The organism is Stutzerimonas sp. FeSN7, assembly GCF_030263795.1.
Taxonomy (GTDB): Bacteria; Pseudomonadota; Gammaproteobacteria; order Pseudomonadales; family Pseudomonadaceae; genus Stutzerimonas; species Stutzerimonas stutzeri.
This window is the reverse complement of sequence record NZ_JARPMN010000001.1, coordinates 3709400-3766560: the sequence shown is the minus strand read 5'-3', so window position 1 is coordinate 3766560 and position 57161 is coordinate 3709400. Positions and strand designations below refer to the sequence as shown.

The 57161-nt window shown below is 66.2% G+C and carries 48 protein-coding genes and 1 pseudogene (1 of these 49 cut by a window edge); 31 read left to right on the top strand and 18 right to left on the bottom strand.

Annotated elements, in window-relative coordinates; translation table 11 throughout:
• The first annotated feature begins 140 nt into the window (after positions 1-140).
• The 3 genes from P5703_RS17920 to P5703_RS17910 all read left to right on the top strand — a co-directional run bounded on the left by P5703_RS17920 (position 141) and on the right by P5703_RS17910 (position 2286).
• The gene (locus P5703_RS17920; protein ID WP_014595814.1) at positions 141-404 is read left to right on the top strand and encodes a PepSY domain-containing protein; all 264 of its coding nucleotides are present in this window, start codon (positions 141-143) and stop codon (positions 402-404) included.
• Between the two features lie 150 nt (positions 405-554).
• Positions 555-1439, top strand: a complete 885-nt coding sequence (locus tag P5703_RS17915; protein ID WP_026006528.1) for an RluA family pseudouridine synthase — start codon at positions 555-557, stop codon at positions 1437-1439.
• A gap of 64 nt (positions 1440-1503) precedes the next feature.
• A complete protein-coding gene (locus P5703_RS17910) occupies positions 1504-2286 on the top strand; it encodes a DNA-formamidopyrimidine glycosylase family protein (protein WP_279641324.1) in 783 nt (260 codons plus the stop codon).
• A gap of 50 nt (positions 2287-2336) precedes the next feature.
• Here the strand turns inward: P5703_RS17910 and P5703_RS17905 are convergent, their stop codons facing one another.
• From P5703_RS17905 to P5703_RS17885, 5 genes are all read right to left on the bottom strand, one after another.
• On the bottom strand, positions 2337-3233 hold the full coding sequence (locus P5703_RS17905) for a ribose-phosphate pyrophosphokinase (RefSeq protein ID WP_279641323.1): 897 nt from the start codon (positions 3231-3233) through the stop codon (positions 2337-2339).
• Positions 3233-4813, bottom strand: a complete 1581-nt coding sequence (locus tag P5703_RS17900; RefSeq protein ID WP_279641322.1) for a thymidine phosphorylase family protein — start codon at positions 4811-4813, stop codon at positions 3233-3235. The genes P5703_RS17905 and P5703_RS17900 overlap by 1 nt, the downstream gene beginning before the upstream one ends.
• Before the next feature lie 111 nt (positions 4814-4924).
• The gene (locus P5703_RS17895) at positions 4925-5695 is read right to left on the bottom strand and encodes a 3-hydroxybutyrate dehydrogenase (protein ID WP_279641321.1); all 771 of its coding nucleotides are present in this window, start codon (positions 5693-5695) and stop codon (positions 4925-4927) included.
• Between the two features lie 154 nt (positions 5696-5849).
• On the bottom strand, positions 5850-7241 hold the full coding sequence (locus tag P5703_RS17890) for a GntP family permease (RefSeq protein ID WP_014595820.1): 1392 nt from the start codon (positions 7239-7241) through the stop codon (positions 5850-5852).
• Positions 7242-7512: 271 nt separating this feature from the next.
• The gene (locus P5703_RS17885) at positions 7513-8853 is read right to left on the bottom strand and encodes a short-chain fatty acid transporter (RefSeq protein WP_285588586.1); all 1341 of its coding nucleotides are present in this window, start codon (positions 8851-8853) and stop codon (positions 7513-7515) included.
• Between the two features lie 111 nt (positions 8854-8964).
• Between P5703_RS17885 and P5703_RS17880 the strand changes: the two genes are divergently transcribed.
• A complete protein-coding gene (locus P5703_RS17880; RefSeq protein ID WP_014595822.1) occupies positions 8965-9381 on the top strand; it encodes a DUF192 domain-containing protein in 417 nt (138 codons plus the stop codon).
• A gap of 31 nt (positions 9382-9412) precedes the next feature.
• Here the strand turns inward: P5703_RS17880 and P5703_RS17875 are convergent, their stop codons facing one another.
• A complete protein-coding gene (locus P5703_RS17875) occupies positions 9413-9883 on the bottom strand; it encodes an Lrp/AsnC family transcriptional regulator (protein ID WP_014595823.1) in 471 nt (156 codons plus the stop codon).
• Between the two features lie 241 nt (positions 9884-10124).
• Here P5703_RS17875 and P5703_RS17870 point away from each other — a divergent pair, with 241 nt between their 5' ends.
• The 10 genes and pseudogenes from P5703_RS17870 (at position 10125) to P5703_RS17825 (ending at position 25225) form a co-directional block, all read left to right on the top strand.
• Positions 10125-13595, top strand: a complete 3471-nt coding sequence (locus P5703_RS17870) for an indolepyruvate ferredoxin oxidoreductase family protein (RefSeq protein ID WP_279641319.1) — start codon at positions 10125-10127, stop codon at positions 13593-13595.
• Between the two features lie 119 nt (positions 13596-13714).
• Complete coding sequence (locus P5703_RS17865) at positions 13715-14809, top strand: Glu/Leu/Phe/Val dehydrogenase dimerization domain-containing protein (protein WP_049341596.1); 1095 nt, start codon at positions 13715-13717, stop codon at positions 14807-14809.
• Positions 14810-14937: 128 nt separating this feature from the next.
• Positions 14938-16347 carry a sodium-dependent transporter gene (locus tag P5703_RS17860; protein ID WP_049341598.1) on the top strand — a complete coding sequence of 470 codons (1410 nt, stop codon included), beginning with the start codon at positions 14938-14940 and terminating at the stop codon, positions 16345-16347.
• A gap of 410 nt (positions 16348-16757) precedes the next feature.
• Complete coding sequence (hppD, locus tag P5703_RS17855) at positions 16758-17843, top strand: 4-hydroxyphenylpyruvate dioxygenase (RefSeq protein ID WP_102832096.1); 1086 nt, start codon at positions 16758-16760, stop codon at positions 17841-17843.
• Between the two features lie 196 nt (positions 17844-18039).
• Positions 18040-19179, top strand: coding sequence for a homogentisate 1,2-dioxygenase (locus P5703_RS17850; protein WP_011912060.1), 1140 nt, complete (start codon positions 18040-18042; stop codon positions 19177-19179).
• Complete coding sequence (locus P5703_RS17845; RefSeq protein ID WP_011912061.1) at positions 19179-20162, top strand: fumarylacetoacetate hydrolase family protein; 984 nt, start codon at positions 19179-19181, stop codon at positions 20160-20162. Before P5703_RS17850 ends, P5703_RS17845 begins: the two co-directional genes overlap by 1 nt.
• A complete protein-coding gene (maiA, locus tag P5703_RS17840; RefSeq protein ID WP_014595829.1) occupies positions 20152-20811 on the top strand; it encodes a maleylacetoacetate isomerase in 660 nt (219 codons plus the stop codon). Before P5703_RS17845 ends, maiA begins: the two co-directional genes overlap by 11 nt.
• Positions 20812-20891: 80 nt before the next feature.
• Complete coding sequence (locus P5703_RS17835; protein ID WP_011912063.1) at positions 20892-22352, top strand: sodium-dependent transporter; 1461 nt, start codon at positions 20892-20894, stop codon at positions 22350-22352.
• Positions 22353-22540: 188 nt separating this feature from the next.
• Positions 22541-24418: pseudogene (locus P5703_RS17830) on the top strand (methyl-accepting chemotaxis protein).
• A gap of 123 nt (positions 24419-24541) precedes the next feature.
• Positions 24542-25225 (top strand): type 1 glutamine amidotransferase domain-containing protein, encoded by a 684-nt coding sequence (locus tag P5703_RS17825; RefSeq protein ID WP_125856313.1) that lies wholly within the window; start codon positions 24542-24544, stop codon positions 25223-25225.
• 3 nt (positions 25226-25228) lie between these two features.
• Here P5703_RS17825 and rimA read toward each other — a convergent pair whose 3' ends face one another.
• Both rimA and P5703_RS17815 read right to left on the bottom strand, forming a co-directional pair.
• Positions 25229-26041, bottom strand: a complete 813-nt coding sequence (rimA, locus tag P5703_RS17820; RefSeq protein ID WP_014595832.1) for a S6 modification regulatory phosphodiesterase RimA — start codon at positions 26039-26041, stop codon at positions 25229-25231.
• A gap of 50 nt (positions 26042-26091) precedes the next feature.
• Positions 26092-27765 (bottom strand): cation:proton antiporter, encoded by a 1674-nt coding sequence (locus P5703_RS17815; RefSeq protein WP_014595833.1) that lies wholly within the window; start codon positions 27763-27765, stop codon positions 26092-26094.
• A gap of 181 nt (positions 27766-27946) precedes the next feature.
• Here P5703_RS17815 and rhlE1 point away from each other — a divergent pair, with 181 nt between their 5' ends.
• Positions 27947-29272: an RNA helicase RhlE1 gene (rhlE1, locus tag P5703_RS17810; protein WP_045159164.1), complete on the top strand. Its 1326-nt coding sequence runs from the start codon at positions 27947-27949 to the stop codon at positions 29270-29272.
• 45 nt (positions 29273-29317) lie between these two features.
• Here rhlE1 and P5703_RS17805 read toward each other — a convergent pair whose 3' ends face one another.
• Positions 29318-29905 carry a LysE family translocator gene (locus P5703_RS17805; RefSeq protein WP_011912069.1) on the bottom strand — a complete coding sequence of 196 codons (588 nt, stop codon included), beginning with the start codon at positions 29903-29905 and terminating at the stop codon, positions 29318-29320.
• Positions 29906-30006: 101 nt separating this feature from the next.
• A complete protein-coding gene (locus P5703_RS17800) occupies positions 30007-30846 on the bottom strand; it encodes an AraC family transcriptional regulator (protein WP_011912070.1) in 840 nt (279 codons plus the stop codon).
• A 195-nt stretch (positions 30847-31041) separates the two neighbouring features.
• On the opposite strand from P5703_RS17800, the gene adhP reads away from it, so the two are divergent.
• Entirely contained in the window at positions 31042-32064 is a 1023-nt protein-coding gene (gene adhP, locus P5703_RS17795) for an alcohol dehydrogenase AdhP (RefSeq protein ID WP_013981783.1), read from the top strand.
• A 27-nt stretch (positions 32065-32091) separates the two neighbouring features.
• Here the strand turns inward: adhP and P5703_RS17790 are convergent, their stop codons facing one another.
• Positions 32092-33375, bottom strand: coding sequence for a TIGR03862 family flavoprotein (locus tag P5703_RS17790; RefSeq protein WP_011912071.1), 1284 nt, complete (start codon positions 33373-33375; stop codon positions 32092-32094).
• Between the two features lie 19 nt (positions 33376-33394).
• Positions 33395-34315 (bottom strand): histone deacetylase family protein, encoded by a 921-nt coding sequence (locus P5703_RS17785; protein WP_011912072.1) that lies wholly within the window; start codon positions 34313-34315, stop codon positions 33395-33397.
• Between the two features lie 70 nt (positions 34316-34385).
• Here P5703_RS17785 and P5703_RS17780 point away from each other — a divergent pair, with 70 nt between their 5' ends.
• From P5703_RS17780 to P5703_RS17770, 3 genes are all read left to right on the top strand, one after another.
• Positions 34386-34940, top strand: coding sequence for a GNAT family N-acetyltransferase (locus tag P5703_RS17780; protein ID WP_011912073.1), 555 nt, complete (start codon positions 34386-34388; stop codon positions 34938-34940).
• Positions 34941-35016: 76 nt separating this feature from the next.
• Positions 35017-35886, top strand: coding sequence for an acyl-CoA thioesterase II (tesB, locus tag P5703_RS17775; RefSeq protein WP_013981787.1), 870 nt, complete (start codon positions 35017-35019; stop codon positions 35884-35886).
• Positions 35883-36473, top strand: a complete 591-nt coding sequence (locus tag P5703_RS17770) for an HAD family hydrolase (RefSeq protein WP_041755371.1) — start codon at positions 35883-35885, stop codon at positions 36471-36473. The genes tesB and P5703_RS17770 overlap by 4 nt, the downstream gene beginning before the upstream one ends.
• Positions 36474-36575: 102 nt before the next feature.
• Here P5703_RS17770 and ypfJ read toward each other — a convergent pair whose 3' ends face one another.
• Positions 36576-37433, bottom strand: coding sequence for a KPN_02809 family neutral zinc metallopeptidase (gene ypfJ / locus P5703_RS17765; RefSeq protein ID WP_011912076.1), 858 nt, complete (start codon positions 37431-37433; stop codon positions 36576-36578).
• A gap of 118 nt (positions 37434-37551) precedes the next feature.
• Positions 37552-37986: a DUF411 domain-containing protein gene (locus P5703_RS17760; RefSeq protein WP_041755373.1), complete on the bottom strand. Its 435-nt coding sequence runs from the start codon at positions 37984-37986 to the stop codon at positions 37552-37554.
• A gap of 191 nt (positions 37987-38177) precedes the next feature.
• On the opposite strand from P5703_RS17760, the gene P5703_RS17755 reads away from it, so the two are divergent.
• Complete coding sequence (locus P5703_RS17755; RefSeq protein ID WP_285588550.1) at positions 38178-38717, top strand: DUF4345 domain-containing protein; 540 nt, start codon at positions 38178-38180, stop codon at positions 38715-38717.
• A 3-nt stretch (positions 38718-38720) separates the two neighbouring features.
• On the opposite strand, the gene P5703_RS17750 is transcribed toward P5703_RS17755, so the two are convergent.
• From P5703_RS17750 to P5703_RS17735, 4 genes are all read right to left on the bottom strand, one after another.
• Positions 38721-39416 (bottom strand): Crp/Fnr family transcriptional regulator, encoded by a 696-nt coding sequence (locus P5703_RS17750; RefSeq protein ID WP_017244849.1) that lies wholly within the window; start codon positions 39414-39416, stop codon positions 38721-38723.
• Positions 39417-39511: 95 nt separating this feature from the next.
• Positions 39512-40297, bottom strand: coding sequence for a type IV pili methyl-accepting chemotaxis transducer N-terminal domain-containing protein (locus P5703_RS17745; RefSeq protein WP_014595843.1), 786 nt, complete (start codon positions 40295-40297; stop codon positions 39512-39514).
• A 166-nt stretch (positions 40298-40463) separates the two neighbouring features.
• The gene (narL, locus tag P5703_RS17740; RefSeq protein WP_285590211.1) at positions 40464-41072 is read right to left on the bottom strand and encodes a two-component system response regulator NarL; all 609 of its coding nucleotides are present in this window, start codon (positions 41070-41072) and stop codon (positions 40464-40466) included.
• Positions 41050-43026, bottom strand: a complete 1977-nt coding sequence (locus tag P5703_RS17735; RefSeq protein WP_013981794.1) for an ATP-binding protein — start codon at positions 43024-43026, stop codon at positions 41050-41052. Before P5703_RS17735 ends, narL begins: the two co-directional genes overlap by 23 nt.
• A gap of 267 nt (positions 43027-43293) precedes the next feature.
• Here P5703_RS17735 and P5703_RS17730 point away from each other — a divergent pair, with 267 nt between their 5' ends.
• From P5703_RS17730 to P5703_RS17680, 11 genes are all read left to right on the top strand, one after another.
• Positions 43294-44895 (top strand): MFS transporter, encoded by a 1602-nt coding sequence (locus P5703_RS17730; RefSeq protein ID WP_013981795.1) that lies wholly within the window; start codon positions 43294-43296, stop codon positions 44893-44895.
• Between the two features lie 15 nt (positions 44896-44910).
• Positions 44911-45369 (top strand): universal stress protein, encoded by a 459-nt coding sequence (locus P5703_RS17725; protein ID WP_011912084.1) that lies wholly within the window; start codon positions 44911-44913, stop codon positions 45367-45369.
• 14 nt (positions 45370-45383) lie between these two features.
• Entirely contained in the window at positions 45384-46871 is a 1488-nt protein-coding gene (locus P5703_RS17720) for an MFS transporter (RefSeq protein WP_013981796.1), read from the top strand.
• 105 nt (positions 46872-46976) lie between these two features.
• A complete protein-coding gene (locus P5703_RS17715) occupies positions 46977-50735 on the top strand; it encodes a nitrate reductase subunit alpha (protein ID WP_011912086.1) in 3759 nt (1252 codons plus the stop codon).
• Between the two features lie 11 nt (positions 50736-50746).
• Positions 50747-52285 carry a nitrate reductase subunit beta gene (narH, locus tag P5703_RS17710; protein ID WP_013981798.1) on the top strand — a complete coding sequence of 513 codons (1539 nt, stop codon included), beginning with the start codon at positions 50747-50749 and terminating at the stop codon, positions 52283-52285.
• 3 nt (positions 52286-52288) lie between these two features.
• Positions 52289-53044, top strand: coding sequence for a nitrate reductase molybdenum cofactor assembly chaperone (narJ, locus tag P5703_RS17705; protein WP_011912088.1), 756 nt, complete (start codon positions 52289-52291; stop codon positions 53042-53044).
• Positions 53037-53828 (top strand): respiratory nitrate reductase subunit gamma, encoded by a 792-nt coding sequence (gene narI / locus P5703_RS17700; protein WP_013981800.1) that lies wholly within the window; start codon positions 53037-53039, stop codon positions 53826-53828. Before narJ ends, narI begins: the two co-directional genes overlap by 8 nt.
• 81 nt (positions 53829-53909) lie before the next feature.
• A complete protein-coding gene (locus tag P5703_RS17695; RefSeq protein ID WP_285588534.1) occupies positions 53910-54866 on the top strand; it encodes a peptidylprolyl isomerase in 957 nt (318 codons plus the stop codon).
• Between the two features lie 109 nt (positions 54867-54975).
• Complete coding sequence (gene moaA / locus P5703_RS17690; RefSeq protein WP_045633529.1) at positions 54976-55965, top strand: GTP 3',8-cyclase MoaA; 990 nt, start codon at positions 54976-54978, stop codon at positions 55963-55965.
• A 240-nt stretch (positions 55966-56205) separates the two neighbouring features.
• Positions 56206-56751, top strand: coding sequence for a molybdenum cofactor biosynthesis protein B (gene moaB, locus P5703_RS17685; RefSeq protein WP_045633530.1), 546 nt, complete (start codon positions 56206-56208; stop codon positions 56749-56751).
• On the top strand, positions 56748-57161 hold the start of the coding sequence (locus P5703_RS17680; protein ID WP_285588529.1) for a molybdopterin molybdotransferase MoeA. Its footprint extends 819 nt past the window's final position; 414 of the gene's 1233 nt are visible here — the first part of the coding sequence; the start codon lies at positions 56748-56750; the stop codon falls past the right edge of the window. The genes moaB and P5703_RS17680 overlap by 4 nt, the downstream gene beginning before the upstream one ends.

The following is a 57161-nucleotide window of genomic DNA, read 5'->3' as shown; positions in this document are numbered from 1 at the left end:
TGGCACCTGCCGGAATCGACAACGAGCCGGCGAATGCACACCGCGGCGGTTGAACTTAGCGGCCGCCGTTGGGCTCGTATTTCAGGCAGGGGCCAGCACCAAAGGCCCGATACGATCCCGTTCGCAGAAGGAAAAACGAGATGTACAACAAGACACTGACCGCCGCGTTCGCTGTTGCCATCCTGGGTTCCGGTGCCGCCTTCGCCGCCGACAAGCCCGGCGCCGACTGGATCACCCTCGAGCAGGCCGTGGAAAAGGCCAAGGCCGCCGGCTACACCGAGCTGCACGGCATCGAAGCCGATGGCGACGGCTGGGAAGGCGAGGGCATGAAGCAGGACGGCAAGAAGTACGAGTTCAAGATCGACGGCCGCACCGGCGAGGTGACCAAGGACAAGGAAGACTGATACGTATGCCGCGCGGCCGAAACGCCGCGCCGGGTTCATCGGCCGTCCGGGTCGTGGACTCGTCTCTCGTCTGCCGCGGCGCTTCCCGCAGGAGGCAGCCGCCGGCAGAGCGGGTATCATCGACGCTCCTGTCGTTGTGCACCCGATCCGATGCCCCCCTCCGATTCCCGTCCCAGCACCCTGCATCTGCCCCAAGGCGACTGGCCTACGGTGCTCGACTGCCTGTGCGAGCGCTTTCCGGCAATCGACCGCGCCACCTGGCTCGATCGCATGGCCCGCGGCCGGGTGCTGGATGCCGACATGCAGCCGATCGACGCGGCCCGGCCGTACCGGGTCGGCATGCGCGTGCATTATTTCCGCGAGGTACCCAACGAGACGCCGGTGCCGTTCGAAGAGCGCATCCTGCACGTCGACGAGCATCTGGTGGTGGCGGACAAGCCGCACTTTCTCTCGGTGATGCCGGCTGGCGAATACGTCAACGAAACCCTGCTGGCGCGGCTCAGCAAACGGCTGGGTAACGCCGATCTGGTGCCGATTCATCGTATCGATCGCCTCACCGCCGGGCTGGTGCTGTTCTCGGCCAACCGCGAGAGCCGCGACGCCTACCAGGCGTTGTTCCGCGAGCGGCGGATCGCCAAGCGCTACGAGGCGATCTGCCCGGCACTGCCCGGGCTCGAGTTTCCCCTGCGCCGGCAGCTGTGCATGGTGCCGGGCGAGCCGTTCTTCCTGATGCGCGAAGGCGACGGCGAGCCGAACAGCGAAACGCTGATCGAGGTGCTCGAGCGCCGCGACCACCTCTGGCGCTACGCCCTGACGCCGATCACCGGGCGCAAGCACCAGCTGCGTCTGCATATGGCGACCCTCGGCGCCGGCATCTGCAACGATCCCTTCTACCCGCAGCTGCTGCCGCGCGAGGAGCGCGACCAGGACGATTACAGCCGCCCGCTCAAGCTCCTGGCGCGCGGCTTGCGCTTCCGCGATCCGCTGAGTGGTGAACCGCGCGAGTTCGAGAGCAGGCTGCAGCTGGCCTGGTAGCGCGCTACGCACCTTCGCCGCACGGGCGAGTCTGATCGAGAAAGGCAGATCAGCTGGTGCATCCATGCCCGAAGGTCCATCCATCGTCATTCTCCGCGAGGAAGTCGCGGCGTTCGCCGGTCAACGTATCGAGCGCGCCGAAGGCAGTGCCAAGGTCGACAAGGCACGGCTGACCGGCCAGGTGGTGCGTGAATTCCGCAGCTGGGGCAAGCATCTGCTGATCGAGCTGGAGGATGTCTCCGTGCGCATCCACCTGCTGCTGTTCGGCAGCTATCGCATCAACGAGCGCAAGGACGCCGTCGCACGGCTGAGCCTGGGATTTGCCAACGGCGAGCTGAACTTCTACGCCTGCTCGGTGCAGTTGATCGAAGGGCCGCTGGATGCGACGTACGACTGGAGCATGGACCTGATGAGCGACGCCTGGAGTCCGCGCGGCACGCTCAAACGCCTGCGCGAACGCCCGCGGCTACTGGCCTGTGATGCGCTGCTGGACCAGACGCTGTTCGCCGGCTCCGGCAATATCATCAAGAACGAGGTGCTCTATCGCATCCGCCTGCACCCGCTGTCGCTGATCGGCGAACTGCCGCCAGCCAAGCTACGCGAGCTGGTGCGCGAGGCGCGCACCTACAGCTTCCAGTTTCTCGAGTGGAAGCGGGCCGGCGTGCTCAAGGCCAACTGGCTGGCGCACGGCAAGACCACCTGCGTGCGCTGCCGAATTCCGCTGATGAAGGCCAAAGAACTGGGGCGCAGCCGGCGCCGGGCGTTCTTCTGCGAGCGCTGCCAGAAGCGCTACGGCGATGCCACGCAGATCAGCCCCGACCCGCCGAGCGCGGTGGATGAAGGATAGGGCGGACAACGGCGCAGCCTTGTCGGCGCGGCAGTCGGGCTCCTATCGCCTCAATACAGCAACGGCCTGAGCGCCTCGGCCAGCTGTGGCGCCATGCTCACGGCGTTGCTTTCATGGGCGATGCAGTCGGTGCTCCAGACGTGCCCGACACCGGCGGCGCGGATCACCTGCAGCGCGTCGCCGGCGAACAGCGCGTGGGTCACGGCCACGTCCACCGAGGTGGCGCCAGCGGCCTGCAGTTTCTGCGCGGCCTCGGCAAGGGTGCGCCCGGAGCTGGCGACGTCATCGAGCAGTACCACATGGCGCCCGGCGAACTGCAGGTCCGGCAGGGCGATCTCCACTTGATGGTCGCCATGGCGCAGCTTGTTGCACACGCCATGCTCGAAACCATGCTCGGCGGCGGCCGCCTCGATCCATTGCAGCGCCTCGGCATCCGGGCCGATCAGCAGCGCCTCGGGATGCCGTTCGGCGATCAGTCGCGCCAGCGCCGGGGCCGCGCAAAGGGTGACCGCATCGGCCAGCGGCACCGCCTCCTGCAAGGTGGCGACGCGGTGCAGGTGCGGGTCGACGGTGATCAGTCCGTCGAACTGGCCGGCCAGCAGCTGACCGATCACCCGCTGGCTGACCACCTCGCCCGGGTTGAAGGCGATGTCCTGGCGCATGTAGGCCAGATAGGGCGTGACCAGGATCAGTCGCTTGGCGCCCAGGCGGCGCGCTTCGCCGGCCACCAGCAGCAGCTCGACCAGCTTTTCGTTGGGGTGGTCGAGGCCGCGGTAGAGCACCAATTGCTCGGCGATCGCTTCGCCTTCGGCCAGCGGCAGGCGCAGGCGCAGCTCGTCATCGGGAAAACGGTGGCGCTCGACTGAGGCGGCGGGCAGGCCGGAGGCTTCGGCCAGGCGCAGGGCGGCGGCGCGCTCGTCATCGAAATACAGCAGCTGGCTTTGCATCAGAACTCCACGAATACGGTTGGGACCTGCTCGGGGCTGCCGAGGTTGACGCCGCTGGCGCGTTCGGTGGCCTGGCGGGCGAAGGCGAGGTCGGCGGGAAAGTCCGCGTAAACGCGATACAGACAGTCGCCGGCCCGCACCGGTTCGCCGAGCTTGCGCAGGATGTCCACGCCGGCGCCCTGCACCTTGGGTGCGCCGGCCAGCCGGGCGATGCGTGCCAGCTGCAGGTTGTCGATGCCGGTGACCACCGCGTCGCAGTCGGCCAGTACATCGAAGCTGAGCCGTGCCAGCGGCGGATGGTTGTGATCGAACGGCTTGCCGCCCTGGGCGGCGATGATCGAGCGCATCTTCTTCAGCGCCCGCCCGGAGTCGAGGATGTCACGGGCGATGGCATAACCGTCGCCGCCGCGCACATCGGGATCGAACTCGAGCATGCGCCCGGCCAGGCGCAGGGCCTTCTGACGCAGGTCGATGGGCGCCGCCGGGTCGTTCTGCAGCACCTGCATCACGTCGCGTGCCTCCAGTACCGGGCCGATGCCATTGCCGATCGGCTGGCGACCGTCGGTGATGACCACGTCCAGGGTCAGGCCCAGGCGCGTGGCCACGAACTCGAACAGCTTGCGCAGGCGCTGCGCCTCGGCCATCGAGCGCACCTTGGCGGTCGGTCCGATTGGAATGTCCAGCAGCAGATGGGTGGAACCGGCGGCGATCTTCTTCGACAGGATGGAGGCGACCATCTGCCCCGGCGAGTCGATCGACAGCGGCCGCTCGACGGCGATCAGCACGTCATCGGCCGGGGAGAGGTCGCTGCTGCCGCCCCAGGCCAGGCAGCCGCGTTCCTCGCGGACCATTTCGCAGAGGCGCTCGAACGGCAGTTCGACGTTGGCCAGCACTTCCATGGTGTCGGCGGTGCCGGCCGGCGAGGTGATGGCCCGCGAGCTGGTCTTCGGGCAGAGCATGCCGTGGGCGGCGACGATGGGCACCACCAGCATCGAGGTGCGGTTGCCGGGGATGCCGCCGATGCAGTGCTTGTCCACCACCGGGTGCTCGCGCCAGTCGAGCCGGCGGCCGACGCGGATCATCGCGTCGGTGAGAAAGAACACCTCCTCGCGATCCAGCTCGCCCTGGTTGCAGGCGACCACGAAGGCGGTCAGCTCGATCTTCGAGTAACGGTGCTCGGCGATGTCGCGCATGATCGCCAGGAAGTCATCCCGGTTCAGGCGCTCACCGGCGATCTTGCGGTGCAGCGCCGGGATCGATGCGGCCGGCTCGGCCTGGGCGATCGCCGCGGGTACACCGGCTTCGGCGCCGAGCTGGGCGAAGGCATCTTCGGACAGGCCCAGCTCGTCGCAGCCGACGATGCTCGGGTCGTCCACCAGGTTGAGGCTGGCGAGGATGCGCCGGCCGTTGACGCGTATCTCCACCTTGGCCAGCGCCTGGAAGCCTTCGGCGCGGCAGGCGGCGCAGTCGCGGTGCAGATAGGCGACATTCTCGCGGTAGGTGTCGATGGCGACCCGGCGCAGCGCCAGGTGCACCGGGGCTTTGCCGTTGAGCGGCGTGTCGCTGGAAATGCTGGTCATGCGGGCGGTTTCGCTGGGGAGGTGATGGCTATCTAGCCTCAGCCCGCGGCCCCTTGCCAAGCAGGCGCGCCGGTTATGCCCGCTCGCGTTGCCGCAGGTCAGTAAACCCGATCATTGCGCCACCCAGCCGCCATCCATGTTCCATGCCGCGCCGCGCACCTGGTCGCCGGCCTCGCTGCAGAGAAACAGCGCCAGGGCGCCCAGCTGCGCCGGGGTGACGAAATCCAGCGAGGGTTGCTTCTCGGCCAGCAGATCGTGGCGGGCGCGTTGTTCATCGCCGTCCTGACGGGCGCGCTCGTCGATCTGCTGTTGCACCAGTGGGGTCAGCACCCAGCCGGGGCAGATGGCGTTGCAGGTGATCGGCGTGGTGGCGGTTTCCAGCGCCACCACCTTGGTCAGCCCGACCAGGCCGTGCTTGGCGGCGACGTAGGCGGACTTCTGCGCCGAACCGACCAGCCCGTGGGCCGAGGCGACGTTGATGATTCGTCCCCAGTTGCGCTCGCGCATGCCGGGCAGGGCCAGGCGTGTGGTGTGGAACGCCGAGGACAGGTTGATGGCGATGATGGCGTCCCAGCGCTCCACCGGGAACTGCTCCACCGGCGCGACATGCTGAATGCCGGCGTTGTTGACCAGAATGTCGACGCCGCCGTAGTCGCGCTCGGCATAGGCGAACAGCTCGGCGATCTGTGCCGGGTCGGACACGTCCGCGCCGTGGTGGCCGACCTTGTGGCCGTGCCGGCCGACTTCGGCCAGCGCTGCCGAGGCATCGCCGAAACCGTTGAGGATCAGGTCGGCGCCGGCTTCGGCCAGCTTCAGCGCGATGCCGAGGCCGATCCCGCTGGTGGAGCCGGTGACCAGGGCGGTCTTGCCTGTGAGGTTCATGCGATTCTCCCGTGTGGCGGCCGTCGTGCGCGGCGCCCTTTGCTTGTTGTTGTCGGAAGGCACAGCTGATCGCGCGGCGCTCGTCGTGCCGCCGGCCGGAAGCGCCCGGCCCGCAACAGCGGCGCACAACGCCCGGCGAGCCGGGCGCGCCCCATCAGACGATGCCGGTAGCGTAGTACACGCCGATCACGAAGAAGGCCGCGGCGGTGGCGATCAGGGTGATGGCGAAGATGTCCTTGTAGGATTCGCGGTGGGTCAGTCCGGTGACTGCCAGCAACGTGATCACCGCGCCGTTGTGCGGCAGGGTGTCGAGCCCGCCGGAGGCCATCGAGGCAACCCGGTGCAGCACTTCCAGCGGTATCTGCGCGGCGTTGGCGGCGGCGACGAAATTGTCGGCCATCGCGGCCAGGGCGATGCTCATGCCGCCGGAGGCCGAGCCGGTGATGCCGGCCAGCAGGTTGACGGTGATGGCCTCGTTGATCAGCGGATTGGGAATTGCCGACAGCGCGTCGGCCACCACGATGAAGCCCGGCAGCGAGGCGATCACCGCGCCGAAGCCGAACTCCGACGCGGTGTTCATCGCCGCCAGCAGCGAGCCGCCGACCGCCGTGCGGCTGCCCTCGGCGAGCTTGCCGCGCAGGGTGCCGAAGCTGGTCGCCAGTACCAGGGCGATGCCCAGCAGCAGCGCGGCCTCCACCGCCCAGATCGCGGTGAGCTTGCCGACCTCGGTGACCAGCGGTGCGCTCATGCCGGGCAGCTGCAGCGTGTGGCTGGTGCCGTAGAACTCGGGAATCCAGCGGGTGAACAGGAGGTTGGCGACCAGCACCAGCAGCAGCGGCGACAGTGCCAGCCAGGGGTTGGGCAGGGCGATGTCGGCGGGCGTCTCCGGCTCGTTGCGCAGGTTGGTGCCGTAGCCTTCGCCGGCGGCAATGGCCTTGCCGAGCTGCCACTTGAGATAGAGCATGCCCAGGCCGAACACGAAGACCGTGCCGATCAGGCCCAGCCAGGGTGCGGCCCAGGTGTTGGTATTGAAGAAGGTGGTGGGGATGATGTTCTGGATCTGCGGCGTGCCGGGAATGGCCGTCATGGTGAAGGTGAACGCGCCGAGGGCGATGGTCGCCGGGATCAGGCGCTTGGGCATGTTGCTCTGGCGGAACATCTCGGCAGCGAACGGGTACACCGCGAACACCACGACGAACAGCGACACGCCGCCGTAGGTCAGCAGCGCGCAGACCAGCACGATCACCAGCATTGCCTGGCTGGTGCCGAGCAGGCGGATCGCCGCGGCGACGATGGAGCGCGAAAAACCCGACATCTCGATCAGCTTGCCGAACACCGCACCGAGCAGGAACACCGGGAAGTACAGCTTGATGAAGCCGACCATCTTCTCCATGAAGATGCCGGTGAAGGCCGGCGCCACGGCGGACGGGTCGGTGAGCAGCACCGCGCCCATGGCGGCGATGGGAGCGAACAGAATGACGCTGTAGCCGCGGTAGGCGGCGAGCATCAGCAGGGCCAATGCAGCAAGGGCGATGACGACGCTCATCGGGGACGATCTCCTGGCCCCGTGCGGCACGACCGAACGCTGCCGAGGGCATTCGGGGACTCGCTGCTGCACGGCAGGCGCATTGTTTTTCTTGTTTCGGCTGCGGACAGGCCGCACGGTGATTTAGCGAGTTCCGTGCCAGATACGCAACTCGCTGATTTGCATGGTCTTTATCTTGAGTGTCCAGATCGTTGGACGGTGATTATGTCTTGCCTGCTGGACAGCGCGGTCCAGCATTCCGGACAGCGTCGCCGTCCGGAATACTCCGGCCTCAAGTCAGGAAATAGAGCCCGCCGGCGATCACCACACCGGAGAACACCAGGCAGAGCAGGCAATAGCCCATGATGTCTCGGGCACCGAGCCCGGCGATGCCCAGCAGCGGCAGGGCCCAGAACGGCTGGATCATATTGGTCCAGGCATCGCCCCAGGCGATCGCCATGGCCGTGACTTCCGGCGCCACGCCCAGCGCCGCGCCGGCCGGCAGCATGATCGGCCCCTGCACCGCCCACTGGCCGCCGCCGGAGGGCACGAAGACGTTGACCAGCCCGGCGCTGAGAAAGGCCAGCACCGGGAAGCTCTCGGTCGACGACCAGGCGATGAAGGTGTCGGTGACCTGCCGGCCGAGGGACAGGCCAGCGGCGTTGGCGCCGACCATCATCCCCATGATCCCGGCGTAGAAGGGGAACTGCACGACGATGCCGGCGATGCCGCGAATGCTCTCCTCGATGGCGCGCATGTAGCGCTCCGGCGTGCCGTGCATCAGCAGGCCGGCGAAGAGGAAGATCGAGATCACGATGTTCAGGCTCAGCGCCAAACCGTTCTCGCTGAAGTGCCGGTAGAAGAACAGCACCGCCAGCGCGACCATGATCAGGCCGAGAATGCGGCTGTCGTCCAGGCGCTGGGTGGCGGTTTCCCGCGGGATGTCGCTCGGCTGGGGTTCCTCCAGCAGCGCCGGGTCGACCACCTTCGGGGTCTTCGGCTGCATGGCCCAGTTCAGCAGCGGCAGGCCGACCACCAGCACGGCGATGATGATCAGGTTGTAGGACGCGAACAGCGTCTGGCCGACGCCGATGGCTTCGGTCAGCGCGCCGCCGGTCATCTTCTCCAGATCGGCCCCGCCGCTGGCCAGCGACAGCGGGATCGAGCCGGAAAAGCCGCCGTGCCAGATCAGGAATCCGGAGTAGGCCGAGGCCACCAGCAGCGGGTAGTCGACGCCGCGCACCTGGCGCGCCAGCGCGCGGGCGAACACGGCGCCGATCACCAGGCCGAAGCCCCAGTTGATCCAGGAACCGGCCAGCGCCACCAGCGTGACCAGGATGATGGCCTGGCCCGGCGACTGCGGGATGCGGGCCATGCGGTCGAGCAGGCGATTGATTGCCGGCGCGCGTGCCAGGGCATGGCCGGTGACCAGGATCAGCGACATCTGCATGGTGAAGGCCAGCAGGTTCCAGAAGCCGTTGCCCCAGTGCTGCGCCATCGCCGGCAGGCCCTGACCGGTGCTGAGCATGGCGGCGATCAGCACGATCAGCGTGAGCAGGATGGCGAAGACGAAAGGCGAGGGGAGGAAGCGTTGCACCAGGTAGACGCTGGCGGCGGTTATTCTGTTGAGCACGGTGGGGTTCTCCCTTGTTGTCGTTATGTCGCCGCGCAGGTGCGGCGCTTCGCTTATGAGTGCGGCGGCGGCCGGCTGTTCCCGCTGCGCTCTGCTAGAGGAGGTTGGTCGATGCCTGTTGCGCTTTTGCTGTCACTGCTGCTGTTTGTGGCTTCCGCTCAGGCACAAGAGCCGCTGCGGCTGCGCATCCAGGGGCATGAACTGCACGCCGAATACGCGCAGACCGTCGCCCAGCGCGAGCGCGGGCTGATGGGGCGCCGCGAGCTGGCCGTCGACAGCGGCATGCTGTTCCGCTTTGATGAAGTGCGCCGCCACTGCCTGTGGATGAAGGACACGCCGCTGCCCTTGTCGGCGGCGTTCTTCGATGAGGCTGGGCTTCTGGTCGATGTGATCGACCTGGAGCCGTTCAACACAGAGATACGCTGTTCGAAGCGGCCCGCGCGTTATGCCCTGGAGATGAACCAGGGCTGGTTCGCCGAGCGGGAGATCGGACGGGGCGCGCGGCTGGCAGGGATTCCGGTGGAGTAGGCCAACCCTGCCCAATGACCCGCGTCCCGCCTCAATCCAGCGGTAACTCCGTGGTCCGCTTCACTTCGCTCATGGCGATATGCGAGTGCGCCTCCTGCACGTGGGGGCGCTGCAGGAGCTGGTCACGCAGGAAGCGTTCGTAACTGTCGATATCGCGCGCCACCACCTTGAGCAGGTAATCCGACTCGCCGGCCATGGTGTGGCACTCCAGCACCTCGGGATAACCCACCACTGCCCGCTCGAACTCGTCGAGGTTGCTGCGACCGTGGGCCGAGAGCTTGATGTTGACGAACACCGTCATGTTCAGCCCGAGCTTCTTCGGGTTAAGCAGGGCGACCTTGCGCTCGATCAGCCCTTCCTCCTGCATGCGATGGATGCGTCGCCAGCAGGGCGATTGCGACAGCTCGACCTTCTCGGCGATTTCCGCAGCTGACAGATCGGCGTTGTGCTGCAGCAGCAGGAGGATCTTGCGATCGATGCTGCTCAGAGGTGTGGACTGCATGGTCGTTCCTGTTTTGTTGTTGTTTGCGAAAGGGTCATGCACAGAACCGCTGTTCTACCGCAAAAGTAGAAAGAAAATCTCTCCGCGTCACGGCCAGACTGTTAATCGACACGCGACGGTGGGGTGATCCCCTGCCGATCGCCGGCGTGGAGAGACAACCGTGCGGTTTCTCCATGACTGCGTCAGGCGGGTAGCGAACAACGCCACCCTGACTCCGATAACAACAAATTAGGAGCGCCCCATGTCTCTGGCCGAGATCCGTCTGGACGACAAGTACCGGCTTGCTACCGGTCATCTGTACCTCACCGGCACCCAGGCGCTGACCCGCTTGCCGATGCTGCAGCATCAGCGTGATCAGGCCCGTGGTTTGAACACCGGTGGCTTCATCTCCGGCTATCGCGGCTCGCCACTGGGCGGGCTGGACAAGAGCCTCTGGGAAGCCCGCGACTACCTCAAGCAACACGCCATCCACTTCCAGCCGGGCGTCAACGAAGAGCTGGCCGCCACCGCGGTGTGGGGCAGCCAGCAGACCAACCTGTTCCCCGGCGCCCGGTACGACGGCGTGTTCGCCATGTGGTACGGCAAGGGGCCGGGCGTCGACCGTGCCGGCGACGTGTTCAAGCATGCGAATGCGGCAGGTGTGTCGCCCAAGGGCGGTGTGCTGCTGCTGGCGGGTGACGACCACGGCTGCAAATCCTCGACGCTGCCGCACCAGAGCGAGCATGCCTTCATTGCCGCCTCGATTCCGGTGCTGAACCCGGCCAACGTTCAGGAAATTCTCGACTACGGCATCATCGGCTGGGAGCTGTCGCGCTACTCCGGCTGCTGGGTGGCCCTGAAGACCATCGCCGAGAACGTCGACTCCTCCGCCGTGGTGGAAGTCGATCCGCTGCGCGTGCAGACGCGTATCCCGGAAGATTTCGAGCTGCCCGAGGACGGCGTGCACATCCGCTGGCCGGACCCGCCGCTGGCTCAGGAAAAGCGCCTCAACCTGTACAAGATCTACGCCGCACGCGCCTTCGCCCGGGCCAACAACCTGAACCGGGTGATGCTCGATTCGCCGAATCCGCGGCTTGGCATCATCACCACCGGCAAGTCCTATCTCGACGTGCGTCAGGCGCTGGACGACCTGGGCCTGGACGAAGCGCTGTGCGCCTCGGTCGGCCTGCGCGTGCTCAAGGTTGGCATGAGCTGGCCGCTGGAACCGGTCTCGGTGCACGAGTTCGCCCAGGGGCTGGACGAGATACTGGTGGTCGAGGAGAAGCGCAGCATCATCGAGGACCAGCTCACCGGACAGCTCTACAACTGGCCCGTCAGCAAGCGTCCGCGGGTGGTCGGCGAGTTCGACGAGCAGGGCAACTCGCTGCTGCCGAACCTCTCCGAGCTGACCCCGGCGATGATCGCCCGGGTGATCGCCAAGCGCCTCGCGCCGATCTACACCAGCGACAGCATCCAGGCACGCCTGGCCTTCCTGGCCGCCAAGGAGAAGGCCCTGGCCGCGCGCAGCTACAGCACCGTGCGCACGCCGCACTACTGCTCCGGCTGCCCGCACAACACCTCCACCAAGGTGCCCGAGGGCAGCCGCGCCTCGGCCGGTATCGGCTGTCACTACATGGTGCAGTGGATGGACCGGCGCACCGAGACCTTTACTCAGATGGGCGGCGAGGGCGTCAACTGGATCGGCCAGGCGCCGTTCACCGACACCCCGCACATGTTCCAGAACCTCGGCGACGGCACCTACTTCCACTCCGGCAGCCTCGCGGTGCGTGCGGCAGTGGCAGCAGGCGTCAACATCACCTTCAAGATTCTCTACAACGATGCCGTGGCCATGACCGGCGGCCAGCCCATCGACGGCGAGCTGCGCGTCGACCAGCTCAGCCGGCAGATCGCCGACGAGGGCGTCAAGCGTATCGCGCTGGTCAGCGACGAGCCGGACAAGTACCCGACCCGCGATACCTTCGCGCCGATCACCAGCTTCCACCATCGCCGCGAACTGGATGCGGTGCAGCGTGAGCTGCGTGAATTCAAGGGCGTCTCGGTGATCATCTACGACCAGACCTGTGCCACCGAGAAGCGTCGTCGGCGCAAGCGCGGCAAGCTGGAAGACCCGGCCAAGCGCGTGTTCATCAATGCCGCCGTGTGCGAGGGTTGCGGTGACTGCGGCGAGAAGTCCAACTGCCTGTCGGTGCTGCCGAAGGAAACCGAGCTGGGCCGCAAGCGCGAGATTGACCAGAACGCATGCAACAAGGACTACTCCTGCGTCGAGGGCTTCTGTCCGAGCTTCGTCACTGTGCATGGCGGCGGGTTGCGCAAGCCCGAAGCCGTGGCTGGCGGTATCGAGGCGGCGACCTTGCCCGAGCCGCAGCATCCGTCGCTGGAGCGGCCATGGAATGTGCTGATTCCCGGCGTTGGCGGCAGCGGCGTGACCACCCTCGGCGCGCTGCTCGGCATGGCCGCGCACCTGGAAGGCAAGGGCTGCACCGTGCTCGACCAGGCCGGCCTGGCGCAGAAATTCGGCCCGGTGACCACTCACGTGCGCATCGCCGCTAAGCAGAGCGACATCTACGCGGTGCGTATCGCCGCCGGTGAAGCCGACCTGCTGCTGGGCTGCGACCTGATCGTCGCGGCGGGTGATGAATCGCTGACCCGCCTCAACGAGCAGATCAGCAATGCCGTGGTGAACAGCCACGAGTCCGCCACCGCCGAGTTCACTCGCAACCCGGACGCCCAGGTGCCCGGCGCGGCCATGCGCCAGGCGATCAGCGACGCGGTCGGCGCCGAGAAGACCCACTTCGTTGATGCCACCCGCCTGGCCACGCGGCTCTTGGGCGACAGCATCGCCACCAACCTGTTTCTGCTCGGCTTTGCCTATCAGCAGGGGCTGTTGCCGATCAGCGCCGAGGCCATCGAGAAGGCCATCGAACTCAATGGCGTTGCCGCCAAGCTGAATCTGCAGGCCTTCCGCTGGGGCCGTCGTGCGGTGCTCGAACGCGAGGCCGTGGAGGGGCTGGCGCGCCCAGTCGAGGTTGCCGAACCACTCTGTAAAACCCTGGAAGAGATCGTCGAGTGGCGCGTGGACTTCCTTACCCGCTACCAGAACGCCGGGCTGGCGCGCCGCTATCGCCAGTTGGTCGAGCGCGTGCGCGATGCCGATACGGCGGACGATCTGGCGCTGTCCAAGGCCGTCGCCCGCTACTACTTCAAGCTCCTGGCCTACAAGGACGAGTACGAGGTGGCGCGGCTCTACAGCGAGCCGGAATTCCGCCAGCAGCTCCAGGCGCAGTTCGAGGGCGACTACAAGCTGCAGTTCCACCTCGCCCCGGCCTGGCTGGCCAAGCGTGACGCGGTTACCGGCGAGCCGCGCAAGCGCGAGCTGGGGCCGTGGATGCTCAATGTGTTCGGCGTGCTGGCCAAGTTCCGTTTCCTGCGTGGCACGCCCCTGGACCCGTTCGGCTATGGCCACGACCGCCGCGTCGAACGCCAGTTGATCAGCGAGTACGAGAAGACCGTGGACGAGCTGCTGGCCCAGCTCAAGCCGACCAACTACCGCACCGCCGTGGCCATCGCCGCGCTGCCGGAACAGATCCGCGGCTACGGCCCGGTGAAGGAGCGTTCCATCGCCAAGGCCCGCCAGCAGGAGAAGTTGCTCCGCGAGCAGCTGGCCAAAGGCGACGAGGTGCAGAGCGTACGGCTGTTCCAGCCGGCGGCGTAGCTCGCAGTGCGCTAGCGGGGTGAAATCGGTCGCCCCGCATGGCCACCGCCGCAGGCGATACCCGCTAACGAGGCCCTGTCCGTGACAGGCCACCAGACCAACAAGAACGAGGTAACCAAATGTCCGTCTTCGCTCATCCTGACTTCGACCGCCACGAGCAGGTGGTCTTCTGCCATGACCAGGCGTCGGGTCTGAAAGCCATCATCGCCATCCACGACACGCGCCTCGGGCCGGCGCTGGGTGGCTGCCGGATGTTCCCCTATGCCAGTGACGACGAGGCCCTGCGCGATGTGCTGCGGCTGTCGCGCGGGATGACGCTGAAATCCTCGCTGGCCGGGCTCAAGCTCGGCGGCGGCAAGGCGGTGATCATCGGCGACCCGCATACCGGCAAGAGCCAGGCGCTGCTGCACGCCATGGGTGACTTCGTCGACAGCCTTGGCGGGCGCTACATCACCGCCGCCGACTCCGGCACCGGCGATGCCGAAATGCAGGCCTTTGCTCAGCGCACCCGCCATGTGGTCGGCGCCACGCCGCGCACCCTGCTCGATGGCAGCGTCGCCAGCGGCGACCCGTCGCCGTCTACCGCCTACGGCGTGTTCGTCGGCCTCAAGGAAGCGGTGCGCCAGCGCCTCGGTCGCGACGAGCTGGCCGGGCTGAAGGTGGCGATCCAGGGCGTCGGCCATGTCGGGCTGGGGCTGGCGCGGCACCTGAAAGCGGCCGGCGCCGAACTGTGGGTGGCGGACATCTTCGATGCCAACGTCAAGCAGGCAATGGACGAGCTGGGAGCCAACGTGGTGCGCCCGCAGGACATCTACGGTCTCGATGTTGACGTCTTCGCGCCCTGCGCCATGGGCGGCATCCTCAACGAGCAGACCCTGGAAGTGCTGCGTGCCCCGGTGATCGCCGGTGCGGCCAACAACCAGCTGGCCAGCGCCGAGATCGGCGTCGAACTGCAGCGGCGCAACCAGCTCTACGCGCCGGACTACGCAATCAACGCCGGCGGCATCATCGACGTCTACTACCAGCGCAACGGCGGCAGCGCTGCGCAGATCGATGCCCATGTGAACGCCATCGCCGGCACGCTGCGCGAGATTTTCGAGCGGGCCGCCGCCAGCGGCGAATGCACCTCGGTGATCGCTGACCGCCTGGCACTCGAGCGTTTGCAGGCCGGCGGCGCGCCTCAGGTCGCGACGCTGCAGCGGCAGGCTTCATGACGGCACATGGCCGGTCGCCCGAGCGCGCCGGCCTTCGCTGAGCGGGGCGGCGGGCTCTGATCGCCAGCGCCGTGCCCGCTCCGTTCGTTCGCACCATCCCTGACAAAAACAACAAGCAGGAATCCGCAATGACCGATAAAACCAGCCTCGCGGCCGGCACCTTCGCCGGCGCGCGCGCACGCATCCAGGACAACGCCAGCCGAGGCCTGTGGTCCTCCCGCTGGGTGTTCTTCCTCGCCGCCACCGGCTCCGCGGTGGGCCTGGGCAATATCTGGAAATTCCCCTACGTGACCGGGCAGAACGGCGGCGGCGCCTTCGTGCTGGTCTATCTCGCCTGCATCCTCCTGATCGGCATTCCGCTGCTGATGGCCGAGGTGATGATCGGCCGCCGTGGTCGGGCGAACCCTGATGGCGCCGTGGCGCGGCTGGCGCGCGAGGCCGGGGCCAGTTCGCGCTGGCGGGTGGTGGGCTGGCTCGGAGGGCTGACCGGCTTTCTCATCCTGAGTTTCTATCTGGTGGTGGCCGGCTGGGCGCTGGCCTATGTGCCGGCGACGTTCAGCGGCGGCTTCACCGGGGTCAGCGGGGAGGCCAGTGGTGCGCTGTTCGGCGCGCTGCTGGCGGACCCGCTGCGCCTGGTGGTCTGTGCCACGCTGGTGCTGGCGGCGACCATGCTGATCGTCGGCTTCGGCGTGCGCGGCGGGCTGGAGCGATCGCTGCGCTTTCTGATGCCCGGGCTGTTCGTGCTGATGCTGGTGCTGGTGGTCTACGCCGCCATCGAAGGCGAGTTCGCCCAGGCGCTGCAGTTTCTTTTCGTGCCGGACTTTTCAGAGCTGACCGCGCAGAGCGTGCTGGTCGCCCTCGGCCATGCCTTCTTCACCCTGAGCCTGGGCTGCGGCGCGATGATGGTTTACGGCTCCTATTTGCCGGAAGGCACCTCAATCGCCAAGACCTCGATTCTGGTGGCGCTGGCCGATACCGCGGTGGCGCTGCTGGCCGGCCTGGCGATCTTCCCGCTGGTGTTCGGCAACGCGCTGGAACCGGGGGCCGGGCCGGGGCTGATCTTCGTCACCCTGCCGATCGCTTTCGGCCAGATGCCGCTGGGGCAGGTCGTCGGCGGGTTGTTCTTCGTGATGCTGGTGATCGCCGCGCTGACCTCGGCCATTTCGCTCTCGGAGCCGAGCATCGCCTGGCTCACCGAGCGCTTTCGCATCAGCCGGACCAAGGCCGTGCTGGGCAGCGGCCTGGTGCTCTGGCTGCTGAGCCTGGGCAGCGTGTTCTCGTTCAACCACTGGGCGGACTACCAGCTGTTCGGCAAGACCTTCTTCGACACCCTGGACTACCTCACCACCAATTGGTTGATGCCGCTGGGCGGGCTGGGCACGGTGCTGTTCACCGGCTGGGTGCTGCAGCGTCACGTGGTCAGCGAGGCCATCGGCATTCGCAACGCCGGGCTGTTCCAGGCCTGGTGGAAGCTGCTGCGCTACGGCACGCCGGTGGCCATCGTGCTGGTATTCCTCAACCTGCTCGGGCTGATCTAGCGCGACCTCGGTCGTCCGTGCAGAACGCGCCGGTGGGCTGAAGCCCATCCCGCAAGCATGCTGCGGGCTTCTCAGGAAGCCCTTTTGGTGGGCTCAGGTCCATCCATCGAGGCCGACGCCGGCCTTGGTGGGTGGGCTTCAGCCCACCTTTTTTTATGCGCGACGCCATTGCGCCAGATGAAATGTGCGGCAGCTTGTCGCACCAGGCTGTCAGCTTTTCGTTACGCCTGGCAAGCCGCCGAGCCAGGCTTTTCAGCGAAAAACGCGCTGTAAGGAAAACCTGACAGCGGGGATGGCGCCAGCCGCTTTCCGTGCCCGTAAACAGCATTGTTCGCCGCCCTGGCCTGGGGTGTGATGGGGCCAGCCAAGCCGTGCAACGGCAGTCCTCACAACAATAATCAGGAGGCGATATGAACGCCGTGAACAAGATCGAACAGCATAACCCCATCGGCACCGACGGCTTCGAGTTCGTCGAATTCACCGCGCCGAATGCCGAGGGCATCGAGCAGCTGCGCACGCTGTTCACCCAGATGGGCTTTACCGAAACCGCCAAGCACCGCTCCAAGGAGGTCTGGCTGTTCCAGCAGCACGACATCAACATCGTGCTCAACGGCAGCCCCACCGGGCATGTACGCGAGTTCGGCGAGAAGCACGGCCCGAGCGCCTGCGCCATGGCCTTCCGGGTGAAGAACGCCGCGCAGGCCGCTGCCTACGTCGAATCGCAGGGCGCCAAGCTGGTCGGCAGCCACGCCAACTTCGGCGAGCTGAACATCCCCTGCGTCGAAGGCATCGGCGGCTCGCTGCTGTATCTCGTCGACCGCTACGGCGACAAGAGCATCTACGACGTCGACTTCGAGTACATCGAAGGCCGTACGCCGAACGACAACGCCGTCGGCCTGATGTGCATCGATCACCTGACCCACAACGTCATGCGTGGGCAGATGGATGTCTGGTCCGGTTTCTACGAGCGCATCGCCAACTTCCGCGAGATTCGCTACTTCGACATCGAAGGCAAGCTGACCGGCCTGTTCTCCCGCGCCATGACCGCGCCCTGCGGCAAGATCCGCATCCCGATCAACGAGTCGGCCGACGACAAGTCGCAGATCGAGGAATTCATCCGCGAGTACCACGGCGAGGGCATCCAGCACATCGCGCTGTCCACCGACGATATCTACGAGACTGTCCGCCGCCTGCGTGCCAATGGCGTGGACTTCATGACCACCCCGGACACCTACTACGAGAAGGTCGATACCCGCGTCGCTGGCCATGGCGAGCCAACCGATGTGCTGCGCGAGCTGAACCTGCTGATCGACGGCGCGCCGGGGGACGACGGCATCCTCCTGCAGATCTTCACCAACACGGTGATCGGCCCGATCTTCTTCGAGATCATCCAGCGCAAGGGCAACCAGGGCTTCGGCGAAGGCAACTTCAAGGCGCTGTTCGAATCCATCGAGGAAGACCAGCTGCGCCGCGGCGTGATCAAGGCGGACGAGTAAGTCGAGAGCCAGGACCAGGGTGGGTGTGGGTAGGGTGGATGTCGCGAAGCACATCCACGCGTATAGCGGGAACGACGGGCCCGCATGGGTCCGATCCGGTTCAGACGCGTGGAAGATGCTTCGCAGTCTTCCACCCTACGCATCGACAACCACCGCAGCGCCATTCAGATCACGCGGTATCACGAAGGAGAGGCACATGAGCCGCAAATGGATCAGTTTCCCTATCCGCGAGGGTGAAAGTTCGCGTCAAGCGCACTGCGATTTTCCGCAGGGCACTTACGAGCGCGAAATGGGCCGCGAAGGCTTCTTCGGCCCGGCTTCGCACCTGCATCACAAGCATCCGCCGACCGGCTGGATCGACTGGGAAGGCCCGCTGCGCCCGCACGCCTTCAACTTCAATCACATCCCCAGCGAAGGCGACTGCCCGCTGCAGGCGCCGCTGGCGCTGCACAATGCCGACGTCAAGCTGCGCCTGTGGAAGACCAACGGCGCCATGCGCCACCTGGTGCGCAACGGTGACGGTGACGAACTGCTGTTCATCCACGAGGGCGCCGGGCATTTCTACTGCGACTTCGGCCACCTGGAATTCCGCGACGGCGACTACCTGATGATCCCGCGCGGCACCGCCTGGCGCATCGAGGCGACGCAGCCGGTGTTCATGCTGCTGATCGAGAACACCGACGGCGCCTACCAGCTGCCGGAAAAAGGCCTGGTCGGCCCGCATGCCATCTTCGACGCCGCGGTGCTCGACCATCCGCGGCTGGACGACGCCTTCCGCGCGCAGCAGGACGAGAATCCCTGGCAGATCCGCATCAAGCGGCGCGATCAGATCACCACCGTGACCTACCCGTACAACCCGCTGGACGTGGTCGGCTGGCACGGCGACAACACCGTGGTACGGCTCAACTGGCGTGACATCCGCCCGCTGATGAGCCATCGCTACCACCTGCCGCCGTCGGCGCACACCACCTTCGTCGCCAACGGTTTCGTGGTCTGCACCTTCACGCCGCGGCCGGTGGAATCCGATCCGGGTGCGCTGAAGGTGCCGTTCTTCCACAACAACGACGACTACGACGAAGTGCTGTTCTACCACCGCGGCAACTTCTTCAGCCGCGACAACATCGAGCAGGGCATGGTGACCTTCCACCCCTGCGGCTTCCCCCACGGGCCGCACCCGAAGGCACTGAAGAAGGCCAGCACCGACCCGGCGACCTTTGCCGACGAGGTGGCGGTGATGATCGACACCCGCCGCGCGCTGGAAGTCGGCGAGGCTGCCGCCGCCGTCGATGTCCCCGAATACGTCAACTCCTGGCGTGCGCCGGGCAAGGAATCCTGATGAAACTCGCAACCCTCAACCAGGGCCGCGACGGCGTGCTCGTCGTGGTCTCCCGTGATCTCGCCCAGGCGGTGAAAGTGCCGCAGATCGCCGCCACGCTGCAGGCCGCGCTGGATGACTGGAACTACTGCAAGCCGAAGCTGGAAGCGGTCTACCAGCGCCTCAACGACGGGCTGGAGGAGGGCGCATTCGCCTTCGACCAGACCGCCTGCCACAGCCCGCTGCCGCGTGCCTATCACTGGGCGGACGGCAGCGCCTACGTCAATCACGTCGAGCTGGTGCGAAAGGCGCGTGGCGCCGAGATGCCGGAGTCCTTCTGGCACGATCCGCTGATGTACCAGGGCGGCGCCGATGCCTTTATCCCGCCGCACAGCCCGATCCGTCTGGCCGACGAGGCCTGGGGCATCGATCTGGAAGGCGAACTGGCAGTGATCACCGACGACGTGCCCATGGGTGCGACGCCGGCCGAGGCGGCCGCGCACATCCAGCTGCTGATGCTGGTCAACGACGTGTCGCTGCGCAACCTGATCCCCGGCGAGCTGGCCAAGGGCTTCGGTTTCTACCAGAGCAAGCCGTCGTCGAGCTTCTCGCCGGTGGCGGTGACGCCGGACGAGCTGGGCGAAACCTGGCGCGACGGCAAGGTACACCGGCCTCTGGTCTCGCATATCAACGGTGAGCTGTTCGGCCAGCCAGATGCTGGCACCGACATGACCTTCAACTTCCCGACCCTGGTAGCCCACGCCGCGCGCACCCGTCCGCTGGGCGCCGGGACCATCATCGGCTCGGGCACGGTGTCGAACTACGATCGCAGTGCCGGCTCGTCCTGCCTGGCCGAGAAGCGCATGCTCGAGGTCATCGAGCACGGCGAGGCGAAGACGCCGTTCCTCAAGTTCGGCGACCGGGTGCGCATCGAGATGTTCGATGCCGCCGGGCAGAGCATCTTCGGCGCCATCGATCAGCAGGTCGAGCGCTATGAGCACTGAGCTGACGCTCTACGGCTACTGGCGCTCCAGTGCCGCCTACCGGGTGCGCATCGCGCTGAATCTGAAGGGCCTGGCCTATCGGCAGGTGCCAGTGCATCTGGTCAAGGATGGCGGCCAGCAGCGTGCGGCCGATTACCGCGCCCTCAACCCGCAGCAGCTGGTGCCGTTGCTGGTCGATGAAGCCAACGGTGGCGCGCGCATCAGCCAGTCGCTGGCGATCCTGGAGTACCTCGACGAGGTGTTTCCGGTGCCGGCCCTGTTGCCGGCCGATCCGGTCGAGCGCGCCCAGGTGCGCTCGCTGGCCATGCACATCGCCTGCGAGATCCATCCGCTGAACAACCTGCGCGTGCTGCAGTACCTCAGTGCCGAACTGGGCGTCGACGACGAGGCGAAGAACGCCTGGTACCGGCACTGGGTCGCGCAGGGACTGGCGGCGGTGGAGCAAGGGCTGGAAACCTTTGGTGACAAGCTTTCACTGACCAACCGGCCAGGTTACCTGGAGGCGTGCCTGGTTCCGCAGGTATACAATGCGCGCCGTTTTGCCTGTGACCTCGCGGCGTATCCACGCATTCTCGAGATCGTCGCACGCTGCGAGACGCTTCCGGCCTTCCAGCAGGCCGCGCCGGAGGTGCAGCCCGACGCTCAATGAAAGACTGAATCCGCCTTGCACGCCGCCGCGCCCTGCGCGACGGTCCGATCCCGTCACAGATAACAACAAACAGGTGACGTATGACTCGTGAAAAACCGAAGAACCTCTGGCTCTCGCGCTGGGGTTTCATCCTCGCGGCAACCGGCTCGGCCGTGGGCCTGGGCAACATCTGGAAATTCCCCTACATCACCGGCGAATTCGGCGGTGGTGCCTTCGTATTGATGTACCTGCTGTGCATCCTCGCCATCGGCGTGCCGGTGATGATGTGCGAGATCGCCATCGGCCGCCGCGGCCGTGGCAGCCCGATCGACGCCATCGGCCGGGTGGTCCGCGAGAACAACGGCAATCTGCTGTGGAAGGCAGTGGGTGGCATGGCCATGACAGCCGGCTTCCTGATCCTCTGCTTCTACGTCGTGGTCGCCGGCTGGGCCTTCGCCTACACGGTGAAGATGCTCGACGGCTCGTTGGCCGCCACTAGCGTCGAGGCGCTCGGTGGGGTGTTCGAGGCGCACAATGCCAACCCCTGGGAACTCGGTGGCTGGAGCCTGCTGGTTGCGCTGCTGACCCTGTGGATCGTCGCCAAGGGCGTGCAGAAGGGTATCGAAAACGCCGTGCGCTGGATGATGCCGGGCCTGGCCGTGCTGCTGCTGATCCTCGTGGGCTACGCAGTGACCAGCGGCGGATTCGATCAGGGCTTCGCTTTCCTGTTCAGCTTCGATACCTCGAAGATCACCGGCGAGGCGCTGCTGGCCGCGCTCGGCCACGCGTTCTTCACCCTCAGCCTGGCGTCCGGCGCGATCCTCACCTACGGCTCGTATATTCCGGATGACCAGTCCATCGCCCGCACCACCTTCATGGTCGCCATCGCCGATACCTGTGTGGCGCTGCTGGCGGGCCTGGCGATCTTCCCGATCATCTTCGCCAACGGCATGGACCCGACCGCCGGCCCTGGCCTGATTTTCATGAGCCTGCCGCTGGCCTTCCAGCAGATGCCGTTCGGTACCGCCTTCGGCGTGCTGTTCTTCGCCATGGTCTCGATCGCCGCGCTGACTTCGGCGATCTCCATGATCGAGGCCACCGTCGCCTACCTCAACGAGAAGCACGGCATCTCGCGGATGAAGGCGGCCATCGGTTCCGGCGCGGTGCTGCTGGTGATCAGCATGCTGGCGATGCTCTCGTTCAACCTGCTGTCGGGCTGGACGCCGATGGGCAAGAACTTCTTCGACTGGCTGGATTATCTGACCTCGCGCTGGATGATGCCGCTGGGCGGAATCTTCATCGTGCTGCTGGCCGGCTACGCGCTGCGCAGCGAGATCATGCGCGACGAGCTGAACCTGCCGCCGCTGGGCTACGCGCTGTGGCTGTTCATGGTGCGCTACGTATGCCCGGTGCTGATCCTCATGGTCTTCCTCCATGCCCTTGGCTGGCTGGGCTTCGACCCGCTGCAGCGCTGGTACTGGATCGCCGGAGCGATCGGTGCGCTGGCGGTGCTGGGTGAAATGTTGCGCCCGCGGGTGATGCCGGCGCTGGCCGGGCGCTGAGGGCTTGGCGCGGCGCCTCCACCGGCGTCGCGCCGACCGCTCGTCGGCGGGGCCGGTCCTTCCGTTGATCTGCGTCATCCGCACGTAAAGTTCAGCTGGGCGTGGCCGACATTTTTGGGTGACAGCCAGGGATATGGCGCACGGAACAGGGACGCTCGATTGCCCGAACCGTCGCGGACCATGCTGCCATGCCCAAACACCTGAAGTTCAGCCACAAGATTCTCCTGGCCGCATCGCTGATCGTGATCGCGACCTTTTCGTTGTTCACCCTGTTCAACGACTACCTGCAGCGCAACGCCATTCGGGACAACCTCGACAGCTACCTGAACGAGATGGGTGACGTCACCGCGCACAACATCCAGAACTGGCTGTCAGGCCGTCTGGTTCTGCTGGAAAGCGTGGCACAGACCATTGCCCGCGACAGCGCCACCGACCAGGTCGAAGCGCTGGTCAAGCAGCCGGCGCTGAGCTCGACCTTCGCCTTCAGCTACCTGGGCCGCGCCGACGGCGAGTTCATCGTGTACCCGCGCTTCGAACTGCCGGCCGGCTACGACCCGCGCTAGCGTCCCTGGTACAAGGATGCCGTGGCCGCCGGCCGCACCACCCTGACCGAGCCCTATCAGGACGCCGCCACCAACGAACTGATCATCACCGCCGCCACCCCGGCACAGGCCCTCGGTGTGGTGGGTGGCGACCTCAGCCTGAAGGTGCTGGTGGACATCATCAACGCCCTGGACTTCAACGGCATGGGCCATGCGTTTCTGGTCAGCGGCGACGGCAAGATCCTGGTGCATCCGGATGGCAGCAAGGTGATGAAATCCCTCGGCGAGCTGTTCCCCGGACATGCCCCGTCGCTGGATGCCAACTACAGCGAAGTCGAACTGGACGGGCAGACGCGCATCCTCAGCTTCAGCCGCGTTGCGGGCCTGCCTTCGGTGACCTGGTACGTCGGCATCTCCCTGGACAAGGCCAAGGCCTATGCCGCGCTGGACAGCTTCCGCACCTCCGCGGTGGTTGCCGCGCTGATCGCCGTGGGCGTGATCCTGCTGCTGCTCGGCATGCTGATGCGTGTGCTGATGCGGCCGCTGACCGACATGGGCCGCGCCATGGCCAACATTGCCGAAGGAGAGGGCGATCTGACCCGCCGCCTGACGGTGCAGAGCCACGACGAGTTCGGCGAGCTGGCCTCGGCTTTCAACCGTTTCGTCGAGCGTATCCACACCTCGATCCGCGAGGTGTCCTCGGCAACGCAGCAGGTCAACGAGGTTGCGGCACGTGTGCTGGCGGCATCCAACTCTTCCATGGCCAATTCCGACGAGCAGGCCAGCCGCACCAACAGCGTGGCGGCGGCGATCAATGAGCTAGGGGCGGCGGCCCAGGAGATCGCCCGCAATGCGGCGGATGCCTCGCAGCAGGCCAGCGGCGCTCGGCATCAGGCCGAGGACGGCCGTCAGGTGGTGGAGCAGAACATCCGCGCGATGCGCGAGCTGTCGGCGAAGATCAGCGCCTCCTGTTCGCAGATCGAGGCGCTCAACGCCAAGACGGTGGACATCGGCCAGATCCTCGAGGTGATCAAGGGCATTTCCGAGCAGACCAACCTGCTCGCCCTGAACGCTGCCATCGAAGCCGCGCGGGCCGGCGAGGCAGGTCGCGGTTTCGCCGTGGTCGCCGACGAGGTGCGCAACCTGGCGCATCGTACCCAGAGTTCGGCGCAGGAAATCCAGCAGATGATCGAGCAGCTGCAGGTCGGCGCCGGCGCTTCGGTGCAGACCATGACTGAAAGCCAGCGCCAGAGCGAGTCGAGCGTCTCCATCGCCGACCGCGCCGGCGAGCGCCTCGGCGAGGTGACCCAACGCATCGGCGAGATCGACGGCATGAACCAGTCGGTGGCCACCGCCACTGAGGAGCAGACCGCGGTGATCGAGTCGCTGAACATGGATATCACCGAGATCAACACGCTGAACCAGCAAGGCGTGGAGAACCTGCAGTCGACACTGCGCGCCTGTGGCGACCTGGACCAGCAGGCGCGCCGGCTGAAGCAGCTGGTGGACAGCTTCCGCATCTAACCGGAACGGTGGTCGTGAGGGCGCTTCGGCGCCCTTTTTTCATGGCGGCGGGCGGGCCGCGGAGCAATGTGCCGCTAATGGCAGTCTGAACTTATCCCGCCGCGCATCCATCAGGAGGCTTCCATGAAAATTCTCATCGTGCTCACGTCCCACGACCAGCTGGGTGACACCGGCGAACAGACCGGCTTCTGGCTGGAGGAGTTCGCCGCCCCCTACTACGCGTTCAAGGATGCCGGCGCCGAGGTGGTACTGGCTTCGCCCAAAGGCGGCGAGCCGCCCCTCGATCCGAAAAGCGACCAGCCTGACGCCCAGACCGAGGCCACCGAGCGCTTCAACGGCGACGGCGAGGCGCAGACGTTGCTGGCCAACACCTACCGGCTGGATCAGGTCTCAGCCGAGGATTTCGACGCGGTGTTCTACCCCGGTGGCCATGGCCCGCTATGGGACCTGGTGAACAACCCGGCCTCCATCGCGCTGATCGAGTCCTTCGTCAAGGCCGACAAGCCGGTAGGGGCGGTCTGCCATGCGCCGGCGGCGTTGACCGAGGTGCGCGGCAAGGATGGCGAGTATCTGGTCAAGGGCAAGCGCGTCACCGGCTTTACCAATGGCGAGGAAGCGGCGGTGGAACTCACCGAGGTGGTGCCGTTCCTGCTCGAGGACCGGCTGCGCGAACGCGGCGGCCAGTACAGCAAGGGTGCGGACTGGACGCCCTATGTGCAGGTCGACGGGCTGCTGGTGACCGGGCAGAACCCGGCCTCATCGGAAGCGGCGGCGCAGGAGCTGCTCAAGCTGCTGCGCGCAGGTTAGACGTCAGCGCGGCCAGGCGAGCCGTTCCGCCTGGCCGCAACTTTCGAACAGCGGCCGGCTGAACAGGTAGCCCTGCATCAGATGGATACCCAGATCATGCAGGGCGCTGCATTCGTCGGCGGTCTCGACGCCTTCGCCGATGACCTGGATGCCCAGTTCCTCGCACATCGCAACGGTGCCGCGGACGATGGCCTGGCGTGGGCGGCTCTGGTCGATGCCGCGGATCAGGTCCATGTCCAGCTTGATGATGTCCGGCTGGAAGTCGGCCAGCAGGTTGAGCCCGGCAAAGCCCGCACCGAAGTCGTCGATGGCGGTGAGAAAGCCGATGCGCTGATACTCGCGAAACACCTCGGTGAGCCATTTGCCGTCGCTGATGCGCTCGCCTTCAACGGTCTCGAAAATGATCCGCTCCACCGGGAAATCATGGGCACGGGCCGCCTCCAGCGTCGAGCGGATGCACAGCTCGGGGCGGTAGATGGCGTTGGGCATGAAGTTGATCGACAGCCTGCTCTGCATGCCCAGTCTTGCAGCGGTCTTGATGGCCTTGACCCGGCCGGCCTGGTCGAAGCGAAAGCGGTTGTCCTCGTTCACCTGGGCCAGCACCGTGGGCGCCGGCTCGCCGGCTGTGCCACGCACCAGCGCTTCGTGAGCGAAGATCTGCCGGCTGCGCAGGTCGACAATGGGCTGAAAGGCGTAGCTGAAGCCGAAGCCCAGTCGCTCGCCACTGGCGCAACTGGGGCAGGCGCCGTGCTCGGTGGCACCATGGCACGGGTAGGCATCTGGCGCGGGGTTGTGAGCGGTGTTTCCTGGATTCATGAAGACACTCGGTGGCGGGCTGACGGTCAGGTTAACGGCCGCATCGGCGATCACTGCAGTCCGCCGGTCCGTTCGCCGCCCAGCTCTTCGAGCAGGCTGCGTGCGGCGTAGTCTGCCGCATCGGTGAACGGATTGAGCACCCGCGCGACGCCGGCCGCGTCCAGTGCCTTGCCGTGCTGGTCGTCGCGCACCACGCCGGCGATCTTGCCGGTGAAGCCGGCATGCTTGAGCGCGTGAAGGAAGGCGCGATTGGACTCCCATTGCGGAAAGCTGGTGACCACCCATTCGGCATGCTGCAAGGGCAGCGACTCGAGAAAGCTCGGGTCCTCGCCATCGCCGAAGCGTACCGGCAGCCTGGCACGGCGCAGCGCGCGCACCGCTTCCGGATCGAAGTCCACGCCCAGCACCGGCATGCGCCCGGCGGCCAGCTGTTGCAGCAGGCGCGAGCCATAGCGGCCCAGGCCGAAGATGATGATGCGCGGCTGCCCCTGGGGACGACCCTGCGCTTCCACCTCCAGCTCACGATAGGGACGCTTGCGCTCGAACAGCCCCAGCCATGGCGCCAGCCGTTCGTAGAGCGGTTGCGAGAACAGAATCATGTAGGTCGAGAGCATGATGGTCACCAGGCCCACCAGCGTGGTCAGGCCCAGCGCCTGCGGCCCGACATGGCCGAGGCTGATGCCCATGGCGACGAAGACGATGGAGAACTCGCTGATCTGCGCCACCGTCAGCCCGGCGAGAAAGCCGGTGCGCTTGCGATAGCCCATGTAGCCCATGATCGCCATGACGATCAGCGGGTTGCCGATCAGCACGAACAGCGCCAGCACGAGGGCTGGCAGCAGCTCGTTGCCGAGGGTGGAGAAGTCCAGCTTGCCGCCCAGGTCGATGAAGAAGAACAACAGCATGAAATCGCGAATGCCGGTCAGCCGGGCGTTCATTGCTTCGCGGTACGCCGTGGAGGCCAGCGAGAAGCCGGCGACGAAGGCGCCGGCCTCCTTGCTGAAGCCGACATAATCGCCGAGCGCGGCAAGCCCGGTGCCCCAGGCGATGGCGAAGATCAGCAGCAGCTCCTGCGAGCGCGCCATGCGGCTGACCAGATCCGGCAGCACGTAGCGCATCAGGAGGTAGAGCAGCACCGCCGCACCGCCCAGGCGCAGCAGCAGCGAGCCGGACACCTCCGCCCAGCCGGCATCGCCAGCACCGCGCAAGGCGCTCATGGTCATCATCGCCAGCACCACGGCCAGGTCCTGGACAATCAGGAAGCCCACTGCGATGCGCCCGTGCAGCGAGTCCAGCTCCTGTTTGTCCGAGAGCAGCTTGACGATGATGATGGTGCTGGAGAAGGTCAGCGCCACGGCGATGTAGATCGCCTCCATGGCGCTCTTGCCCATCAGCAGGGTGAGCGCGAAGCCGAAGATGATGGTGAAGGTCAGCTGCCCCAGCCCCGTGGCCAGCGCCACCGGGCCGATATTGCGGATATGCGCGAGATCGAGCTTGAGACCGACCACGAACAGCAGCACGGCGACGCCGATCTCGGCCAGCAGATGGATCTGGTCAGCGGCGTTGACCGGCCCGAACACTGCCGGCCCGAGCAGGATGCCGACCACGATGTAGGAGATCAGCAGCGGCTGACGCAGGCTCACGGCGATGGCGCCGACCACTGCCGAGATGATCAGCAGCAGGGCGAATTCGGCGAAAGGGCCATGGGCGAGCAGCGCTTCCATGTGGGCTCCGTGAGGGCATCGGGCAGCGGGACCGCCTTATCCTGCGACAGCGCGTCGCTGCATGCCACCATCGCGATGGGAAAAACCGCCGTGCCCTGTTTGGCCGGTGGCGCCGAGCAGGGCGGGCTGCTGCTAGAATCGGTCCTTTTTCACCGCGCCGAATCGGCGCCGCGAGCCTGCCATGACCTTCGCCTCCCTGGGCCTGATCGATCCGCTGCTGCGGACCCTGGAAACCCTCGACTATCGCAAGCCGACGCCGGTGCAGGCCGAGGCCATTCCCGCCGTGCTCAAAGGCCGCGACCTGATGGCAGCGGCGCAGACCGGTACCGGCAAGACCGCCGGTTTCGCCCTGCCATTGCTGCAGCGCCTGACCATGGAAGGCGCCAAGGTGGCGAGCAATTCGGTGCGCGCGCTGGTACTGGTGCCGACCCGTGAACTGGCCGAGCAGGTTCACGAGAGCTTTCGCGTGTACGGGCAGAACCTGCCGCTGCGCACCTACGCGGTGTACGGCGGCGTGAGCATCAATCCGCAGATGATGGCGCTGCGCAAGGGCATCGATGTGCTGGTGGCCACCCCGGGGCGCCTGCTCGACCTCTACCGGCAGAACGCCGTCGGTTTCGCCCAGTTGCAGGCGCTGGTGCTCGACGAGGCGGACCGCATGCTCGACCTCGGTTTCGCTGAAGAACTGGATGCGCTGTTCTCCGCTTTGCCGAAAAAGCGCCAGACCCTGCTGTTTTCCGCGACCTTCTCCGAGCCGATCCGGCAGATGGCCCGCGAGCTGCTGCGCGACCCGTTGTCGGTCGAGGTCAGCCCGCGCAATGCGGCGGCGAAGACGGTCAAGCAGTGGCTGGTGCCGGTGGACAAGAAGCGCAAGAGCGAGCTGTTCCTGCATCTGCTGGCGGAGCGGCGCTGGGGTCAGGTGCTGGTGTTCGTCAAGACGCGCAAGGGCGTCGATCAGCTGGTGGACGAGCTGCAGGCGCAGGGCATCGCCAGCGACGCGATCCACGGCGACAAGCCGCAGGCCTCGCGTCTGCGCGCGCTGGAGCGCTTCAAGGCTGGCGAGGTGCAGGTGCTGGTGGCGACCGACGTGGCGGCGCGCGGACTGGACATTCACGACCTGCCGCAGGTGGTCAACTTCGACCTGCCCACCGTCGCCGAGGATTACGTGCATCGCATCGGTCGTACCGGCCGTGCCGGAGCCAGTGGCGAGGCGATCTCCCTGGTCGCCGCTGACGAGGTGGACCAGCTGGCCGCCATCGAGACCCTGATCAACCAGGTGCTGCCGCGGCATGACGAGCCGGGCTTCGTACCGGATCACCGCGTGCCGGCCACGGCGCTGGGCGGGCAGATCATCAAGAAACCGAAGAAACCCAAGAAGCCCAAGGAAGCTGCCGGCAAGGGCAAGATCCATCTCGGCAACTGGTTCGAGGAGAACGAAAAGCCCAACGCCCGGCCGATTCGCAAGGTGCCGAGCCTGGGCGGCGGCAAACCGGCGAAGAAGCGCTGAGCCGTCCGCAGGGTGGGAACGGCGCAGCCCTTTCTACTCGCTCCGTCATAGGCTCGCCAGCGCCGACACCACCAGCAGCAACGCCATCGCCTGGTTGAAGCGGCGTAGATGCGTCGCCGAGCGCAGCAGCCGGGCCGCACCGGCGCCGAGCAGGGCCCAGGCCGCCAGGCAGGGCAGGGCGATCAGGAAGAACAGCAGCGCGTGGATGGCGTAGCGCCCGGCATCGGCGCTGGCGCCGCTGAACACGCCGACCACCGCCAGCGCCATCATCCATACCTTCGGGTTGATCACCTGCAGCCCGGCGGCGCCCAGGGCGCCGAGTCGACGGCTGGCGGTGTCGGCTTCGATCGCTTCGGTCGGGCTGCGGGCGATCTGCCAGGCCAGGTAGAGCAGCCAGCCGACCCCGAGCCAGGCCATCGCCTGCTGCAATGGCGGATGGCGCAGCAGCCATTCTCCGGCGCCAAGGCCCACCAGCAGCACGATCAGCGCCGCGGCCGCGCAGGCGCCAAAGATGATGGGAAGCGCCGCCAGCAGGCCGAAGCGCGAGCTGTTGCTCAGCACCAGGATGTTGGTCGGGCCCGGGGTGATGGAGGCGACGAAGGCAAACAGCACGAAAGGCAGCCACTGGCTCATCGTGGCGGCCTCGTTTCGTGGGAGCGGTCAGGGCGGGGGCTGGGCGACATGGCGATCGGCTCCGTCGGGTTGCGGATGGCCGAATGATCGCGCCTGCCGGTTCAGCGGTCTGGAAGATTCGAGCAGCGCCTGCGGTAATGCGCCGGGGTCAGGCCGTAGGCGCGGCGAAACCAGCGGCCCATATGACTCTGGTCGGCGAAACCCAGTGTCATCGCCACCCGCGCCGGTGGCTGCCCGCTGGCCAGCAGCTGTCGTGCCCTGGCCAGGCGCAGCTGGACCAGATAGGCATGCGGCGCGATGCCGAACGCGGCCTTGAACGCCCGCGACAGGCGGAAGCGATCGACACCGCTTGCCCAGGCCAGCTCGTCCAGGCCCAGGTCCTGCTCCATGTGCGCGTGCAGATAATCCCGTGCCCGCAGTGCCACCAGCGGCATGCGCGGATCGCTGTCGAGCCGCGGGCGCCAGGCCAGATGTCGCGCCAGCTTGGCCAGCAACGCATCCAGCGCGGCCTGGCGGACGATGCGCAGATCGCGGCTCTGCAGTGCCTGGAAGGCTTCGGCAATCACCGCCAGCAACTCGGGCTCGCTGGCCAGCGTCTTGGCGAATGCCGGCTGGCAATCGCCTGGCGCGTCCTCGAACAGCCCGCGCAGCTCGCGCTCGAGCCAGTGCGGGTCGAGGTAGAGCATCGAGTAGGTGAAGCCGCCCCGGGCCGGGGCGTGGCCATCGTGCAGCTCGCCGGGTTCGAGCAGAAAGACCTGGCCCGGGGTGCTGCTGTGCAGTGCCTTGCGGCAATGAAACTGTTGCACGCCCTGTTCGGTGAAGCCGATCAGGTAGCTGTCGTGGAAGTGCGGATCGTAGGCGTGGCCTTCGAAATGGGCGCGGATCGTCTCGATGCCGGTTTCGGCATCCCTGTTCAGCTCGATCCAGTCATTGTTGCCCATGGCGGTGACTCCGGTGACGCTTCGGCGCGCGTTGCTCGGGTTGAGTATCGTCTGCCGGGCGGGCCATCGTCTGGAACATTCGTGCAGCGGTGCTCGACGGATGGTCGGCCACTCTGCCCGATGATTGATCTGGGTCTAGGCTTGCTGCCGTCTGCCTGGCGCAGACTCGAACGTCCCGAATCAAGGAGCAAGCCCATGACCCAGACCATGAAAGCGGCAGTGGTTCACGCCTTCGGCGAGCCGCTGCGCCTCGAGGAAGTCAAGGTGCCGATGCCCGGCCCCGGTCAGATCCTGGTGAAGATCGCCGCCTCCGGCGTCTGCCACACCGACCTGCACGCTGCCGAGGGCGACTGGCCGGTGAAACCGTCCCTGCCGTTCATTCCCGGCCATGAAGGCGTTGGCCACGTCGCGGCGGTGGGTGCCGGCGTGACCCGGGTGAAGGAGGGCGATCGCGTCGGCGTGCCCTGGCTGTACACCGCCTGCGGCTGCTGCGAGCACTGCCTGACTGGCTGGGAAACCCTCTGCGAAGGCCAGCAGAACACCGGCTACTCGGTCAATGGCGGCTACGCCGAATACGTGCTGGCCGACCCGAACTACGTTGGCATCCTGCCGAAGAACGTCGAGTTCGACGAGATCGCGCCGATTCTCTGCGCCGGTGTCACTGTCTACAAGGGCCTCAAGGTCACCGGTGCACGCCCCGGCCAGTGGGTGGTGATCTCCGGCATCGGCGGCCTCGGTCATGTCGCGGTGCAGTACGCCAAGGCGATGGGGCTGCACGTGGTGGCGGTGGATGTGGATGACGCCAAGCTGGAGCTGGCCAAGCGTCTGGGTGCCAAGCTGACCATCAACGCACGCACGGAGAATCCCGTGGAGGTGGTCCAGCGCGATATCGGCGGCGCCCACGGCGTGCTGGTCACCGCGGTGTCCAACAGCGCCTTCGGCCAGGCCATCGGCATGGCGCGGCGGCATGGCACCGTGGCGCTGGTCGGGCTGCCGCCGGGAGACTTCCCGACGCCGATCTTCGACGTCGTGCTCAAGGCCATCAGCATCACCGGCTCGATCGTCGGCACCCGCGCCGATCTGCAGGAGGCGCTGGATTTCGCCGGCGAGGGCCTGGTCAAGGCGACCATCCACACCGACAGCCTGGACAACATCAACCAGATCTTCGACGACATGCGCGCCGGGCGCATCGAAGGCCGTATCGTGATGAAGATGTAGCAGACCGTGCGGCCGGCAGCGCACCGTTCAGCGCGGCGCGTTTGCCGGCACGTTGGCACGCAGCCAGCGCAGCATGCCTTCGGCTGCGGCGCGTCCGCTGGCAAAGCAGGCGGTCAGCAGATAGCCACCGGTCGGCGCTTCCCAGTCGAGCATTTCGCCAGCACAGAACACGCCGGGTAGCCGGCGCAGCATCAGATCCTCGTCCAGTTCCTCGAAGGGCACGCCGCCGGCGCTGCTGATCGCCTCGTCCAGCGGACGCGGGCGGACCAGGCGGATGGGCAGCGCCTTGATCGCGGCGGCCAGGGCCTGCGGGGCCTGGAAGGTCGTGGCATCGGTCAGCTCGCGCAACAGCGCCGCCTTGACGCCATCGAGCTTCAGCTGGCGGTGCAGGTGCTTGGCCATGGACTGCGAGCCCCGCGGTCTGGCCAGGGCGCTGGCGATCTGTGTCAGGGTGCGATCCGGCAGCAGGTCGAGCAGTACCGTGGCAGCGCCGTCACGGTTGATCGTGTTGCGGATCGGCGCCGAGAGCGCGTAGACCAGGCTGCCCTCGATGCCCGTGGCGGTGAGCACGAACTCGCCCTTGCGTGGTGCTTCGCCGGGCAACGCCAGGCTGACGGTCTTCAGCGGCGCGCCGGCGAATTTCTCCCGCAGGTGCTCGCTCCAGCCGGCTACCTCGAAGCCACAGTTGGCCGGCTGCAGCGGCGCGATGGCGATCCCGCGGTTCTGCAGCGAGGGCACCCAGGCGCCATCCGAACCCAGTCTGGCCCAACTGCCGCCGCCGAGGGCGAGCAGGGTGGCGTCCGCCTCGACCTGGGTTTCGCCTTGCGGCCCGGCGATACGCAGCGCGCCATGCTCGTCCCAGCCCAGCCAGCGCTGGCGGGTATGCAGCTGCACGCCGCTTTCACGCAGGCGCTTGAGCCAGGCGCGCAGCAGGGGCGCGGCCTTCATGTCGCTAGGAAACACCCTGCCGGAGCTGCCGACGAAGGTGTCGATGCCCAGTCCGTGAATCCATTCGCGCAGTGAATCCGGGGAGAAGGCATCGAGCAGCGGTCGCAGGTCGCCGGCGCGCTCGCCGTAGCGGCTGACGAACGCGGCGTAGTCCTCGGCATGGGTGATGTTCATGCCGCCGACGCCGGCCAGCAGGAACTTGCGCCCCACCGAGGGCATGGCGTCATACAGGTCGACATTCACGCCTGCCTGGCCGAGCACCTCGGCGGCCATCAGGCCGGCCGGACCACCACCGATGATGGCGACGCGAAAAGAGGAGGGCTGGGGCATGGTGGCAACCGGGCAGGCGAGCGGGGCGGGCATTGTAGCTGCTGACGGTTGCTCAGCCGAGCCCGTGGCGCTGCCAGGCCGAGTGGGCGCTGACATGCAAGGTCGCATGACGACGGGCGAGCAGGGCGCGGTCCTTGTCGTAGCCGCCGCCGATCAGCCCTACCACGGGAATGTCTCGACCCAGGCAGTGATCGAGCACCGCGCTGTCGCGCGCGGCGAGCCCGGCGTCGGTCAGCGAGAGCAGGCCCAGGGCGTCGTCGCGGTGGACGTCGACGCCGGCGTCATAGAGCACCAGGTCCGGCTGATAGATCGGCAGCAGGTAGTTCAGCGTGTCGTGCACGACCTGGAGGTAGGCCTCGTCGCCCATGCCCGGCGGCAGCGGGATGTCCCAGTCGCTATGGGCCTTGCGGGTGGGGAAGTTCTTCTCGCAGTGCAGCGAGACGGTCACCGCATCCGGCACGTTCTCCAGGATGCGCGCGGTGCCGTCACCCTGGTGCACGTCGCAGTCGAAGATCAGCACGCGCCCGACAAGTCCGCTTTCCAGCAGGTACAGCGCGATCACCGCCAGGTCGTTGAAGATGCAGAAGCCTGAGGCGTGATCGCGATGCGCATGGTGCGTGCCGCCAGCCAGATGGCAGGCCAGACCGTGCTGCAGCGCCTGCTCCGCCGCCAGCAGCGAGCCGCCTACCGCCCGCACGGTGCGCTGCGCCAGCTCCGGGCTCCAGGGCAGGCCGAGCCGGCGCAGCTCGTCGCGGCCCATCTCGCCGCTGCAGTAGCGCGCGACATAATCGGCGTCATGGGCCAGAGTCAGGATGTCGCGTCTGCAAAGTGACGGGCGCAATAGCGCTGCGTCCGTGGTCATACCGAGAGTGACCAGATGGTCACGCAGCAGACGAAACTTCTCCATGGGAAATCGATGGCCCGGCGGCAGCGGCGGGCTGTAATCGTCGTGATAGACCAGGGGGAGGGACATGAACCACGCGTGTTCGACAGATGTGCGCCGCAGTATGCAGGCTGGCCGTCGACGCGCTCAAGGAGCAAGGATGGTCGATCGAATCGCCCTCGAAACCTCGCGTCTGCGGCTGCGCAGCTGGCATGACGACGACCTCGAGCCATTGGCGCAGCTGTGCGCCGACCCGGAAGTCATGCGCTACGACCCGGCCCTGCTGTCGCGGGATGAGTGCGCCGCGCTGATGGTGCGCAGTCGCCTTCATCTGCTGCGGCACGGCTTCGGCCTGTGGGCGCTGGAACGCAAGGACAGTGGTGCCTTTATCGGCTACTGCGGGCTGGTCTGGGCGCCGTCGTCGGTGCCGGGCTCGGCGGTGGAGCTGCGCTGGGGCGTGGCCTGTGAACAATGGGGCCAGGGCCTGGTGCTCGAGGCGGCACGGGCGGTTCTGCAGCATGCCTTCGTCACCCTGCAATTGCCCGAGGTGGTCGCCTGCATGGCGCAGATCAACGAGCCGGCCAAGCAGCTGGTGGCGGAGCTGGGCATGCGCGCCGATCAGGCTGCGTCCTTTGCCCACCCGGAGCTGGCGGCGGGGCACCCGTTGCACGAGCAGCTGCTCTACCGACTGCAGCGGGGCGATTGGCGACAATAAGCCCTGTTGCTGGAGCGTTGCCGGCGAAATCCGTAACATGGCGCGCCTGTCCGCCCCCCTTATCAAGGATGCCGAAATGACCCAGATACTCGACGCCCTGGTCAATCTGCTGACCCTGGAACGCATCGAGGAAAACCTGTTCCGTGGCGCCAGCCAGGACCTCGGCTTTCCCCAGCTGTTCGGCGGGCAGGTGCTCGGCCAGGTGATCTCCGCAGCCAGCCAGACGGTGACGCCGGAGCGCCATGTGCATTCGCTGCACGGCTATTTCCTGCGTCCCGGTGACTCGCACCAGCCGGTGGTGTACGACGTCGATCGCGTGCGCGATGGAGGCAGCTTCACCACGCGACGGGTCAGCGCGATCCAGAAGGGCCAGACCATCTTCACCGGCATCGCCTCGTTCCAGGCCGAGGAAACGGGCTACGAGCACCAGTTGCCGATGCCGGATGTGATCGGGCCGGACGACCTGCCCAACGAGTGGGAGCTGCTGCACAAGCTTTCGCCGATGGTGCCGGAACGTGTGATGGAGAAGCTGCGCCGGCCCAAGCCCATCGAGATTCGCCCGGTCACCCTGGTCGATCCGGCCAACCCGCAGCCGATCGAACCGGTCCGCCACCTGTGGTTCCGCGCCGACGGCTCGCTGCCCGACAGCCCGGCGCTGCACAAGTACCTGCTTGCCTACGCCTCGGATTTCAGCTTTATCGGCACCGCGTTGCAGCCCCACGGCGTCAGCTCGTGGAGCAAGTTCATCCAGCTGGCCAGCCTCGATCACGCCATCTGGTTCCACCGCGAAGTGAAGATGGACGACTGGCTGCTGTACTCCATCGACAGCCCCTGGGCCGGCAATGCCCGCGGCTTCGCCCGTGGCAGCATCTTCAACCGCCAGGGCGAGCTGGTTGCCTCGGTGGCCCAGGAAGGCCTGATCCGCGTGCGCGAGGACTGGATGTGAATATCGCCGAGGTGCGGCACTGGGTGTTCGACATGGACGGCACCCTGACCATCGCCGTGCACGATTTCGCCGCGATCCGCCGCGCCCTGGAGATTCCCGAGGAGGACGACATCCTCCATCACCTGGCTGCGCTGCCGGCCGACGAAGCGGCGGCCAAGCGCGCCTGGCTGCTGGAGCACGAACGCGAACTCGCCTACGCCGCACGCCCGGCCGTAGGCGCCCGCGAGCTGCTGCATGCGCTGCGCGAGCGCGGCTGCCGCCTCGGCGTGCTGACCCGCAATGCCCACGAACTGGCGCTGGTGACCCTGCAGGCGGTGGGCATGGGCGACTGTTTTCTGTCCGAGGACATCCTCGGTCGCGACGAGGCACCGCCCAAGCCGCATCCGGGCGGGCTGCTGCATTTGGCGGAGCGCTGGGGCGTGGCGCCGGCGTCGATGCTGATGGTGGGGGACTACCGCTTCGACCTGGAATGCGCCAGGGCCGCTGGCGCGCGCGGGGTGCTGGTCAACGTGCCGCACAATGAATGGCCGGAGCTGGCCGACCTGTACGTGCCTGATTGTCGTGCGCTGCACGGCATGCTGGGCTGAGAGCGGACATCGGCGCCTGGAGGTGGGCTCAAGCCCACCAGTCATTGCAACGGCCCTCGCAGGCGTGCCCGCCCCTCAGGGTGGGGGCACGCCCGGAAGCACCTACAGCCGCGCCGCCTTGAAGGTGTCGCAGCGCGCCGGATCACCGTGTTCGAAGCCATCTCGGAACCAGCGCACCCGCTGCGCCGAGGTGCCGTGGGTGAAGGCATCCGGGACCACGCGGCCCTGGCTGCGCTTCTGCAGGTTGTCGTCGCCGATGGCATTGGCGGCGTTCAGCGCTTCTTCCAGGTCGCCTTCCTCCAGCCAGTCGTGGCGTTGCTGGGCGTGATAGGCCCAGACGCCGGCATAGCAGTCGGCCTGAAGTTCCTGGCGCACCAGCAGACCGTTGTCACCTTCCATCCGCGCGCCACGCTGGCGGGCCGCCTGCATCTGCTGCGAAACGCCGAGCAGCGTCTGCACGTGATGACCGACCTCATGGGCGATTACGTAGGCCTGGGCAAAGTCACCGGCGGCGGAAAAGCGCCGGGCCATCTCGTCGAAGAACTGCAGGTCGAGGTAGACCTGCTGATCGCCGGGGCAATAGAACGGGCCGACTGCCGAACTGGCGAAGCCGCAGGCCGAGTTCACGCCGCCGCGAAACAGCACCAGGGTCGGGTCGCGGTACTGCACGCCGTTCTGCTGGAACAGGGCGCGCCAGGTGTCTTCGGTGTCGCCAAGCACGGCGCGGACGAATTCCACCTGCGGATCGTCGCCAGCCGGGCGCTGGCTTTGTTGAGAGACTGCGGGCCCGCCCTGGTTGGCCAGCTGGCCGAGAATCTGCAGCGGATCCTGGCCCGAGAGCAGACCGATCACCACCACGATGGCGATGCCGCCCAGACCGAGGCCGCCGCCCAGCCGCATGCCGCTGCGGCCTCTGGCGTCCACTACGTTGTCGCTGCGTCGGGCTCGATTCCAGCGCATGAGTTGCCCCTCGGGTGGATGGATGGGAGCGCCGGCCGCAGCGAAGCGGCCAGCGCTTTCCTCTCAGACCCGTGCACCGGGCAAAACGCTGCAGCGGATGTTGGCTGTCGGGTACCGATCAGTTGCCGGGGTACTCGGAAATCACGCTCTCCTTGCCCTGCTTGCTGACGCCGATCACCTGGAAGGCGTCCTTGCGCTCACCCATTTCCATGCCGGGTGAGCCGACCGGCATGCCCGGCACCGCGGCGCCGATCAGGTCAGGCTGTGCGCGCAGCTTGAGAATGTCCGCCGCCGGCACGTGGCCTTCGACGAACTTGCCGTCGATCACACCGGTGTGGCAGGAGCCGAGGCGGTGCGGTACTCCATGCTCCATCTTCACCGAGGTCATGTCGTTGACCACGTGATCGGCCACGGCGAAGCCGTTGTCTTCCAGATGCTCGATCCATGCCTTGCAGCAGCCACAGTTGGGGTCACGGTAGACGTCGATGGCGATGGGGTCGGCCGCCTGGGCGAAACCGGTGAACAGGAGGGGGGCGAGCAGAAGACGGCGCATGGGAATCTCCAACGAGCGAGAGGCCCAGAATACGCTGGGCCGACGCCATTCCCAAGCCGCACCCCGCGCGCAATTGTCACGCCGTAAGACGCTTTCGGACGGTCGGTCGACATCGCGGTCGCGAAACAAAACGGGCGCAGCACAGTCCCATGCCAACCGGGATAGCGAGTCGCACATCAGGAGAGTTTTCGATGCGTTTTGCCCGTTTCGTTCTGCTCGCGCAGGCACTGGTGATGGCCAGTCTCAGCCTGGCCTACTGGTTTCGCCCCTACGAGATGGCCAATCTGAACGGCATGCTGTTGATGGAAGGCGCGTCCGCCAGCCATATGCGGGTCTACTACGGCGGCCTGCAGCTGGGCCTGGCGCTGTTCCTGATCTGGGCTGCGCGGGCGCCGGAGCGGGCGCGGCCGGCCCTGATGATGCTGATGATCACCATGACGGCACTGGTGCTCGGGCGACTGGTGTCGCTCTGGCTGGATGGCGGCGAGCTGGTCGGCTTCGATCTGGCCTCGCTGGTCTACCGGATCTTCGCTGCCGCCCTGGCGGCGGTCGCCTGGTACGTCATTCGTGAGCGTCCGGAGCCGGAGCCCGAGCGCATCGAGCCGGCTGCGCGCAGGCGCGTCAGCGAGCCGCCGAAACCCTTCCAGCTCGGCGAAGTGCCGCCGACGCTCGAGCCGGCCCCGGCCGAGCCGGCTGCGCAGCCGTTTCGTCGTGGCGATCCATCCGAGTGAGTCTCAGGCAGCCGCCTCGAGGTAGGCGGAGAGGCTGTGCTGGTCGAGAATCTCGATGCGTCGCCGCTGCACGGCGATCAGCCCGGCATCGGTCAGCCGGTGCAGGATGCGTGACAGCGTCTCCGGCTGGATGCCCAGTTGCGAGGCGATCAGGCGCTTGGGCAGGTCCAGGTCGATGACGTCGCTGCGCGCCGTCTGCCGCTCCTGAAACAGGTAGCGCACGACGCGCTGGCAGACGTTGGACGAGGTCAGGTTGTCGATCTGGTGCAGGCGCTGGTTGAGCCGCGCGCTCAGGCTGCTGAGCAGCTGCATGCACAGCTGCGGCTGGGTCTCCAGCAGACGCAGGTAGTGGCTGTTCTGCACGTTGAGTACCAGGCTCTCCTTGAGCGTGGTAGCGCTCAGCGGATGTTCGGCGAGCTTGTTGAAGAGCATCGCCTCGGCGAAGGCCTCGCCCGGGCGGATCACCTCGATGACCTTCTCCTGGCCATCGCAGGTGACGCGGTGCAGCTTGACCTGGCCGTTGATCAACACATGGAAATGCTCGGCCGCATCCCCCTGATGGAACAACGTGCAACCGGCCGGCAGATGCCTGGCCGTGGTGTGCGTGGCGATGTTCTGCAGGGCCGTTTCCGACAGCCCGCGGAACAGATGATGACGGCGCAACGTATTGAGCACTGCGGAGCCTGTCAGCATGGCCATCCCCTCCTTTTGATGGGGGCATGCTAGGTTGCACGGTGCCGCTATCCCATTTCCCCTAAGCCATACCTCTTTATGGGCAAAGGAGGTAGTCGCGCTCAGCGGCTGCTGCCGGCGAGGCGCTCGTAGTCCAGGGTCAGCTGCTCGATCTTGCGCAGCAGCGAATCGCTGGTGGTGACGATCACCGTAGGGACGAAGCGGGAGTCGTCCGCGAGGCTGAAGCCGGCCCGGGCGAAGCGCCACTGTGCGGCGATCTGTTCGAGCTGGCGGTTGATTGCCTCGGTGTTCTGCGGCGCCTTGTTCAGCTCCTCCAGGCCGCGCTCGAACTCCGCGACCGCGGCATCGAAGTCCTCCCGCAGACGTTGCTCCGGCAGTTTCCAGCTCATGGCCAGGTAGAGCATGGCGATGCGTTGACTGAGCATGCGCTGGCGTCCGCTGCGGTTGACCAGGCGCGCCGCGTGGTTGCCGCTGTGGCGCTCGATTTCCTGAACCAGAGCCTCGCTCTGAGCGAGGAAGCGCTCGGCCAGGCGCAGCAGCTCGGCCGACTGCTCGCGGTCCGGACGGCTCAACGCCAGCTGGCGGTACTGGTGCCAGGTCTGGGTAGCCTCGTCGAGGGCCTTGCGGATGCCGTCGCTGGGCGCATAGTCGCCCAGCAGCTGGGCGTTTTCCTCGAGGCTGGCGATGCTGCTGTCGAGCTGGCTGGCGGCGAGGTCGACGCGGGTATCGGTGCCGATCATCAGGTAGTTCTTGGCAATGCGCTGGCTGAGCATGCGCTGCATGCCGGCGCGGTTGACCGCTTCGGCGTCGCTGATGGCAGCCTGGCAGGAAAGGCTGCCGGCGAGCAGGCCGAGCAGCAGGGAGGTGGGTAGCAGGATCTTGAACATGGGCGCTCCTTACGTCCGGGCGGGCGCGATGCTGACCAGCCGGTCAGTTCGACGAGGACGAGACGATAGAGCGCTTCACGTGGATGACATTGATGATCGTCAAGGGGGCGGCCACGGCATCGCGCCTTGCGCGCTCACGCACAGAATGCGAGCGATTGGCGGTGGCTCAACCTTTCGCCTCGTTCTCCAGCACCCAGACCGCGGCCTCGACCCGTGAGCGCAGGCCCAGCTTGTGCAGCAGGTTCTTCACATGGACCTTCACCGTGCCCTCGGTGATGCCGAGCTTGCGGGCGATCATCTTGTTGCTCTGGCCCTTGGCGATCTGTCGCAGCACTTCCTTCTCGCGCTTGGTCAGGCTGGAGAACTGCACCTGCCCGGTGGGCTTGGGGCGCACCCGGATGGCTTCGGCGAGCACCTGGGTCAGCTCCGGGCTCAGGGCCTTGCGTCCGGTGGCGGCGATGCGGATCTGCTCGATCAGCTCCTCGGCGTCCATGTCCTTGAGCAGGTAGCCGTCGGCGCCGTTGCGCAGCGCTTCGAGCACGTGGCTCTGTTCGTCGGAGACGGTGAACATGATGATGCGCGCGTCGATATCGGCATCGCGCATGCGTCGGGTGGTCTCAAGGCCGTCGATGCCCGGCATGTTGAGGTCCATCAGAATCAGGTCGGGTTCGATCTGCTGCGCCAGGCGGATGGCGTCCTCACCGTTGCCGGCCTCGCCGACCATCTCCAGGTCGTCTTCCAGCTCCAGCAGGTCACGCAGACCCCGACGCATCATGGGATGGTCGTCGACCAGCAGGATTCGTGTGGTTGTCCCTTCGTTCATGCGTGACAGGCTCCTGTATCAGGGGAATGTGGCGATAGGCGGGCGGGAAGCGCAGGTGTACCCGGGTGCCGCCGCCGGGGCGCAGCCCGATGCTGATGCTGCCATTCAGGCTGTTGGCGCGCTCGCGCAGGATGATCAGGCCATAGTGGCCGGTGCGCTGCTCCTCGGGCCTGATGCCGATGCCGTCGTCTTCGATCTCGACGTTGATGGTGCCGATGCCGTCCTGGGTCAGGCGTAGCCAGCAATGCTCGGCCTCGGCGTGCTTGACCACGTTGCTCAGCGCCTCGCGGATGATCTGCAGGCAGTGCACTTCCTCGTTGGGCGTCAGTGGGCAGTGGTCCAGCTGGAAGTCGCTCTCGATGTGCAGCCCGGAGTTGGCGCCGAACTCCTCGATGGTGGCCTGCAGTGCCGGCTTGAGCCCCGGTTCGTTGACCTTGATGCGGAAGGTGGTGAGCAGCTCGCGCAGCTGGCGGTACGCCGAATTCAGTCCGCGGTCGATCTGCTGCACGCTGTCATCCAGCTGCGCCTGACCGCTTTCCTTCTGCATCAGCCGCTTCAGACGCGCCAGTTGCAGCTTCTGTGCGGACAGCGCCTGGGCCAGCGAGTCGTGCAGCTCGCGGGCGATGACCGCGCGTTCCTCCATCAGCGCCAGGCGCGCCTGCTTCTGCCCCAGCTGCGCCAGGCTCAGGGAGGCAGCGAACAGGTCGGCCAGGGTGGTCAGCAACAGCGTTTGCCAGGCTTCCAGTGGCTGGCCCGGCGGATGGGCGACGCGCAGCGAGCCGAGATCATCCGGCCCGGAGCGCAACTCGAAGGATATCAACTCCTCACCACTGGGCAGTCGGCCGGTCTGGTTGACCAGGCAGGTCCCGCATTGCGGCAGCTTGCAGTACTCGGGCGGGCGGAGATCGCGGGAGGTCATGGCGGTATGGCTGCCGGCTTCGGCCGAGCGGTTCAGGCACAGCGAGATCGGCCCGGTGCCGAGGATCTGCTGCATCTTGGCGAGCAGCGAGCCCATCATCTGCGAAGGGTCGTCCGGCTGGCTGTAGAGCATGCGCGCACTGTTGAATAGCAGCTGCAGCGTGGCGTTGCTGCGGGTGAGGGCGGCGGTCTTGTCGTCGACCTTCTGCTCCATGTCGGCATAGAGGCTGGCCAGCTCCTTGCTCATCTGGTTGAGGGTGCGTGCCAGCAGGCTCAGTTCGGTTTCGCCGGGGATCTGTACCTCGCCGCTGAAGTCACCCTTGCCGATGTCGCGCGCCAGCTTGGTCAGGCTGCGCAGCGGCGTGGCCAGGTTGTTGTGCAGGCCGTAGATCAGCACGAAGGCGATCAGCACGATGACGAACAGCGTCCCCGCCTGCAGGGCACGGATGACGCCAAGCTTGCCCTCGGAGGCTTCCTGCAGGGAGCGCACGAAGACGTCCAGCTCCCTGACGAACTCCGGTACCTCCCGGCGATAGTCCTCCAGCTGCGGTGGCTGTGCATCGAGCAGCGGACGCATGCGTTCCTGCCAGTGTTGCAGCACACCGGCGTGCAGAGCCGGCAGCTCGGTGTTGCCATGGCGGTGCAGAGCCGAGCGCAGCGTGGCTGAGCGCAGGGTCCGTTCCAGTGTGTCGATGCGTGCCTCCAGTGCCGCTTCCGGACCCTGCTCCGCGGTGAACGACAACCGGTAGGCCTGCATGCGCAGGCTGCCGGCCTGGTTGATGGCCTCGGCATCGCCTTCCAGCGCATCGGCCAAGTAGAGGCTGGCCAACATGCTGACCAGGGAAAAGCCGATGATCACGACGAACGCCACCAGCGTATTGAAAACGATGGAGTGGCGGGTCGAGAGCTGGTCGCGGTCGAGTTGAGGCATGGTCGGCTCGTCGGGCGGCGATGACGCATTCTGCGCCTTGCGGCATTCGCTTGCCATGGTGAGGGGTGTACTCCCAATGCTTTCGGGGTTATGCCTGGCGCCACAACCGGTTGTTTGATGGTTTCTTAACTTATTGATAAATAATGATTTTTATCATGAAAATCGGAATATCCCGAAAGAGGTAGAAAGGTACCCCAAAGCAAATTGCCACCTGTCGTGTATTGACCTGAGTCAAATTCGGGACGGTCCCCTCCGCTTAGCGTGCGAGCCATTCCTGACCCCGCTGCGTTTGTCAGCAGGGCCTTGGCGCCAAGAGGATCGACCATGAGCAATATCGAAAAGTGGGACGTGGAGGACCAGGTCTTCTGGGACACCACCGGCAAGCGGGTCGCCAATCGCAACCTCTGGATCTCCATCCCGAGTCTGCTGATGGGCTTCGCCATCTGGCTGATGTGGGGCATCGTCACGGTGCAGATGCTCAATCTGGGCTTTCCCTTCGAGCCGGCCGAACTGTTCACCCTGACCGCCATCGCCGGTCTCACCGGCGCCACGCTGCGTATCCCGGCGTCGTTCATGATCCGCATCGCCGGCGGGCGCAACACCATATTCCTGACCACCGCCCTGCTGATGATCCCGGCCGCCGGCGCCGGCATCGCGCTGCAGAGCCAGGACACCCCACTGTGGGTGTTCCAGCTGCTGGCCTTCCTCTCCGGCATCGGTGGCGGCAACTTCGCCTGCTCGATGAGCAACATCAGCACCTTCTTCCCGAAGAACCAGCAGGGCCTGGCCCTGGGCCTGAACGCCGGCCTCGGTAACTTCGGCGTGACCACCATGCAGATCCTCATCCCGCTGGTGATGACCGCCGGTGTGTTCGGCGCGATGGCCGGTGCGCCGATGGAGCTGATCAAGGACAGCGGCACGCTGATCGGCAAGATCTCCGCCGGTACCGAAACCTGGATTCAGAACGCCGGCTGGGTCTGGCTGCTGTTCCTCGTCCCGCTGGCCTTCGCCGGCTGGTTCGGCATGAACAACCTGCTGGTGATCTCGCCAACACCGGGTTACCCGCTGAACGCCTTCGGCAAGATTCTCGGCCTCTATGCCGTGGGCTTCGTCGCCGCCGCCCTCGGCCTGTACCTCTACCTGCCTGCACCGACCGGCCTCGGCGTGCTGAACATGTGGGGCGTAATGCTGCTCACCATCGGCCTGACCCTCGGCATGCTGCGCATGCTGCCGGGCAGCATCAAGCCGAACATCAAGCGCCAGTTCACCATCTTCAGCGACAAGCACACCTGGTCGATGAGCATCCTCTACATCCTGACCTTCGGCTCGTTCATCGGCTTCTCCATGGCGCTGCCGCTGTCGATCACGGTGATCTTCGGCTTCATGAACGAAGTGGCCGCCGACGGCACCATCACCCGCGTCGCCAACCCCAACGCACCGAGCGCATTGACCTACGCCTGGATCGGCCCCTTCATCGGCGCCCTGATCCGTCCGCTGGGCGGCTGGATCTCCGACAAGGTCGGCGGCTCCATCGTCACCCAGGTGATCTCGGTGGTGATGGTCATCGCCTCGGTCGCCGCCGGCTACGTGATGCACCAGGCCTACGGCTCGGCCCAGCCCGAGGAGTACTTCTTCCTCTTCCTGGTGCTGTTCCTGGTGCTGTTCGCTGCCAGCGGCATCGGCAACGGCTCCACCTTCCGCACCATCGGCGTGATCTACGACCGCGAGAAGGCCGGCCCGGTCCTCGGCTGGACCTCCGCCGTCGCCGCCTACGGCTCCTTCGTCGCCCCCATCGTGATCGGCGAGCAGGTCAAGGCCGGTACCCCCGAAGTGGCGATGTACGGCTTCGCGGTGTTCTACGCGCTGTGCCTGATCCTCAACTGGTGGTTCTACCTGCGCCCCAACGCCTACGTGAAGAACCCCTGAGTCTGGAGAGCTGCCATGAACATCATGATTGCCTACGACAACTCGCGTAACGCCCGCAAAGCGTTGGACGCCACCCTCGAGATGTTCGGTCCGCTGAAGCCGCTGATCATGCTGATCGGCGTGGTGGAAGAGACCCGTGACACCAGCGATTCGGCGGTCGAGCTGTACGAGCGTGAGCGTCGCGAATTCCAGGCCTTCCTGCAGGAGGCGGCGGCCAAGGTCAGCGCCTTCGGCCTGGACGTCGACGTGATCCTCGCCGAAGGCGACGCCCGCAAGATGATCCTCAAGGCTGCCGAGCACAAGAAGCCGGACCTGCTGGTCATCGCGCGACATTCAAACGAACCGGACGGCGGCTTCATTTCCCGCTCGCTGAATCTGCTGGTCGACGAGCTCGACTACATGACCTTCGGCAGCGTCAGCGCCTTCCTGGCCCGCCGGGCGCCTTGCCCGGTCCTGATTCAAGCCTGCCCCTGAGTGAGGAGCTCATCATGAGAGTTTCTACGCTGTTCGAATGGAAGCGCCCCGAGATCCGGGCTCTGCACCTGACCTGGATCGCCTTCTACATTTGTTTCTTCGTCTGGTTCGGCATGGCGCCGCTGGCCTCGAGCATGCTGAAAAGCGTGAACTGGCTGACGCCCGAAGACCTCAAGCTGTTCGCCATCGCCAACGTGGCGCTGACCATCCCGGCGCGCATCCTGGTCGGCATGGCGCTCGACCACTGGGGCCCGCGTCGGGTGTTCTCGGTGCTGCTGGTGGTCATGGCGATCCCGGCCCTGTTCTTCGCCTTCGGTGACAGCCGCACCCAGCTGCTGGTCTCGCGCCTGATCCTCAGCTCCATCGGCGCCAGCTTCGTGGTCGGCATTCACATGACCGCCATGTGGTTCAAGCCCAAGGACATCGGTTTCGCCGAAGGCTTCTATGCCGGCTGGGGCAACTTCGGTTCCGCTGCTGCCGCCATGAGTCTGCCGGCCATCGCCATCCATGCCTTCGGTGGCCCGGAAGGCTGGCGTTGGGCTACGGCAAGCTCGGCCATCATCATGGCGCTGTATGGCGTCTACTACTGGTTCGCCATTACCGACGGCCCCGCCGGCACCGTGCACCGCAAGCCGCACAAGGCCAGTGCGCTGGAAGTCAGCACCTGGGCCGACATGATCAAGCTGATCATCTGGACCATTCCCATGGTCGGTGTGCTCGCTGTCCTGGTCTGGCGCGTCGAGGGCATGGGCTACCTGGGCTCCACTGGCGCGCTGATCTGTTACGCGGCGATCGTGCTGGTGGTGGTGTTTCAGGTGGTGCAGATCCTGCGGGTCAACGTGCCGATCCTGAAGAAGGGCGTGCCGGAAGACGACAAGTACCCCTTCAACACCGTGGCTGCGCTGAACTCCACCTACTTCGCCAACTTCGGTGCCGAGCTGGCGGTGGTGTCGATGCTGCCGATGTTCTTCGAGCAGACCTGGGGGCTGACGCCGACCACCGCCGGCATCATCGCCGCCTCCTTCGCGTTCGTGAACCTGGTGGCGCGGCCCATGGGCGGCCTGGTCTCCGACCGCTTCGGTAACCGTCGCTTCGTGATGCTGGCGTACATGCTGGGCATCGCCGTCGGCTTCCTGCTGATGGGCCTGATGAACTCCAAGTGGCCGCTGATCGTGGCCGTGGCGATCACCGTGCTCTGCTCGGTATTCGTCCAGGGCGCCGAGGGCGCGACCTTCGGGATCATCCCATCGATCAAGCGCCGCGTCACCGGGCAGATCTCCGGTATGGCCGGGGCCTACGGCAACGTCGGTGCGGTCTGCTACCTGACTCTGTTCACCTTCGTGACCCCATCGCAGTTCTTCATGGTGATCGCCGCCGGTGCCTTCGTCAGCTTCGGGCTCTGCCTGCTCTGGCTGAAGGAGCCCGAGGGCGCGTTCTCCGACGAGTACTACGTATCCAGCGTCGACCGTGAGCTGGAGGCCCGCCAGAAGCTCGCGTCCTGAGATTTCACCGAACGAATGCGCCAGCCACGCCGGCTGGCGCAAGCCGAGATTGATAAGCCGACCGGTCGGGCCAGTGGTTCGCAACCGGAGTGAGGAGAGAAAACGATGAGCCACTTGCTCGATCAACTGCGCTTCTTCAACAGGAAGCAAGGCGAGTTCGCCGATGGTCATGGTGAAACCCGCATCGAATCCCGCGACTGGGAGAACGTCTACCGCTCGCGCTGGCAGTACGACAAGATCGTGCGCTCGACCCACGGCGTGAACTGCACCGGTTCCTGCTCCTGGAAGATCTACGTCAAGAACGGCCTGATCACCTGGGAAACGCAGCAGACCGACTACCCGCGCACCCGCAACGATCTGCCCAACCACGAGCCACGCGGCTGCCCGCGCGGTGCCAGCTACAGCTGGTACATCTACAGCGCCAACCGCCTGAAGTACCCCAAGGTGCGCAAGCCGCTGCTGAAACTCTGGCGTGAAGCGCGGCGCAACATGACCCCGGTGGACGCCTGGGCCAGCATCGTCGAGGACAAGGCCAAGGCCGAGTCCTACAAGAGCAAGCGCGGCATGGGCGGCTTCATCCGCTCCAGCTGGGACGAAGTCAACGAGATCATCGCCGCGGCCAACGTCTACACCGTCAAGCAGTACGGTCCGGACCGTGTCATCGGCTTCTCGCCGATCCCGGCCATGTCCATGGTTTCCTACGCGGCCGGTAGCCGTTACCTGTCGCTGATTGGCGGTGTGTGCCTGTCGTTCTACGACTGGTACTGCGACCTGCCGCCGGCCTCGCCGCAGATCTGGGGCGAGCAGACCGACGTGCCGGAATCGGCCGACTGGTACAACTCCAACTACATCATCGCCTGGGGCTCCAACGTCCCGCAGACCCGTACGCCGGACGCTCACTTCTTCACCGAGGTCCGCTACAAGGGCACCAAGACGGTCGCCATCACCCCGGACTACGCCGAAGTCGCCAAGCTCACCGACCTCTGGCTCAATCCGAAGCAGGGCACCGACGCCGCGCTGGCCCAGGCCTTCGCTCACGTCATCTTCAAGGAATTCCACCTCGAGAAGCCGAGCGAGTACTTCCGCGACTACGCCAAGCGCTACACCGACCTGCCGGTGCTGGTGCGCCTGAACGAGAAGGACGGCAGCTACATCGCCGACCGCTTCCTGCGCGCCTCCGACCTGGCCGACAACCTCGGCCAGGAAAACAACCCCGAGTGGAAGACCATCGCCGTCGACGGCAGCACCGGCGAGCTGGTTTCGCCGCTGGGTTCGATCGGTTACCGCTGGGGCGAGAAGGGCAAGTGGAACATCGAGGCCCGCGAAGGCAAGGACGGTCGTGATGTCGACCTCTCCCTGACCCAGATCGAGGGCGGCGAGACGGCCGAGGTCGCCTTCCCGTACTTCGGCGGCATCCTCCACGAGCACTTCCAGCACGCCGAAGGCGAAAGCATCCAGCTGCGCCGCGTGCCGGTCCGCACCATCACCCTGGCCGACGGCAGCACCACCAAGGTCGCCACCGTGTTCGACCTGATGGCTGCCAACCTGGGTATCGACCGTGGTCTGGGTGGCGGCAACGTCGCTTCCAGCTACGACGACGCCAGCGTGCCCGGCACCCCGGCCTGGCAGGAAGTCATCACTGGCGTGTCCCGCGAGAAGGCCATCCAGATCGCCCGTGAATTCGCCGACAACGCCGACAAGACCCATGGTCGGTCCATGATCATCGTCGGTGCGGCGATGAACCACTGGTACCACATGGACATGAACTACCGCGGGCTGATCAACATGCTGATGTTGTGCGGTTGCGTCGGTCAGACCGGTGGCGGCTGGGCGCACTACGTGGGTCAGGAAAAGCTGCGTCCGCAGTGTGGCTGGCTGCCGCTGGCCTTCGGCCTCGACTGGAGCCGTCCGCCGCGCCAGATGAACGGCACCAGCTTCTTCTACAACCACAGCTCGCAGTGGCGCCACGAGAAGATGAGCATCCACGAGGTGCTCTCGCCGCTGGCCGACAAGTCGCAGTTCCCCGAGCACATGCTCGACTACAACATTCGCGCCGAACGCGCCGGCTGGCTGCCGAGCGCACCGCAGCTCAACCGCAACCCGCTGCAGATCTGCCGTGACGCCGAGGCCGCCGGCATGTCGCCGGTGGACTACGTCACCCAGTCGCTGAAGGACGGCTCGCTGAAGTTCGCCTGCGAACAGCCGGACAATCCGGATAACTTCCCGCGCAACATGTTCGTCTGGCGCTCCAACCTCCTGGGCAGTTCGGGCAAGGGCCACGAGTACATGCTCAAGTACCTCCTGGGCACCAAGAACGGCGTGATGAACGAAGACCTGGGCAAGCGCGCCGACGGCTTCAAGCCGACAGAGGCCGAATGGCAGGACGAGGGCGCCATCGGCAAGCTCGATCTGGTCACCACCCTCGACTTCCGCATGTCCTCGACCTGCGTGTACTCCGACATCGTTCTGCCGACCGCGACCTGGTACGAGAAGGACGACATGAACACCTCGGACATGCACCCCTTCATCCACCCGCTGTCGGCGGCGATCGACCCGGCCTGGGAAGCCAAGTCCGATTGGGAGATCTACAAGGGCATCGCCAAGGCCTTCTCGAAGATGGCCGAAGGTCAGCTGGGCGTGGAGAAGGACCTGGTCACCGTGCCGCTCCTGCACGACAGCCCCGGCGAACTGGCGCAGCCGTTCGGCGGTACCGACTGGAAGACCGCTGGCGTCGATCCGCAGCCGGGCAAGAACTGCCCGAACATGGCCGTGGTCGAGCGCGACTACCCGGCCACCTACAAGAAGTTCACCTCCCTCGGCCCGCTGCTCGACAAGCTCGGCAACGGCGGCAAGGGCATCAACTGGAACACCCAGGATGAAGTCGATTTCCTCGGCGAGCTGAACTACAAGGTGCGCGACGAGGGCGTCAGCCAAGGGCGTCCGCAGATCGAATCGGCCATCGATGCTGCCGAGGTCATCCTCAGCCTGGCACCGGAAACCAATGGTCACGTTGCCGTGAAGGCCTGGGCCGCGCTGTCGGAATTCACCGGCCGCGACCACAGCCACCTGGCGCTGCCCAAGGAGCACGAGGCGATCCGCTTCCGTGACATCCAGGCGCAGCCGCGCAAGATCATCTCCAGCCCGACCTGGTCAGGCCTGGAAGACGAGCATGTGTCGTACAACGCCGGCTACACCAACGTCCACGAGTACATCCCGTGGCGCACCATCACCGGTCGCCAGCAGTTCTTCCAGGATCACCCCTGGATGCAGGCCTTCGGCGAGCAGCTGATGAGCTACCGGCCGCCGATCAACACCCGCACCATCGATTACGTGAAGGGCAAGAAGAGCAACGGCAACCCCGAGATCGTCCTGAACTGGATCACCCCGCACCAGAAGTGGGGCATCCACAGCACCTACTCGGACAACCTGATCATGCTCACCCTCAGCCGTGGCGGCCCGATCGTGTGGATGTCCGAAGTCGACGCCAAGAAGGCCGGCATCGAGGACAACGACTGGATCGAGTGCTTCAACGCCAACGGCGCCCTGACCGCCCGCGCGGTGGTCAGCCAGCGCGTGATGGAAGGCATGGTGATGATGTACCACGCCCAGGAACGCATCGTGAACGTGCCGGGCGCCGAGAGCACCAAGACCCGCGGCGGCCACCACAACTCGGTGACCCGTGTGGTGCTCAAGCCCACCCACATGATCGGCGGCTACGCCCAGCAGGCGTACGGCTTCAACTACTACGGCACCGTGGGTTGCAACCGTGACGAGTTCGTCGTGGTGCGCAAGATGGCCAAGGTCGACTGGCTCGACGGCCCGAACGGCAACGACCTGCCGCAACCCCTGCCGCAAGACATCTGAGGAATAAGGCCATGAAGATTCGTTCACAAGTAGGCATGGTCCTGAACCTGGACAAGTGCATCGGCTGCCACACCTGCTCGATCACCTGCAAGAACGTCTGGACCAGCCGCGAAGGCATGGAATACGCCTGGTTCAACAACGTCGAGACCAAGCCCGGCATCGGCTACCCGAAGGAGTGGGAAAACCAGGACAAGTGGAAGGGCGGCTGGGTGCGCAACGGCGACGGCACCATCAACCCGAAGATCGGCGGCAAGTTCCGCGTGCTGGCGAACATCTTCGCCAATCCGGACCTGCCAACCATCGACGACTACTACGAGCCGTTCGACTTCGACTACCAGAACCTGCACACCGCGCCGATCTCCGAGCATCAGCCGGTGGCGCGTCCGCGCTCGCTGATCTCCGGTCAGCGCATGGAGAAGATCGAGTGGGGCCCGAACTGGGAGGAGATTCTCGGTACCGAGTTCGCCAAGCGCCGCAAGGACAAGAACTTCGACAAGGTGCAGGCCGACATCTACGGCCAGTACGAAAACACCTTCATGATGTACCTGCCGCGCCTGTGCGAGCACTGCCTGAACCCGGCCTGCGCCGCGTCCTGCCCGAGCGGTGCGATCTACAAGCGCGAGGAGGATGGCATCGTCCTCATCGACCAGGAGAAGTGCCGCGGCTGGCGGATGTGCATCAGCGGCTGCCCGTACAAGAAGATCTACTTCAACTGGAAGAGCGGCAAATCCGAGAAGTGCATCTTCTGCTTCCCGCGCATCGAGGCCGGCATGCCGACCGTCTGTGCCGAGACCTGCGTGGGCCGCATCCGCTACCTCGGCGTGCTGCTGTACGACGCCGACCGCATCCATGAAGTGGCCAGCACCGTCAACGAGCAGGACCTGTACGCCAAGCAGCTGGAGATCTTCCTCGATCCGTTCGACCCGAAGGTCATCGAGCAGGCGCTCAACGACGGCGTTCCGATGTCGGTGATCGAAGCCGCGCAGAAGTCGCCGGTATACAAGATGGCGGTGGACTGGAAGCTGGCCCTGCCGCTGCACCCGGAATACCGCACGCTGCCGATGGTGTGGTACGTGCCGCCGCTGTCGCCGATCCAGAACGCCGCCAGCGCCGGTCACGTCAGCATGGACGGCGTGCTGCCGGACGTCGACAGCCTGCGCATCCCGCTGCGCTATCTGGCCAACCTGCTCACCGCAGGCGACGAGGAGCCGGTCAAGCTGGCGCTCAAGCGCATGCTCGCCATGCGTGCCTACAAGCGCGCCGAGCAGGTCGATGGCGTGCAGGACCTCAAGGTGCTGGAGAGCGTCGGCCTGTCGGTCGCCCAGGTGGAGGACATGTACCGCTACCTGGCCATCGCCAACTACGAGGACCGCTACGTGATCCCGACCGCGCACCGCGAAGAGGCCATGAGCGATGCCTTCGCCGAGCGCTCCGGTTGCGGCTTCAGCTTCGGCAGCGGCTGCTCGGGCGCCTCGGACACCAACATGTTCGGCGCCAGGAAGGCCAACCGCCGCGACATCATCAAGACCGTCCAGCTGTGGGAGGACTGAGCCATGCGCATCCTTAAAGTGATTTCCCTGCTGCTGGACTATCCCGACCAGCACCTGCGCGACGGCCATGCCGAACTGGCCCAGGCCATCGGCTCGGCTCGCGAGATCAGCCCGGAGCAGCGCATCGCGCTGCGCCGCCTGCTCGACGAGCTGACCGAAGGCGACCTGATGGATGTGCAGGAGCGCTACACCGACCTGTTCGACCGCGGCCGCGCGCTGTCGCTGCTCCTGTTCGAACACGTGCATGGCGAGTCCCGCGATCGCGGCCAGGCCATGGTCGACCTGATGGCGCAGTACACCGAGGCCGGCTTCGCCATCGGCGTGCGCGAGCTGCCGGACTACATCCCGCTGTACCTCGAGTACCTCGCCACCCGCGAAGACCTCGAGGCCCGCGAGGGGCTGGCCGATGTCGCCCATCTGCTGGCCCTGCTGGCGGCCCGTCTGCAGGAACGCGAGAGCCCGCATGCCGCGTGCTTCACCGCACTGCTGCAGATCGCCGGCGAGCCGGTGCAGGAAACCCTGGCCGGCCTGCAGGAGCAGGTCGCCGCTGAAGAGCGCGACGACTCGCTGGAGGCCCTGGACAAGATCTGGGAGGAGGAGCAGGTCAACTTCCTCCAGGCCGAGCAGCAGGATCGCTGCCCATCCATGCCGAGCGGGCCGGGCAAGGCTCGCGAGGAAAGCCCGGTGCCGCTGCACTGGACCGATTTCAAGCATGACGGGCAGGCCGCCGCGCTCGCCCAGGAGGTGCGCAATGTCTAACTTCAATTTCCTGCTGTTCGGGGTCTATCCCTACATCGCCCTGGCCATCTGCCTGATCGGCAGCTGGGCGCGCTTCGACCTGTCGCAGTACAGCTGGAAGGCCGGCTCGAGCCAGATGCTGTCGAACAACCGCATGCGCCTGGCGAGCAACCTGTTCCACGTCGGCATCATCTTCATCCTGGCCGGTCACTTCGTCGGCCTGCTGATGCCCGAGGCGCTGTATCACCACTTCATCACCAGCGGTCAGAAGCAGATCGTGGCGATGGTGTCCGGTGGCTTCTTCGGCATCCTCTGCCTGATCGGCCTGGTGATGCTGATCCATCGCCGTCTGACCGACGCGCGCGTGCGGGCCACCTCCAACACCAGCGACGTGATGATCCTGTTCGTGCTGCTGGCGCAGCTGGTGCTGGGTCTGCTGACCATCGTCGCCTCCACCGGCCACCTGGACGGTTCGGTGATGGTGCTGCTGGGCACCTGGGCGCAGAGCCTGGTCACCCTGCAGCCGGTCAAGGCCGCAGGCGCCATCGAGTCGGTCAGCGTCATCTACAAGCTGCACGTATTCCTCGGCATGACCCTGTTCGTGCTGTTCCCCTTCACCCGTCTGGTGCACATCGTCAGCGCGCCGGTGTGGTACCTGGGCCGGCGCTACCAGATCGTCCGGCAGAAGGGTGTCAAGCCGGCCATGCCGCGTCCGCAGCGCCCGCGCACCTATGAAGCACCGGTACGCGAAACCGCCGTGCCGTCCGCCGTGCCTGCCACGGCAAAGAGCAAGAGCCCGGTATGACCCTTGCCGGCTGACGCCCCACGCGTCAGCCGGTCTGGTCGATCGGATCGAAGCTTCAAGCGTCTTATCGAGGTAATCATCATGGGTTGTGGATGTGGTGGAAGCACGGGTGGTGGCGGCTGCGGTGGCGGCGCCCGCCCGGAAATCGAAGTGCCGGCCGAGGCCCCTCTGTTCGAGGAGCTACCGCATGAAGAAGAACACCAGCCCGCCGAGGAACAGGCCTCCGGCGAGCCGCTGCTGATCGCCAGCAGCGAGCAGGAGTGGCCGCGGGTGCGGGTCAACGGGGTGGCGATCGCGCCCCAGGCCATCGCCCAGGAATTGCAGTATCACCCCGCCGAGAGCCGCGACGAGGCGGTCTTTCTGGCGACCCAGGCACTGGTGGTGCGCGAGCTGTTGCAGCAGCGCATCGCCGAACTCGGCCTGGTGGTGCAGGCGGCGCCCGGCGAAAGCGAGGAAGAAGCGGCCACCCGCACGCTGATCGAACAGGAAGTGCCGCTGCCGCTGGCCGACGAGGCGGCCTGTCAGCAGTACTACAACGGCAACCGTCAGCGCTTCTTCAGCGCGCCGCTGCTGGCCGCGCGGCACATCCTGCTGGCCTGTCCGGGGGATGACGCCGAAGCGCGCAGCCTGGCGCGGGAACAGGCGTTGGGCCTGTTGCAGCAACTGCAGGCAGCGCCGCAACGCTTCGCCGAACTCGCGTTGCAGCATTCGGCCTGTCCGTCCAAGGAGCAGGGCGGGGCGCTTGGGCAGATCAGCAAGGGCCAGACCGTGCCGGAGTTCGAGCGCCAGCTGTTCCGTCTGCCGGTCGGCCTCTGCCAGCAGCCGCTGGAAAGCCGCTATGGCTACCACCTGGTGTTCGTCGACCAGCGTATCGAGGGCGATCAATTGCCTTACGAGATCGTCGCCGGCACGATTCGCGCCGAACTCAACCAGCGTGTCTGGCAGATCGGCGTCAGCCAGTACCTGCAGAACCTGGTGGGGGCGGCGAACATCGAGGGCATCCACCTGCAGGGCGCGGAAACGCCACTGATGCAATGACGGCGGCTTGGCCCTGCGTCGGGTGGATGATGCTTCACCACCCACCGCGCGGGGCCCACGGTGGATGAAAAAGTGTCATCCACCCTACGAGGCTTCAGAGGTGTTATCGATGACTCAACTACGCGATGCCCACGACCGCCAGATCGACTACCTGCGCATGTCGGTCACCGACCGCTGCGACTTCCGCTGCGTCTACTGCATGGCCGAGGACATGACCTTCCTGCCGCGCCAGCAGGTGCTCGGTCTGGAGGAGCTGGAGCGCATCGCGCGCATCTTCGTCGGGCTGGGCGTGAAGAAGATCCGCCTCACCGGCGGCGAGCCGCTGGTACGCCAGGGCATCGTCGGTCTCTGCGAGCGCATCGCGGCCTTGCCCGGTCTGCGTGAACTGGTGATGACCACCAACGGCTCGCAGCTGGTCAGGCTCGCCGCACCGCTGGCACGGGCCGGGGTCAAGCGGCTGAACATCAGTCTGGATAGTCTGGACGCCGAGAAATTCCACGCCATTACCCGCACCGGCCAGCTGCAGCAGGTGCTCGACGGCATCGATGCGGCGCGCGCCGCCGGCTTCGAGCGGATCAAGCTCAATGCCGTGGTGATGAAGGGCCGCAACGCAGAGGAAGTCGCCGACCTGGTGGACTTCGCCATCGCCGGCGGGCTGGACTTGAGCTTCATCGAGGAAATGCCGCTGGGCGATGTCGGCCGTTCGCGCGGCGAGAGCTTCTGCTCCAGCGACGAGGTCAAGGCGCTGATCGCCGAGCGTCACGCGCTGATCGATTCGGCCGAGCAGAGCGGCGGGCCGGCGCGCTATGTGCGCCTGCCGGAGCACCCGCAGACGCGCATCGGCTTCATCTCGCCGCATTCGCACAACTTCTGCGCCACCTGCAACCGCGTGCGGCTGACCGTGGAAGGTCGCCTGCTGCTGTGCCTGGGCCACGAGCATTCCATCGACCTGCGCGCACTGCTGCGCCGCCACCCGACCAGCGACCAGCCGGTGATCGACGCCATTCACGCCGCGCTGCAACGCAAACCGCTGCGCCACGAATTCTCCAGCGGCGGCGAGGTCCAGGTATTGCGCTTCATGAACGCCAGCGGCGGTTGACTGCCCGCGCCGAACGGGCTGCGGGCCGACCGTTTTATTCGCTACCATCGGCCGGCACTGCCGGTCTGACCCATGCCCCGCTGCGTTGCAGTCGGGTTTGTCGCAACGCTCGCTGACCAACGCCATGCGCGTTGGTCGACCTGCCGGCACCGCCTGCCGCGCGCCTACCTCCAACGGGGAATGGGCTGGCCCGCGGCGCCGGTGCAGCCTGCGCACACATCTTCAAGGGAGTTTCGAGCCATGGCTCACCTGTCCAACACCGAATTCCAGCCTCTGAACATCGCCGTGCTCACGGTGAGCGATACCCGCAACCTGGACACCGATACCTCCGGCCAGGCGCTGATCGACGGCCTGCAGAGCGCAGGCCATACGCTGGCCGAACGGGCCATCGTCAAGGACGACATCTGGCAGATCCGCGCCCGGGTGTGCAGCTGGATCGCCAGCGAAAACGTGCAGGTGGTGCTGATCACCGGCGGCACCGGTTTCACCGCCCGCGACAACACCCCGCAGGCGGTACAGCCGCTGCTGGACAAGGACGTCGACGGCTTCGGCGAACTGTTCCGCTACGTTTCGCTGGGCGAGATCGGCACCTCCACCGTGCAGTCCCGCGCGCTGGCCGGGATGAGCAACGGCACGCTGGTCTGCTGCCTGCCGGGTTCGACCAACGCCTGCCGCACCGCCTGGAACAAGATCCTCGTCGAGCAGTTGGATAGCCGTACCAAACCCTGCAACTTCGTCCCGCACCTGAAGGCGGCCGCGGTGGACAACTGCGGGCCACGCTCATGAGCGCTTGCGGCTGCGATACCGGCGGGCTGAAGCCGGTCGACGAGGCCATCGCCGAGCTGCTGGCGCGGGTGCCGGCGCCGCCCGCGGTGGAAGAGGTCACGCTGCGCGATGCCCTCGGTCGCGTGCTCGCCGAGCCGCTGGATGCCAGCTTTCCGGTGCCCCCCTGGGACAACAGCGCGATGGACGGCTACGCCCTGCGCGCCGCCGATCTGCCGGCCGAAGGCGGTGCGCTGCCACTGGCCGGACGCATCGCCGCCGGCGACGCCGCCAGTCAGCAGCTGCCGGCCGGGCATGCGGTGCGCATTTTCACCGGCGCGCCGTTGCCGCCGGGCGCGGACGCCGTGGTGGCGCAGGAAAACTGCCGTATCGAAGGCGATCGCATCTGGCTGCCGGCGGTGAACGCCGGTGAC

Coding starts and splice junctions, on each gene's coding strand:
- P5703_RS17920 (WP_014595814.1), top strand. CDS start 141: ATGTACAACAAGACACTGACCGCCGCGTTCGCTGTTGCCATCCTGGGT.
- P5703_RS17915 (WP_026006528.1), top strand. CDS start 555: ATGCCCCCCTCCGATTCCCGTCCCAGCACCCTGCATCTGCCCCAAGGC.
- P5703_RS17910 (WP_279641324.1), top strand. CDS start 1,504: ATGCCCGAAGGTCCATCCATCGTCATTCTCCGCGAGGAAGTCGCGGCG.
- P5703_RS17905 (WP_279641323.1), bottom strand. CDS start 3,233: ATGCAAAGCCAGCTGCTGTATTTCGATGACGAGCGCGCCGCCGCCCTG.
- P5703_RS17900 (WP_279641322.1), bottom strand. CDS start 4,813: ATGACCAGCATTTCCAGCGACACGCCGCTCAACGGCAAAGCCCCGGTG.
- P5703_RS17895 (WP_279641321.1), bottom strand. CDS start 5,695: ATGAACCTCACAGGCAAGACCGCCCTGGTCACCGGCTCCACCAGCGGG.
- P5703_RS17890 (WP_014595820.1), bottom strand. CDS start 7,241: ATGAGCGTCGTCATCGCCCTTGCTGCATTGGCCCTGCTGATGCTCGCC.
- P5703_RS17880 (WP_014595822.1), top strand. CDS start 8,965: ATGCCTGTTGCGCTTTTGCTGTCACTGCTGCTGTTTGTGGCTTCCGCT.
- P5703_RS17875 (WP_014595823.1), bottom strand. CDS start 9,883: ATGCAGTCCACACCTCTGAGCAGCATCGATCGCAAGATCCTCCTGCTG.
- P5703_RS17870 (WP_279641319.1), top strand. CDS start 10,125: ATGTCTCTGGCCGAGATCCGTCTGGACGACAAGTACCGGCTTGCTACC.
- P5703_RS17865 (WP_049341596.1), top strand. CDS start 13,715: ATGTCCGTCTTCGCTCATCCTGACTTCGACCGCCACGAGCAGGTGGTC.
- P5703_RS17860 (WP_049341598.1), top strand. CDS start 14,938: ATGACCGATAAAACCAGCCTCGCGGCCGGCACCTTCGCCGGCGCGCGC.
- hppD (WP_102832096.1), top strand. CDS start 16,758: ATGAACGCCGTGAACAAGATCGAACAGCATAACCCCATCGGCACCGAC.
- P5703_RS17850 (WP_011912060.1), top strand. CDS start 18,040: ATGAGCCGCAAATGGATCAGTTTCCCTATCCGCGAGGGTGAAAGTTCG.
- P5703_RS17845 (WP_011912061.1), top strand. CDS start 19,179: ATGAAACTCGCAACCCTCAACCAGGGCCGCGACGGCGTGCTCGTCGTG.
- maiA (WP_014595829.1), top strand. CDS start 20,152: ATGAGCACTGAGCTGACGCTCTACGGCTACTGGCGCTCCAGTGCCGCC.
- P5703_RS17835 (WP_011912063.1), top strand. CDS start 20,892: ATGACTCGTGAAAAACCGAAGAACCTCTGGCTCTCGCGCTGGGGTTTC.
- P5703_RS17825 (WP_125856313.1), top strand. CDS start 24,542: ATGAAAATTCTCATCGTGCTCACGTCCCACGACCAGCTGGGTGACACC.
- rimA (WP_014595832.1), bottom strand. CDS start 26,041: ATGAATCCAGGAAACACCGCTCACAACCCCGCGCCAGATGCCTACCCG.
- P5703_RS17815 (WP_014595833.1), bottom strand. CDS start 27,765: ATGGAAGCGCTGCTCGCCCATGGCCCTTTCGCCGAATTCGCCCTGCTG.
- rhlE1 (WP_045159164.1), top strand. CDS start 27,947: ATGACCTTCGCCTCCCTGGGCCTGATCGATCCGCTGCTGCGGACCCTG.
- P5703_RS17805 (WP_011912069.1), bottom strand. CDS start 29,905: ATGAGCCAGTGGCTGCCTTTCGTGCTGTTTGCCTTCGTCGCCTCCATC.
- P5703_RS17800 (WP_011912070.1), bottom strand. CDS start 30,846: ATGGGCAACAATGACTGGATCGAGCTGAACAGGGATGCCGAAACCGGC.
- adhP (WP_013981783.1), top strand. CDS start 31,042: ATGACCCAGACCATGAAAGCGGCAGTGGTTCACGCCTTCGGCGAGCCG.
- P5703_RS17790 (WP_011912071.1), bottom strand. CDS start 33,375: ATGCCCGCCCCGCTCGCCTGCCCGGTTGCCACCATGCCCCAGCCCTCC.
- P5703_RS17785 (WP_011912072.1), bottom strand. CDS start 34,315: ATGTCCCTCCCCCTGGTCTATCACGACGATTACAGCCCGCCGCTGCCG.
- P5703_RS17780 (WP_011912073.1), top strand. CDS start 34,386: ATGGTCGATCGAATCGCCCTCGAAACCTCGCGTCTGCGGCTGCGCAGC.
- tesB (WP_013981787.1), top strand. CDS start 35,017: ATGACCCAGATACTCGACGCCCTGGTCAATCTGCTGACCCTGGAACGC.
- ypfJ (WP_011912076.1), bottom strand. CDS start 37,433: ATGCGCTGGAATCGAGCCCGACGCAGCGACAACGTAGTGGACGCCAGA.
- P5703_RS17760 (WP_041755373.1), bottom strand. CDS start 37,986: ATGCGCCGTCTTCTGCTCGCCCCCCTCCTGTTCACCGGTTTCGCCCAG.
- P5703_RS17755 (WP_285588550.1), top strand. CDS start 38,178: ATGCGTTTTGCCCGTTTCGTTCTGCTCGCGCAGGCACTGGTGATGGCC.
- P5703_RS17750 (WP_017244849.1), bottom strand. CDS start 39,416: ATGGCCATGCTGACAGGCTCCGCAGTGCTCAATACGTTGCGCCGTCAT.
- P5703_RS17745 (WP_014595843.1), bottom strand. CDS start 40,297: ATGTTCAAGATCCTGCTACCCACCTCCCTGCTGCTCGGCCTGCTCGCC.
- narL (WP_285590211.1), bottom strand. CDS start 41,072: ATGATGCGTCGGGGTCTGCGTGACCTGCTGGAGCTGGAAGACGACCTG.
- P5703_RS17735 (WP_013981794.1), bottom strand. CDS start 43,026: ATGGCAAGCGAATGCCGCAAGGCGCAGAATGCGTCATCGCCGCCCGAC.
- P5703_RS17730 (WP_013981795.1), top strand. CDS start 43,294: ATGAGCAATATCGAAAAGTGGGACGTGGAGGACCAGGTCTTCTGGGAC.
- P5703_RS17725 (WP_011912084.1), top strand. CDS start 44,911: ATGAACATCATGATTGCCTACGACAACTCGCGTAACGCCCGCAAAGCG.
- P5703_RS17720 (WP_013981796.1), top strand. CDS start 45,384: ATGAGAGTTTCTACGCTGTTCGAATGGAAGCGCCCCGAGATCCGGGCT.
- P5703_RS17715 (WP_011912086.1), top strand. CDS start 46,977: ATGAGCCACTTGCTCGATCAACTGCGCTTCTTCAACAGGAAGCAAGGC.
- narH (WP_013981798.1), top strand. CDS start 50,747: ATGAAGATTCGTTCACAAGTAGGCATGGTCCTGAACCTGGACAAGTGC.
- narJ (WP_011912088.1), top strand. CDS start 52,289: ATGCGCATCCTTAAAGTGATTTCCCTGCTGCTGGACTATCCCGACCAG.
- narI (WP_013981800.1), top strand. CDS start 53,037: ATGTCTAACTTCAATTTCCTGCTGTTCGGGGTCTATCCCTACATCGCC.
- P5703_RS17695 (WP_285588534.1), top strand. CDS start 53,910: ATGGGTTGTGGATGTGGTGGAAGCACGGGTGGTGGCGGCTGCGGTGGC.
- moaA (WP_045633529.1), top strand. CDS start 54,976: ATGACTCAACTACGCGATGCCCACGACCGCCAGATCGACTACCTGCGC.
- moaB (WP_045633530.1), top strand. CDS start 56,206: ATGGCTCACCTGTCCAACACCGAATTCCAGCCTCTGAACATCGCCGTG.